Annotated in this window: 57 protein-coding genes and 2 pseudogenes (2 of these 59 running past the window's edge); 14 read left to right on the top strand and 45 right to left on the bottom strand. The window is 39.5% G+C overall.

Features of this window, described 5'->3' with window-relative positions:
• The 9 genes from rpsJ to rpsL form a co-directional block, all read right to left on the bottom strand.
• Positions 1 to 180: the 5' portion of a 30S ribosomal protein S10 gene (gene rpsJ, locus IGI87_RS00805; protein WP_002389727.1), read on the bottom strand. Its footprint begins 129 nt before the window's first position; only the first 180 of its 309 coding nucleotides appear in the window; the start codon lies at positions 178 to 180; its stop codon lies off the left edge, out of view.
• Positions 181 to 528: 348 nt separating this feature from the next.
• Positions 529 to 1695 carry an SAM-dependent methyltransferase gene (locus tag IGI87_RS00800; RefSeq protein ID WP_033596649.1) on the bottom strand — a complete coding sequence of 389 codons (1167 nt, stop codon included), beginning with the start codon at positions 1693 to 1695 and terminating at the stop codon, positions 529 to 531.
• Between the two features lie 271 nt (positions 1696 to 1966).
• Complete coding sequence (gene thiD, locus IGI87_RS00795) at positions 1967 to 2791, bottom strand: bifunctional hydroxymethylpyrimidine kinase/phosphomethylpyrimidine kinase (protein ID WP_002364530.1); 825 nt, start codon at positions 2789 to 2791, stop codon at positions 1967 to 1969.
• Between the two features lie 95 nt (positions 2792 to 2886).
• Positions 2887 to 3834 carry a trypsin-like serine peptidase gene (locus IGI87_RS00790; protein WP_104855115.1) on the bottom strand — a complete coding sequence of 316 codons (948 nt, stop codon included), beginning with the start codon at positions 3832 to 3834 and terminating at the stop codon, positions 2887 to 2889.
• Positions 3824 to 4045: a hypothetical protein gene (locus IGI87_RS00785; protein ID WP_104858663.1), complete on the bottom strand. Its 222-nt coding sequence runs from the start codon at positions 4043 to 4045 to the stop codon at positions 3824 to 3826. The genes IGI87_RS00790 and IGI87_RS00785 overlap by 11 nt, the downstream gene beginning before the upstream one ends.
• 284 nt (positions 4046 to 4329) lie before the next feature.
• Positions 4330 to 5517 (bottom strand): elongation factor Tu, encoded by a 1188-nt coding sequence (gene tuf / locus IGI87_RS00780; RefSeq protein WP_002356194.1) that lies wholly within the window; start codon positions 5515 to 5517, stop codon positions 4330 to 4332.
• A gap of 150 nt (positions 5518 to 5667) precedes the next feature.
• Entirely contained in the window at positions 5668 to 7749 is a 2082-nt protein-coding gene (gene fusA / locus IGI87_RS00775) for an elongation factor G (RefSeq protein WP_002356192.1), read from the bottom strand.
• Between the two features lie 83 nt (positions 7750 to 7832).
• A complete protein-coding gene (gene rpsG / locus IGI87_RS00770) occupies positions 7833 to 8303 on the bottom strand; it encodes a 30S ribosomal protein S7 (RefSeq protein WP_002356191.1) in 471 nt (156 codons plus the stop codon).
• A gap of 55 nt (positions 8304 to 8358) precedes the next feature.
• Positions 8359 to 8772, bottom strand: coding sequence for a 30S ribosomal protein S12 (gene rpsL, locus IGI87_RS00765; RefSeq protein ID WP_002356190.1), 414 nt, complete (start codon positions 8770 to 8772; stop codon positions 8359 to 8361).
• Between the two features lie 344 nt (positions 8773 to 9116).
• On the opposite strand from rpsL, the gene rpiA reads away from it, so the two are divergent.
• The 3 genes from rpiA (at position 9117) to gpmA (ending at position 11275) form a co-directional block, all read left to right on the top strand.
• Positions 9117 to 9797 (top strand): ribose-5-phosphate isomerase RpiA, encoded by a 681-nt coding sequence (gene rpiA / locus IGI87_RS00760; protein WP_010709139.1) that lies wholly within the window; start codon positions 9117 to 9119, stop codon positions 9795 to 9797.
• Between the two features lie 41 nt (positions 9798 to 9838).
• On the top strand, positions 9839 to 10414 hold the full coding sequence (locus tag IGI87_RS00755; protein ID WP_438736037.1) for a recombinase family protein: 576 nt from the start codon (positions 9839 to 9841) through the stop codon (positions 10412 to 10414).
• A 174-nt stretch (positions 10415 to 10588) separates the two neighbouring features.
• Positions 10589 to 11275 (top strand): 2,3-diphosphoglycerate-dependent phosphoglycerate mutase, encoded by a 687-nt coding sequence (gpmA, locus tag IGI87_RS00750; protein ID WP_002359343.1) that lies wholly within the window; start codon positions 10589 to 10591, stop codon positions 11273 to 11275.
• 56 nt (positions 11276 to 11331) lie between these two features.
• On the opposite strand, the gene IGI87_RS00745 is transcribed toward gpmA, so the two are convergent.
• From IGI87_RS00745 to IGI87_RS00730, 4 genes are all read right to left on the bottom strand, one after another.
• On the bottom strand, positions 11332 to 12519 hold the full coding sequence (locus tag IGI87_RS00745; protein WP_429975776.1) for an iron-containing alcohol dehydrogenase: 1188 nt from the start codon (positions 12517 to 12519) through the stop codon (positions 11332 to 11334).
• Positions 12520 to 12647: 128 nt separating this feature from the next.
• Complete coding sequence (locus IGI87_RS00740) at positions 12648 to 13652, bottom strand: FecCD family ABC transporter permease (protein ID WP_002363471.1); 1005 nt, start codon at positions 13650 to 13652, stop codon at positions 12648 to 12650.
• The gene (locus IGI87_RS00735; RefSeq protein ID WP_438736034.1) at positions 13649 to 14659 is read right to left on the bottom strand and encodes a FecCD family ABC transporter permease; all 1011 of its coding nucleotides are present in this window, start codon (positions 14657 to 14659) and stop codon (positions 13649 to 13651) included. The genes IGI87_RS00740 and IGI87_RS00735 overlap by 4 nt, the downstream gene beginning before the upstream one ends.
• Entirely contained in the window at positions 14656 to 15462 is an 807-nt protein-coding gene (locus IGI87_RS00730; RefSeq protein WP_002356183.1) for an ABC transporter ATP-binding protein, read from the bottom strand. Before IGI87_RS00730 ends, IGI87_RS00735 begins: the two co-directional genes overlap by 4 nt.
• Before the next feature lie 230 nt (positions 15463 to 15692).
• On the opposite strand from IGI87_RS00730, the gene IGI87_RS00725 reads away from it, so the two are divergent.
• Complete coding sequence (locus IGI87_RS00725) at positions 15693 to 16631, top strand: iron-hydroxamate ABC transporter substrate-binding protein (protein WP_104855108.1); 939 nt, start codon at positions 15693 to 15695, stop codon at positions 16629 to 16631.
• Between the two features lie 38 nt (positions 16632 to 16669).
• Here IGI87_RS00725 and deoD read toward each other — a convergent pair whose 3' ends face one another.
• The 18 genes and pseudogenes from deoD to IGI87_RS00635 form a co-directional block, all read right to left on the bottom strand.
• Positions 16670 to 17377 carry a purine-nucleoside phosphorylase gene (deoD, locus tag IGI87_RS00720; RefSeq protein WP_113795077.1) on the bottom strand — a complete coding sequence of 236 codons (708 nt, stop codon included), beginning with the start codon at positions 17375 to 17377 and terminating at the stop codon, positions 16670 to 16672.
• A gap of 17 nt (positions 17378 to 17394) precedes the next feature.
• On the bottom strand, positions 17395 to 18213 hold the full coding sequence (locus IGI87_RS00715) for a purine-nucleoside phosphorylase (protein ID WP_104854630.1): 819 nt from the start codon (positions 18211 to 18213) through the stop codon (positions 17395 to 17397).
• Between the two features lie 16 nt (positions 18214 to 18229).
• On the bottom strand, positions 18230 to 19396 hold the full coding sequence (gene deoB / locus IGI87_RS00710; RefSeq protein ID WP_002356179.1) for a phosphopentomutase: 1167 nt from the start codon (positions 19394 to 19396) through the stop codon (positions 18230 to 18232).
• A gap of 305 nt (positions 19397 to 19701) precedes the next feature.
• Positions 19702 to 19959, bottom strand: a complete 258-nt coding sequence (locus IGI87_RS00705; RefSeq protein ID WP_438737380.1) for a hypothetical protein — start codon at positions 19957 to 19959, stop codon at positions 19702 to 19704.
• Positions 19960 to 19972: 13 nt separating this feature from the next.
• Positions 19973 to 20287, bottom strand: a complete 315-nt coding sequence (locus IGI87_RS00700; RefSeq protein ID WP_280211798.1) for a hypothetical protein — start codon at positions 20285 to 20287, stop codon at positions 19973 to 19975.
• A gap of 9 nt (positions 20288 to 20296) precedes the next feature.
• Complete coding sequence (locus IGI87_RS00695) at positions 20297 to 21538, bottom strand: lipase (RefSeq protein ID WP_438736033.1); 1242 nt, start codon at positions 21536 to 21538, stop codon at positions 20297 to 20299.
• Positions 21535 to 21933 carry a hypothetical protein gene (locus IGI87_RS00690; protein WP_280211793.1) on the bottom strand — a complete coding sequence of 133 codons (399 nt, stop codon included), beginning with the start codon at positions 21931 to 21933 and terminating at the stop codon, positions 21535 to 21537. The genes IGI87_RS00695 and IGI87_RS00690 overlap by 4 nt, the downstream gene beginning before the upstream one ends.
• Before the next feature lie 73 nt (positions 21934 to 22006).
• Positions 22007 to 22192: pseudogene (locus tag IGI87_RS00685) on the bottom strand (lipase); the annotation flags it as partial.
• Complete coding sequence (locus IGI87_RS00680; RefSeq protein WP_280211791.1) at positions 22189 to 22587, bottom strand: hypothetical protein; 399 nt, start codon at positions 22585 to 22587, stop codon at positions 22189 to 22191. The pseudogene IGI87_RS00685 and the gene IGI87_RS00680, both read right to left, overlap by 4 nt.
• 205 nt (positions 22588 to 22792) lie before the next feature.
• On the bottom strand, positions 22793 to 23746 hold the full coding sequence (locus tag IGI87_RS00675) for an ABC transporter permease (RefSeq protein WP_104854631.1): 954 nt from the start codon (positions 23744 to 23746) through the stop codon (positions 22793 to 22795).
• A complete protein-coding gene (locus IGI87_RS00670) occupies positions 23746 to 24879 on the bottom strand; it encodes an ABC transporter permease (RefSeq protein WP_002356171.1) in 1134 nt (377 codons plus the stop codon). Before IGI87_RS00670 ends, IGI87_RS00675 begins: the two co-directional genes overlap by 1 nt.
• On the bottom strand, positions 24872 to 26440 hold the full coding sequence (locus IGI87_RS00665; protein WP_113795078.1) for an ABC transporter ATP-binding protein: 1569 nt from the start codon (positions 26438 to 26440) through the stop codon (positions 24872 to 24874). Before IGI87_RS00665 ends, IGI87_RS00670 begins: the two co-directional genes overlap by 8 nt.
• Before the next feature lie 205 nt (positions 26441 to 26645).
• Entirely contained in the window at positions 26646 to 27731 is a 1086-nt protein-coding gene (locus IGI87_RS00660) for a BMP family lipoprotein (protein ID WP_421503144.1), read from the bottom strand.
• A 53-nt stretch (positions 27732 to 27784) separates the two neighbouring features.
• On the bottom strand, positions 27785 to 28858 hold the full coding sequence (locus IGI87_RS00655; protein WP_010714989.1) for a BMP family lipoprotein: 1074 nt from the start codon (positions 28856 to 28858) through the stop codon (positions 27785 to 27787).
• Between the two features lie 95 nt (positions 28859 to 28953).
• Entirely contained in the window at positions 28954 to 29418 is a 465-nt protein-coding gene (locus tag IGI87_RS00650) for a cytidine deaminase (RefSeq protein WP_438736032.1), read from the bottom strand.
• Positions 29387 to 30049, bottom strand: coding sequence for a deoxyribose-phosphate aldolase (gene deoC, locus IGI87_RS00645; RefSeq protein WP_438736031.1), 663 nt, complete (start codon positions 30047 to 30049; stop codon positions 29387 to 29389). Before deoC ends, IGI87_RS00650 begins: the two co-directional genes overlap by 32 nt.
• A gap of 27 nt (positions 30050 to 30076) precedes the next feature.
• Positions 30077 to 31378 (bottom strand): pyrimidine-nucleoside phosphorylase, encoded by a 1302-nt coding sequence (locus IGI87_RS00640; protein ID WP_025193841.1) that lies wholly within the window; start codon positions 31376 to 31378, stop codon positions 30077 to 30079.
• Between the two features lie 140 nt (positions 31379 to 31518).
• Positions 31519 to 32526 (bottom strand): substrate-binding domain-containing protein, encoded by a 1008-nt coding sequence (locus IGI87_RS00635; RefSeq protein ID WP_438736030.1) that lies wholly within the window; start codon positions 32524 to 32526, stop codon positions 31519 to 31521.
• Positions 32527 to 32667: 141 nt separating this feature from the next.
• Here IGI87_RS00635 and add point away from each other — a divergent pair, with 141 nt between their 5' ends.
• Positions 32668 to 33699, top strand: a complete 1032-nt coding sequence (gene add / locus IGI87_RS00630) for an adenosine deaminase (protein WP_438736029.1) — start codon at positions 32668 to 32670, stop codon at positions 33697 to 33699.
• Between the two features lie 174 nt (positions 33700 to 33873).
• Here add and IGI87_RS00625 read toward each other — a convergent pair whose 3' ends face one another.
• Complete coding sequence (locus IGI87_RS00625) at positions 33874 to 34482, bottom strand: class I SAM-dependent methyltransferase (protein WP_438736028.1); 609 nt, start codon at positions 34480 to 34482, stop codon at positions 33874 to 33876.
• A gap of 14 nt (positions 34483 to 34496) precedes the next feature.
• Positions 34497 to 35084: an SGNH/GDSL hydrolase family protein gene (locus IGI87_RS00620; protein ID WP_002356161.1), complete on the bottom strand. Its 588-nt coding sequence runs from the start codon at positions 35082 to 35084 to the stop codon at positions 34497 to 34499.
• Between the two features lie 154 nt (positions 35085 to 35238).
• On the opposite strand from IGI87_RS00620, the gene coaA reads away from it, so the two are divergent.
• The 4 genes from coaA (at position 35239) to IGI87_RS00600 (ending at position 39223) form a co-directional block, all read left to right on the top strand.
• Positions 35239 to 36162, top strand: a complete 924-nt coding sequence (gene coaA, locus IGI87_RS00615) for a type I pantothenate kinase (protein ID WP_002356160.1) — start codon at positions 35239 to 35241, stop codon at positions 36160 to 36162.
• 311 nt (positions 36163 to 36473) lie between these two features.
• Positions 36474 to 38036 (top strand): glutamine-hydrolyzing GMP synthase, encoded by a 1563-nt coding sequence (guaA, locus tag IGI87_RS00610; protein ID WP_002356158.1) that lies wholly within the window; start codon positions 36474 to 36476, stop codon positions 38034 to 38036.
• Between the two features lie 194 nt (positions 38037 to 38230).
• Complete coding sequence (locus IGI87_RS00605) at positions 38231 to 38527, top strand: hypothetical protein (RefSeq protein ID WP_438736026.1); 297 nt, start codon at positions 38231 to 38233, stop codon at positions 38525 to 38527.
• A gap of 150 nt (positions 38528 to 38677) precedes the next feature.
• A complete protein-coding gene (locus IGI87_RS00600; protein ID WP_438736024.1) occupies positions 38678 to 39223 on the top strand; it encodes an ATP--cob(I)alamin adenosyltransferase in 546 nt (181 codons plus the stop codon).
• Positions 39224 to 39270: 47 nt separating this feature from the next.
• On the opposite strand, the gene IGI87_RS00595 is transcribed toward IGI87_RS00600, so the two are convergent.
• Both IGI87_RS00595 and IGI87_RS00590 read right to left on the bottom strand, forming a co-directional pair.
• Positions 39271 to 40059 carry a PhzF family phenazine biosynthesis protein gene (locus IGI87_RS00595; RefSeq protein WP_438736023.1) on the bottom strand — a complete coding sequence of 263 codons (789 nt, stop codon included), beginning with the start codon at positions 40057 to 40059 and terminating at the stop codon, positions 39271 to 39273.
• Position 40060: 1 nt separating this feature from the next.
• A complete protein-coding gene (locus tag IGI87_RS00590) occupies positions 40061 to 41026 on the bottom strand; it encodes an ornithine cyclodeaminase family protein (protein WP_438736022.1) in 966 nt (321 codons plus the stop codon).
• A gap of 97 nt (positions 41027 to 41123) precedes the next feature.
• On the opposite strand from IGI87_RS00590, the gene IGI87_RS00585 reads away from it, so the two are divergent.
• Positions 41124 to 42536 carry a PLP-dependent aminotransferase family protein gene (locus IGI87_RS00585; RefSeq protein ID WP_438736021.1) on the top strand — a complete coding sequence of 471 codons (1413 nt, stop codon included), beginning with the start codon at positions 41124 to 41126 and terminating at the stop codon, positions 42534 to 42536.
• Entirely contained in the window at positions 42533 to 42976 is a 444-nt protein-coding gene (locus tag IGI87_RS00580; protein WP_438736020.1) for a MepB family protein, read from the top strand. The genes IGI87_RS00585 and IGI87_RS00580 overlap by 4 nt, the downstream gene beginning before the upstream one ends.
• A gap of 242 nt (positions 42977 to 43218) precedes the next feature.
• Here the strand turns inward: IGI87_RS00580 and IGI87_RS00575 are convergent.
• From IGI87_RS00575 to IGI87_RS00565, 3 genes and pseudogenes are all read right to left on the bottom strand, one after another.
• A pseudogene (locus IGI87_RS00575) lies at positions 43219 to 44486 on the bottom strand (RidA family protein).
• Positions 44487 to 45171: 685 nt separating this feature from the next.
• On the bottom strand, positions 45172 to 47679 hold the full coding sequence (locus tag IGI87_RS00570; protein WP_438736019.1) for an EndoS/ChiA family endoglycosidase: 2508 nt from the start codon (positions 47677 to 47679) through the stop codon (positions 45172 to 45174).
• A gap of 210 nt (positions 47680 to 47889) precedes the next feature.
• Positions 47890 to 48906, bottom strand: coding sequence for an NADP-dependent oxidoreductase (locus tag IGI87_RS00565; protein ID WP_438736017.1), 1017 nt, complete (start codon positions 48904 to 48906; stop codon positions 47890 to 47892).
• A gap of 179 nt (positions 48907 to 49085) precedes the next feature.
• On the opposite strand from IGI87_RS00565, the gene IGI87_RS00560 reads away from it, so the two are divergent.
• Both IGI87_RS00560 and IGI87_RS00555 read left to right on the top strand, forming a co-directional pair.
• Positions 49086 to 49421: an ArsR/SmtB family transcription factor gene (locus tag IGI87_RS00560; protein WP_104854648.1), complete on the top strand. Its 336-nt coding sequence runs from the start codon at positions 49086 to 49088 to the stop codon at positions 49419 to 49421.
• A complete protein-coding gene (locus IGI87_RS00555) occupies positions 49418 to 50098 on the top strand; it encodes a type 1 glutamine amidotransferase domain-containing protein (protein WP_104854649.1) in 681 nt (226 codons plus the stop codon). The genes IGI87_RS00560 and IGI87_RS00555 overlap by 4 nt, the downstream gene beginning before the upstream one ends.
• 90 nt (positions 50099 to 50188) lie before the next feature.
• Here the strand turns inward: IGI87_RS00555 and IGI87_RS00550 are convergent, their stop codons facing one another.
• The 6 genes from IGI87_RS00550 to IGI87_RS00525 all read right to left on the bottom strand — a co-directional run bounded on the left by IGI87_RS00550 (position 50189) and on the right by IGI87_RS00525 (position 56527).
• Complete coding sequence (locus tag IGI87_RS00550; protein ID WP_104854650.1) at positions 50189 to 51640, bottom strand: YfcC family protein; 1452 nt, start codon at positions 51638 to 51640, stop codon at positions 50189 to 50191.
• Between the two features lie 47 nt (positions 51641 to 51687).
• Positions 51688 to 52380 (bottom strand): Crp/Fnr family transcriptional regulator, encoded by a 693-nt coding sequence (locus tag IGI87_RS00545; protein WP_104854651.1) that lies wholly within the window; start codon positions 52378 to 52380, stop codon positions 51688 to 51690.
• A gap of 24 nt (positions 52381 to 52404) precedes the next feature.
• Positions 52405 to 53337 (bottom strand): carbamate kinase, encoded by a 933-nt coding sequence (arcC, locus tag IGI87_RS00540; RefSeq protein WP_280211750.1) that lies wholly within the window; start codon positions 53335 to 53337, stop codon positions 52405 to 52407.
• 105 nt (positions 53338 to 53442) lie between these two features.
• Positions 53443 to 54465, bottom strand: a complete 1023-nt coding sequence (gene argF / locus IGI87_RS00535) for an ornithine carbamoyltransferase (protein ID WP_160747730.1) — start codon at positions 54463 to 54465, stop codon at positions 53443 to 53445.
• 26 nt (positions 54466 to 54491) lie between these two features.
• Positions 54492 to 55718, bottom strand: coding sequence for an arginine deiminase (gene arcA, locus IGI87_RS00530; protein WP_368552929.1), 1227 nt, complete (start codon positions 55716 to 55718; stop codon positions 54492 to 54494).
• A gap of 296 nt (positions 55719 to 56014) precedes the next feature.
• Positions 56015 to 56527, bottom strand: a complete 513-nt coding sequence (locus tag IGI87_RS00525) for an arginine repressor (protein WP_431449323.1) — start codon at positions 56525 to 56527, stop codon at positions 56015 to 56017.
• Between the two features lie 218 nt (positions 56528 to 56745).
• On the opposite strand from IGI87_RS00525, the gene IGI87_RS00520 reads away from it, so the two are divergent.
• Positions 56746 to 57225, top strand: coding sequence for an arginine repressor (locus IGI87_RS00520; RefSeq protein WP_002356125.1), 480 nt, complete (start codon positions 56746 to 56748; stop codon positions 57223 to 57225).
• Positions 57226 to 57379: 154 nt separating this feature from the next.
• On the opposite strand, the gene IGI87_RS00515 is transcribed toward IGI87_RS00520, so the two are convergent.
• Positions 57380 to 57671: the 3' portion of a peptidase domain-containing ABC transporter gene (locus IGI87_RS00515; protein WP_438736015.1), read on the bottom strand. 1832 nt of this gene lie beyond the right edge of the window; only the last 292 of its 2124 coding nucleotides appear in the window; its start codon lies off the right edge, out of view; the stop codon is at positions 57380 to 57382.

Genomic DNA, 57671 nt, shown 5'->3' with positions numbered 1-57671 from the left:
ATCTTTGTATTTATGAGTCGCACGAATAACTGTGTAAAGTGAGCGTTCTGTTGGTAATGGAATCGGACCTGATACGTCAGCTCCAGTTCTTTTTGCTGTTTCCACAATTTTATCCGCTGATTGATCTAAAATACGGTGTTCATACGCTTTTAAACGGATACGAATTTTTTGTTTTGCCATCTTGTTCCCTCCTTCGCCTATTTTAAAAGTAGACATAGCTCCACGAAAATTTATCCGGCATGCTCGTTCATGGCAAAGCGTCCGAGCGTGTCGCAACCTCTCGCTTCACAGCCGGCAAATCAAATCGTTGATCTACCAATGCTTTTTACACTCCTGTAAACAGCACCTTTTTGATTATACTATGAAAGGATAGTGTTAGCAAGGATTTTCTGTGTTTTTTTGAAAGAATTTTTTCTTGTTTTGAAAAGTATTTGTTTTGTTTTTCAATTCTTTTCATTCTATTTTTATAAAAAAAGAATTTGGGCTTCCTCTTTTACCAGAAGCCCAAATTCTCTCTTTTTTATTCTATTAACCAATCCGGCGCATTGGAATATCATTGTTATCTGGATGAACCAATAAATATTGAATAACATCAATATTGCTTGCTTGGAATGAGGCTGCACATGCTTGCAAATATAAGTCCCACATTCGATAGAAGCGCTCACCTTTTTCGTCAACAATTTCTGCTTCTATATTATGGAAGTTTTTTGTCCAATGTTCCAATGTCAATTGATAATCTCTGCGCAAACTTTCCAAGTCGATCACTTGTAAGTCATTTTCTGTCATATGGCCGACTAACTCAGTGACACCAGGAATATAGCCACCTGGGAAAATATAACGATTAATCCAAGCATTTTTAGCCCCACCTTGTTGGCGACTGATCCCATGAATCAACGCCGTACCTTTAGGCGCTAAATTTCGCTGAACGACATCAAAATATTCATGTAGATTTTCTGCACCGACATGTTCAAACATCCCGACACTCGTAATATGGTCAAAAGGCTCTCCTTTTAAATCACGATAATCCATCAATTTGACAGTCATTCGATCTTGTAGGCCTTCTTTTTCTATAATATGGCGAATATGATGAAATTGTTCTTCACTTAATGTAATCCCAGTTGCTTTTGCTCCGTATTCTTTCACCGCAGTTAAAATTAACGTGCCCCAGCCGCAGCCAATATCCAGTAAAGTGTCACCTTCTTTGATAAACAATTTATCTAAAATATGATGAACTTTATTTACTTGTGCTTGCTCTAAAGTATCTTCAGGCGTTTTAAAATAGGCGCACGAATACGTCATTGTTTGGTCAAGCCATTTTTTGTAAAAATCATTCCCCAGATCGTAATGGCTGTGAATATCCTCTTGCGAACGTTTTTTTGAATGACTTTCTTTAGGAAGCCATTTAATAAATTTAGCATTGTGTAAAAAGCTATCCTTTTGGTTATACACATCATAAATCAGCGCTTGGATATCGCCTTCGATTTCAATTTTGCGATCCATGTAGGCTTCCCCTAAAGTTAACGAAGCGTTATTCAGTAAATCCTTCACAGGAATTTTTTCATTGAATACAATTTTAAAAACCGGATCCCCCGACCCTTGCCCATACTCTTTGACGGTACCATCCCAGTATGTGACTTGTGTCTTTTTTGAAAAAGACCATTTAAACAGTTGACTGTACGTTTCTTTTTCTAACATTGCATTCCCTCCATTAAATACCATTTGAAGCCAAAACAAAAAGAAGTCGCTTTCCGGTAGTTCGTCAAAACAAACACCACAGTCCGTTCTAAACTGAAGCACAGAAAAGTTAACACCCCTTCTATGTTCCGCTTCTTTTTTTGCAATTACAGTTCTATTCTACTCCTCTTTTAAAAATTTGAACATTCTTTTAACGTAATACCTACTATTGTTATTCTTTATCACAAAAAAACTAGAGCCAGTCCTTGACAGACTCCTCTAGTTCTATACATTATGCTTTCTTACGCATCCGTTGTTCCGCATGGGTGTAAGCGCCATGCCACACGTGCCCCACATAAGGATTAACTTGAATACCATGTTTAATCGCCGCTGCTACAAATTTTTTCGCTAAAGTTACTGCTTCTAACACCGAATAACCTTTCGCCAAACCAGCTGTGATCGCCGCTGAAAAAGTACAACCTGCACCATGATTATAATCAGTAGGATATAGTTCATTTTCCAAAAGATGCGCGGTGTGACCATCATAAAATAAGTCCAGTGCTTTCTCTCCAGCTAAGCGATGTCCTCCTTTAACCACGACATGTTTGGCTCCCATTTGTACAATTCGTTTTGCCGCTTCTTCCATCTCCGCCACGGAAGAAATTTCGCCTAATCCAGATAAGATACCCGCTTCAATTAAATTAGGCGTGGCAACTAATGCTAATGGCAGTAAATCGTTTTTTAAGCCTTCCACACTTTTGGGTTGCAGAATTTGTGCCGTTCCCTTACAAGCAATGACTGGGTCAATCACGACTTTTTGAATTTTTTCTTGTTTAATGTATTTGCTAGCCATTTTAATATTTTGTTCATTGCCCATCATCCCTGTTTTCAAGGCCGCTACTGGACCGCCTGCAAAAACCGAAATCAATTGTTTTTCTAAGAGCGTTTCTGGCAATTCAGTCACTTCATGCGACCAGCCTGTCGTAGGATCCATCGTCACAATCGAGGTTAAACTTGAAAATCCAAAAACTCCATACTCTTCAAATGTTTTTAAATCTGCTTGAATCCCTGCCCCTCCAGTTGAATCGGAGCCTGCAATCGTCAATACTTTTTCCATTAAATCACCTAACCTTTTTCTCCAAGTATACTGAAGAAACAAGTCTGCTAAAACAGCCAATTGGCTTATTTTTTAGCCAGCCAATTTCTAAATCATTACCAACTTCTAGCTGAATTCATTATATTAAATAACGAGCGATCAATTCGCTCACCTTGATTATAAGACCCATAAGAATTTGTATGAATCGCCAAAGCACGATAGCTTCCCGAACTATATCGATAAACAGGAGCACCGCTTTGACCTCCTGTTGTATCTATAGAATAATTCGTCTTACTACTACCGCTACCTGTAATCCGACCACTAGAAGTCCACATTTGATTTTGTCGTTCTCCAGGATATCCCCTAACAGTCACTGTTGTACCTACTTGACTTCCTGTAGACCACTCCGCTCCTAAATACCCTGTTTTGTAACCTACATTACTTGAAAATCTAAGCATTCCCCAATCATAATTTGAATCTTCAGTCGCAATATATTTTGTATCGGTAAATAGACTCGTAGCATAATAAACACCTAATGGATTATAAGAATCGTTTTTCCTAGGATAAAATGCTACACTTCTAGCCCAGCCTCCATCTCTTTTAGAATACACACAATGCCCTGCTGTAATTGCTACTTTATTACCATACATCCAACCTGTCCCTACATACGTTTGTCCATTAGGAAAAGTCATAACCATTTTCCCAATAGTACTATTAGGAAAACTGACTGTGTTAGTTATTCTTGTTCTTGTATCGGCACCTATTATTTGCCTATCAGAACGTTCCTTAGAAATACCTTCAGGCACAAAACTATTTGTCTCATAATCCATTCTTGCCCTAGCAGAAATGGGCAAAGGCTGCTCAACTTCAATATTAGTTTCTAAATCATAAGAACTGATCCCAGAAGCTGATAATTCATTAGAAACATTTATATCTACAGCACTTGGCACCAACGGCTCCACTTCAGCATAACCCTGGACAGGAATAAGAAAACAAACACTAAAAACAAAACCCATACTTATAACTAATAACCTATTCATTTTCATAGAAAAATTAACTTCCATTTTTTATAATACTTTCAACTTTTTCAAATCTAGCAGGAGATGTCTCACTAACAACTCCCTCAACTTCTAAAGAAATACTATCTCCTTTTTTTAATATTTGGTTATTAAATTCAACTCTATCTTCTTTATATACAATATATAAAGAACCAAATTTATCTTCAAAAATTATAGAATCTTCAGAAACCTCAGTTACAACACCATCAATTTTCACCTGCTTATGCGCTTCTACCAAAAAAAATAAACTACTCACAAAAACACAACCAACTACTAATAAATAAACTATTTTTATAATTAAACCTCCACCTTTCCATTTCTTTCACTATACCATGCTATGAATCCGATTTCAAAAAAGTTTTTTTATTACCTAATTTTTTTTAATCATAGTTATATATTTGAAATAGCTACGTAAAAAAAAGACCAGAGAATAAATTCTCTGGTCTTACGTCCGAATACCCCAGTTTTTTACGCTGGTTAAAACTATAGTTAAAAAGTTAATTATTTAACGATTTCAGTAACAACGCCTGAACCTACAGTACGTCCGCCTTCACGAATAGAGAAACGAGTTCCGTCTTCGATAGCGATTGGGTGAATTAATTCAACGTCCATAGCAACGTTATCACCAGGCATTACCATTTCAGTACCTTCTGGCAATTCTACAACACCAGTAACGTCTGTTGTACGGAAGTAGAATTGAGGACGGTAGTTAGTGAAGAATGGAGTGTGACGTCCGCCTTCTTCTTTTGATAATACGTATACTTCAGCTTTGAATTTTGTGTGTGGAGTGATTGTAGCTGGTTTAGCTAATACTTGTCCACGTTCGATATCTTCACGTGCTACACCACGTAATAAAGCACCGATGTTGTCGCCTGCTTCAGCGTAGTCTAATAATTTACGGAACATTTCAACACCTGTAACAGTTGTTTTAGATGTTTCGTCTTTAATACCAACGATTTCAACTTCGTCACCAACGCGAACTTCACCACGTTCAACACGGCCTGTAGCAACAGTACCACGTCCAGTGATTGAGAATACGTCTTCGACTGGCATCATGAATGGTTTGTCAGTATCACGTTCTGGAGTTGGGATATATTCGTCAACTGCAGCCATTAATTCTAAGATTTTTTCTTCATAAGACTCGTCGCCTTCTAAAGCTTTCAAAGCAGAACCTGCGATAACTGGAACATCATCGCCTGGGAAATCGTATTCTGATAATAAGTCACGAACTTCCATTTCTACTAATTCTAATAATTCTTCGTCATCAACCATATCCATTTTGTTTAAGAATACAACGATGTATGGTACACCAACGTTACGTGATAATAAGATATGTTCACGTGTTTGAGGCATAGGACCATCAGCAGCAGAAACTACTAAGATAGCTCCGTCCATTTGAGCAGCACCAGTGATCATGTTTTTAACGTAGTCCGCGTGTCCTGGGCAGTCAACGTGTGCATAGTGACGAGTTTCAGTTTCATATTCGATATGAGAAGTGTTGATTGTGATTCCACGTTCTTTTTCTTCTGGAGCGTTATCGATAGAATCGTAGCTTTGTGCTTCCCCGCCACCGTGTTTTGATAATACAGTAGCAATTGCAGCTGTTAATGTAGTTTTACCATGGTCAACGTGTCCGATAGTACCAATGTTAACATGGGATTTAGAACGGTCAAATTTTTCTTTTGCCATTTTGAATGTTCCTCCTAAAAATATAAATTTTATTGTTTGTTTTATATGTGATAGACGTTACTAAAAACCGTCTGATCATCATAAGCTATTTTACACGAAATCTTGAAAAAAGGATAGTTCTAAAAACAAACCTTTTATTCTCAAGGAAAATTATGCGTTGCCGCCGTTTTTCTTGATGATTTCTTCTTGAACAGACTTAGGTACGTCTTCATAGTGGTCAAATACCATCATAAATGTACCGCGTCCTTGTGTTGCTGAACGTAATGTTGTAGCATAACCAAACATTTCAGCTAAAGGTACCATCGCATTAACGATTTGAGAGTTACCGTGTGCTTCCATACCTTCAACACGTCCACGACGACTTGTTACGTGTCCCATGATATCACCTAAGTAATCTTCAGGAACAGTAATTGTAACTTTCATCATTGGTTCTAAAATAACTGGGTTTGCATTTTTAGCCGCAGCTTTCAATGCCATAGAAGCAGCTACACGGAAGGCCGTTTCATTTGAATCGACATCGTGGTATGAACCATCGTAAAGTTTTGCTTTGATATCAACTAATGGATAACCAGCAAGAACACCGTTGTTCATAGAGTCTTCTAACCCTTTTTCAACTGCTGGGATGTACTCACGAGGAACCACACCACCGACAATTGCGTTTTCAAACTCGAAGCCTTTACCTTCTTCATTTGGTGTAAATTCAACCCATACGTGACCGTATTGTCCTTTACCACCAGACTGACGAACGAATTTACCTTCTGCTTTAGTCGCAGCACGGAATGTTTCGCGGTAAGATACTTGAGGAGCACCTACGTTAGCTTCAACTTTGAATTCACGTTTCATACGGTCTACTAAAACGTCTAAGTGCAATTCACCCATACCAGAGATAACTGTTTCACCAGTTTCAACGTTTGTTTCAACGCGGAATGATGGATCTTCTTCAGCAAGTTTTTGTAGAGCCACGCCCATTTTATCTTGGTCAGCTTTTGATTTAGGTTCAACAGCGACTTGGATAACTGGATCAGGGAATTCAATAGATTCAAGAATAACTGGTGCATCTAATGCACATAATGTATCACCAGTTGTTGTGTCTTTCAGACCAACAGCAGCAGCGATATCACCAGAGTACACTTTGTCAATTTCTTGACGAGTGTTGGCGTGCATTTGTAGGATACGACCGATACGTTCTTTTTTGCCTTTTGAAGCGTTCAATACGTATGAACCACTTTCAAGGACACCAGAATAAACACGGAAGAAAGTTAAACGACCTACGAATGGGTCAGTCATAACTTTAAATGCTAATGAAGCGAAAGGTGCTTCGTCATCAGCTGGACGAGTTGTTTCTTCGTCTGTTTTAGTATCGATCCCTTTGATAGCATCGATATCTAATGGAGATGGTAAGTAATCAAGAACAGCGTCCAACATTAATTGAACCCCTTTATTCTTGAATGCTGAACCAGCTAATACAGGGAAGAACTCAACGTTGATTGTTGCTTGACGGATACCAGCGACTAATTCTTCTTCAGTGATTTCTTCACCTTCAAGATATTTCATCATTAAGTCTTCGTCAGTTTCAGCAACAGCTTCAACTAATTTTTCGCGCCATTCTTGCGCTTTTTCTAAATAATCTTCAGGAATATCAGTTTCTTGAATATCTGTTCCCAAATCATTTGTGTAGATTTCAGCTTTCATTTTAATCAAGTCAATGATTCCAGTGAAGTCTTCTTCAGCTCCGATTGGAATTTGAATTGGATGAGCGTTTGCTTGTAAACGATCATGTAATGATTCTACTGAATAGAAGAAGTCCGCACCGATTTTATCCATTTTGTTACAGAATACAATACGAGGAACTTTATATTCAGTCGCTTGACGCCAAACTGTTTCTGTTTGAGGTTCTACACCTGATTGAGAGTCAAGAACTGTTACCGCACCATCTAATACGCGTAGAGAACGTTGTACTTCAATTGTGAAGTCCACGTGTCCTGGAGTATCGATGATATTTACACGGTAGCCTTTCCACTGTGCAGTTGTCGCAGCGGATGTAATCGTGATACCACGTTCTTGTTCTTGTTCCATCCAGTCCATTTGTGAAGCACCTTCATGGGTTTCACCGATTTTATGGATTTTACCAGTGTAGTACAAGATACGCTCAGTTGTTGTTGTTTTACCAGCATCAACGTGGGCCATGATACCAATGTTACGAGTTTTTTCAAGTGAAAATTCTCTTGCCATTTTGTATGTTTACTCCTCTCTTTATTTAAATCGATTGTAAATTGACTTTCTGCTGCCACTTTACGCGACAGACAGAGAGGATCTTACCAACGATAATGAGCAAATGCGCGGTTTGCGTCTGCCATTTTGTGTGTGTCTTCGCGTTTTTTAACAGAAGCGCCAGTGTTGTTAGCAGCATCCATGATTTCTTTCGCTAGACGTTCTTCCATTGTGTGTTCACCACGTAGACGTGCGTAGTTAACTACCCAACGTAAACCTAAAGTTGTACGACGTTCTGGACGAACTTCAACTGGTACTTGGTAGTTAGAACCCCCAACACGACGTGCTTTAACTTCAAGAACAGGCATAACGTTTTTCATTGCTTGTTCAAAAACTTCCAATGGATCGTTACCTGTAGATTCTTTGATGATATCAAATGAATTATAGATAATGTTAGCAGCAATCCCGCGTTTACCGTCAACCATTACACGGTTGATTAAGCGAGTTACTAATTTTGAGTTATAAATTGGATCTGGTAAAACATCACGTTTTGCAACAGGACCTTTACGAGGCATCCGTAACTCCTCCTTCCGAAATATGATTTTTCAAGTTGTTATTGTCTTATTATAATTAAGCTTTAGGACGTTTTGTACCGTATTTAGAGCGGCTTTGTTTACGGTCGTTAACACCGGCAGTATCAAGCGCACCACGAACGATATGGTAACGTACCCCTGGTAAGTCTTTTACACGTCCACCACGTAATAATACCACGCTGTGTTCTTGTAAGTTGTGACCGATACCTGGGATATAAGCTGTAACTTCGATTAAGTTTGACAAACGAACACGGGCATATTTACGTAAAGCTGAGTTCGGTTTTTTAGGTGTCATCGTACCCACACGTGTACAAACTCCACGTTTTTGCGGAGAGTTAACGTTTGTTTGAGTTTTCTTAAAACTGTTATATCCTTTGTTTAAGGCTGGTGAATCAGATTTTTCTACTTTAGATTTACGAGGTTTACGTACTAATTGGTTAATTGTAGGCATTCCTTGTTCTCCTCCTTCCTTACTTCGCTTCTAGTTCCACACATCCAGGTGGTTCTTTTTTCGCGATAAAAAATAATGCAATCTCTGCACTCTTTATCAAATATGCTTTGATAGACAGTCAGCACGTCCCTATAAGGAACCTGTAGATAAAGCACCTTTGTTAGGATACCACGATAAGTATCAGCTGTCAACCCTCTTCTTTCACCTTTTGTAAAAAAGCTTTTCCTTCTATTTAAACGTACTTTTCCTTTAAAAATTTTTATGACTTTTTCAAAAACTTTCTATCTTTTTTAGTTAAATAACGGTACAATATCTTTGACTATTGAAGGGGGCGGAAAACAGCGATGAATCTGAAACAAATGGTAGGAATCGAAGCTGCAAAATATGTAGAAGACGGCATGATTGTCGGTTTGGGTACTGGCTCAACAGCCAAATTTATGGTAGACGAAATTGGTCGTCGCGTAAAAGAAGAAGGATTGTCAATCGTAGGGGTTACTACTTCAAAAGAAACAGAGAAACAAGCCTTGGCCTTGGGCATTCCTTTAAAGGGTATTGATGAAGTTCCGTATGTTGATCTTACGATTGATGGCGCCGATGAAATCAGCGCTGATTTTCAAGGAATCAAAGGCGGTGGCGCTGCCTTACTTTTTGAAAAAATTGTGGCCACTTATTCAAAGAAATGTATTTGGATTGTGGATAAATCAAAAATGGTGGACGATTTAGGGGCTTTCCCACTTCCAGTTGAGGTTGTTCCTTATGGCAGCCGCCAACTAGTACATTTATTTGAAGAAAAAGGCTATCACCCTACACTTCGTCTAAACGCTGCTGGCGAAACATTAATAACAGATGGAGGCCACCATATCATCGATTTACATTTAGAAAAAATTACAGATCCAGAAGCTTTAGGTTCTTATTTAGACAACTTGGTTGGCGTCGTTGAACACGGCTTATTTTTAAATATGGTTTCTATGGTAATCGTCGGTTATGAAGATGGACCGAAAACCTTACATGTTCCCGCACGTTAAGAATGTGTGAAAAAAGATTATTTATATAGGAAGGATAATATATGAAACGAATTGGTTATGCACGCACAACTATTATTGAAGACGATTTAAAAAATCAACTAACCACTCTCCAATCGTTTGGTTGTGATGATATTTTCCAAGAGACATTTGATCCTCAAGCGGAGATCAGTGTCTTAGACGAAGTCGAAAAACTTCTTTCTGCTGGGGATACACTTATTGTTTGTAAATTGCACCATTTAGGTAAAACAACCCGCCAATTAACAGACTTTATGAAAATGTTAAAGGAAAAACAAGTTGATTTTGTCAGCATTTCTGAAGGAATTGATACCCACCTTCCAACAGGTGAAGCCTATTTCCAATTAATGGAGAGCTTATCCGCGATGGAATGTGCACTAATTAAAGAACGAACACTCGTCGGGCTCCACAAAGCTCGTGAAAACGGAAAAGTAGGTGGACGTCCAAAAATCGATGGACGCACCGTCCGCAAAATCCGTGCATTATATTACGAAAACAAAGAAACCATCCAATTTATTTCTAATAAATGCGGCGTTTCGGTGGGCACTTGTTATAAGTACATCAATTTACCTGAGACAGATGTCGAACGTCTGTATCCCTAAGAATAAAAAAGAAGTCCTTCAGATGGGGCTTCTTTTTTGATTCGATTTCACTCTAATTTTTCAGCAACTTTCACGTTTTTTTACTATTTTCCATTGGAAATCTTACGCAAAACGGTGTACAATAAACGTGGAAATCTTATTTTCAGAAAACTAAACTCAAAGGAGAGCTTATACATGCCAAAATTAGTTTTTTCTCGTCATGGACTTAGCGAATGGAATGCCTTAAACCAATTTACTGGATGGGCTGACGTAGATTTAGCACCTGAAGGTGTTGAAGAAGCAAAAGAAGGCGGCCGTAAAATTAAAGAAGCAGGCATCGAATTCGACGTTGCTTATACTTCTGTTTTAACTCGTGCCATCAAAACTTGTAACTATTTACTAGAATACTCAGATCAATTATGGGTACCTCAAATCAAATCTTGGCGCTTAAACGAACGTCATTATGGTAAATTACAAGGACTAAACAAAAAAGAAACTGCTGAAAAATACGGAGACGAACAAGTCCACATCTGGCGTCGTTCTTACGATACTCTTCCTCCATTAATGGAAGCAACAGATGAAGGTTCTGCAGCAAACGACCGTCGTTATGCAATGTTAGACCAACGCGATATTCCTGGTGGCGAAAACTTGAAAGTTACTTTGGAACGCGCATTACCATTCTGGCAAGATGAAATTGCGCCAGCTTTAAAAGACAACAAAACTGTCTTAGTAGCGGCTCATGGTAATTCATTACGTGCTTTAGCTAAACACATCGAAGGCATTTCTGATGAAGATATTATGGATCTTGAAATCCCAACAGGTAAACCATTAGTTTATGAATTAAACGATGATTTAACTGTGAAAGAAAAATACTACTTATAAGAACTTGTTTCTTATTAACAAAAGCGGTTTGCCAAGGCAAACCGCTTTTTTATGGATTAAATAAATTGACTTTCGGTTAAACAATCTTTATAAATCGCTACTATATCCGCTGCATCCAATGGTACATAAGCCTTTTCGGCAATTGCACTATGGTCCACAGCTTGTTGTGCCATTTCTTCAAATTTATCTGCTTCGATGCCAACTTCTGGTAATGTCATTGGAATGCCACAAGCCACAAAGTAATCATACAATGCTTGAATACCTTTTTTCGCTGCTACTTCCTCTTCTTGTTCGACTATTCCCCAAACATTTCGAGCAAATTGCGCAAACTTGCCTACGGTTTGTTCAGACAAAACGTAATTCATCCAACGAGGCGTTAAAATTGCTAAGCCAATCCCATGCGTAATGTCATAAAACGCACTTAATTCATGTTCCATTGGGTGACAAGACCAAACACCTTGTTTGCCGCGCCCTGTTAACCCATTTAAGGCTAAACTACTTGCCCACATTAAATTAGCACGTGCATCATAATCTTCTGGATTTTCTAAAGCAATAGGACAATTTTTGATAACCGTTCGCATTAAGCCTTCTGACACAAAATCTTGGACGTCCGTGCCTGTCGAAATACTAAAATAGTTTTCAATCAAATGACTGAAAATATCCGCTGAGCCAGCTGCTGTTTGATTTTGAGGAACCGTAAAAGTATTCGTTGGATCCAAGAACGAAACTTTTGGAATCATATTCGGACCACCAAAGCCTAACTTTTGATTGGTTTCTAAGTTAGAAATGACAGCACCTGCGTTCATTTCACTACCTGTCGCTGCTAAAGTCAAGATGGTCACGATTGGTAAAGCAGGACCAGTATACCCTTTTCTGGCTGCAATGACTGTCCAGATATCTTCTTCCGAATAAAAGCCCGCAGCTATTGCTTTGGAACAGTCAATGGTTGAACCACCGCCAACTGCTAAAATAACATCGACTTGGTTTTCTTTACACAACGCAATTCCTTTTCTAACGGTTTCAATGCGCGGGTTTGGTTCGACACCGCTCAACTCAATCAGTGTATGCCCGTTTTTTTGGGCCAAATCAGTAATTTGTTGGTACAAGCCATTACGTTTGATACTACCGCCACCATAAACAAGTAAGACATTTTTGCCAAATTGATCTAACACAGCAGGTAATTCGTCTAAACGATCTTTCCCAAAACGGATGTCTGTTGGTACATAAAAATTAAAGTTTTCCATTCTTTCATCCTCCATTCAATGCTCTTACGCATTTATCATACTATTTTTTCAAAAATCCGCCAATAAAAAAGCCGAGCAAATGACAGTTGCTTTCACAACGACCGCTTGACCCAGCTTTTGATTCTTTTTTATAACGAATCGCTTGTTTTGATTAACAAATAAAGAAAATAAGGCGCACCGATGATCGCAACAATAATCCCTGCAGGCATTTCTCCATTGCCAGGCAATAGCCGACCAATCGTATCACTAACCAATAAAAGTAAACTCCCAAACAACGCCGCCAATGGCAATACCTGTTTTTGTTGCGTAAAACCACATTTGCGAGCAATATGTGGCGCAAGTAAACCTAAAAAATTAATTCCCCCTGTAACGGAAATCGCTGATGCCGCCAACATCACCGCTAACAGCAACGAAACGATTCGTTCTTTTTTCACAGCAATACCTACAGAAATAGCTGTTTCGTCCCCCAATTGTAAAATATCCAACAGACGATGACGCTTCATCGCAAAAAAGAACCCAATGACTAGCCAAGGCAACAAAGCGCCCACAAAGAACCAATTACTGCCCCAGATACTGCCTGCTTGCCACATTGTAACAAAACGGTACTTTTCAGTGTCAATTTTTGATGTAATTAATAAGGTGAGTGCTGAAATACCCGTACTCAAAATGACACCCGCTAAGACCATTCGAACTGGCGTCAATCCTAAACGATGATGATACGCGATTACTAAAATCCCAACAGCCGCTAGCAAGCCGCCAACTAAGGCCACAAGCGGAAGTGCAAACGTCGTGATACTTGTCGTCTCAACAAAACTAATAAACAAAATCACTGCCAAACCCGCACCCGCATTAATGCCTAAAATCCCAGTATCTGCCAACGGATTCCGAGTAATCCCTTGAAGAATAGCGCCGCTTAAGCCTAAAGCTGCGCCCGCTAGGACCGCAAGCACAATCCGTGGTAACCGAAAATCCCAAACTAACAGTTGTTTGGCCTGACTTCCCTGTCCCAAAAGAAGGGCTTTTAAATCCATGACGGAAACAGATAATTCCCCTTGCGTTAAACTGATACAAGCAGTTAGGATAATCCCAACTATTAAGATAGCCACCCAACGGGACACTTTTTTCTGTGTCATCCTAGTTGCCCTCCTTTACGAAATAAATAAAGAAAGAATGGGATGCCAATTAAGGCCGTGATAATCCCAAATGGTGTTTCAAAAGGCGGATTCACCATTCGAGCGATTAAATCTGCCACCAAAACGAGGAGCGCACCGCCTAACGCCGAGAACGGAATCAAGCGACGGTAATTTTCTCCAGAAACTGTTCGCATCACATGAGGCACCATCAAGCCAACAAAACTGACCGAGCCAACCAGCGCCACAGACAATCCTGATAAAAGCAAAATCGTTATACTGGCGAACAACCGAATACGCTGCGGATTTCGCCCCAAACCAATTGTTGCATCATCGCCAAACCGTAAAATAGTCACCGACGGACTAATCAGAATTGCTAATGCAAATGCACCCAGAAAGATCGGGACGACTATTTTTAATTGTGCCCAAGAAATAACGCTGACACCGCCAAGAAACCAAAACGTTAACTCTTGACTCAAATTGAACTGAATGGCTAAGAATTGACTAAATGATAAAAAAAGGGCACTAATACCAGCTCCCACCAAGGTCAGACGCATGGGGCTTGCTCCTCGAATTGAATGATTAGAAAGATAATAAATCAGTGCTACACTCACGCCGGCACCAAGAAAAGAAACAACTAAAAGCCACCCATAACTTGCCTGAGGGAGGAAAGCAAAAACAAGCGCTAAGCCCAAGCCAGCCCCAGCATTGATACCCAGCAAACCAGAATCTGCCAATGGGTTTTGCGTAATCCCTTGCGCTAACGCCCCACTCACCGCTAAACTTGCTCCCACAAAAGCGGCCCCTAAAATCCGCGGCAACCGAACCGTTTGGATGACTTGATGCGCTTGATTGGTCGCATCGAAGTGCGTAAATGATTCAATAATCGTTTGAATCGAAACCGACGTCGCACCAAACATCAATGACAGAAGCATTGTCCCCATTAGCAAAAAAAGACAGACAAGTAACACTTGCCATTGGTGTCTATAAAATCCGCTTATGCCTTTCATCCATCCAGCTCCATTTCCATCAACTCATAAGAAAGCACTAGTGGTCGCTGTGTCTGACTATGATAACTAATTTCTGCTTGAATAGCGAAAACATCTGCTAAGCCAGTAACAGTAATCACTTCTTGCGGTGTTCCCTCATTGATAATCTTTCCCTCTTTCATCGCAATCACACGATCAGAAAAACGAGAAGCTAAATTAATATCATGAATCGTCATCACGATAGTTTTTTGATGTTCTTGATTAATTCGTTTTAACACATTTAAAATTTCTAGCTGATGCGCTGGATCCAAATAGGTGGTTGGTTCATCTAAAATTAAAATATCTGTATCCTGCACTAGCGCCATAGCAATCCAAACCCGTTGCCGTTGTCCACCTGATAAAATTGCCACAGACTCTCTAGCTAACTCAGTTAAGCCTGTTAATTCTAATGCCCATTGTATGTACTCTTGATCTTCTGTGGTGACACTTTTCCAGCCCGATTGATATGGATACCGCCCGAAAGAGACGAGGTCAAAAACAGATAAATCGATTGTATTTTCTGGCGTTTGTGATAAAATCGCTAGTTCTTGCGCCACTTCTTTTGAAGAAAAATGTTGAAGTTCTTGGTTCTTAATGAACACCTTGCCTTTCTCGGCTGGCAAAATGCGCGCAAGTGTTTTTAACAAGGTCGATTTGCCACAACCATTTGGTCCAATAATACTTGTAATAGTTCCCGCTTCAAATGAACAGTTCAGCGCTTCACTAATCACTTGACGACCATATCCTGTAGTTAAGTCCTCTGCCTCTAAATAATTCATAACCATTCCTCTTTAATTTTTCTGTCGTTATTTTACATTTATTGAGAATCGTTCTCACTCATTGTTCCTTGATTATAAAAGACCCTTCCTTAAAAAGCAATGTTTCTTCCAATCAAAAAAACGAATTATCTAAAAAATGCAACTTATTTGCTCAAAAAAGCAAGCGCTGATTGACAAACGGTCGTTTTTAACTGATAATGAGAATCGTTATCAACTAAAAATAAAGGAGTTACACAATGAAACTTTTAAAAAAGACGGTCCTAATTGGTACCACCCTTCTTCTTGGTTCATTCTTACTCGCAGCTTGTGGTAACACGAATAAAGAAGCCAACAACGCTGACAAAACACATGAAGTAACAGATACCTTAGGCAATAAAGTAACCGTCCCCGCGAAACCCAAACGGATTATTGCGAGCTATTTAGAAGATTATCTAGTTGCATTAGGAGAAAAACCAGTGGCACAATGGACAGTTGGACAAGGCAGCATTCAAGATTATTTAGCGAAAGAATTGAAAGATGTCCCCACTATTTCCTATGACTTGCCATATGAAGCGGTTCTAAAATTTGAACCTGACTTATTATTAATCAGTTCATCTGCTCTAGTTGAAGGCGGTAAATACAAAGAATACAGCAAAATTGCGCCAACTTATGTAGTCAAAAACGGCGAAAATGTCACCTGGCGTGATCAATTGGAAGATATTGCCACTGTTTTAGATAAAAAAGAACAAGCGAAAAAAGTGGTAGAAGATTATAATACCTTAACCAAAGGCGTCCAAGAAGACCTTGGAAAAAAGGATGCTGGCAAATCTGCGGCAGTCTTATGGGTAACCAACAACCAAGTCTTTATGGTTAGCAATAATCGCTCAAGCGGAACCGTGCTCTATCAGGATTTAGGTCTCCAAGTTCCAAAATTAGTGGAAGAAATTTCTAAAAATGCTACTGCGGATTGGAATCAAGTTTCTTTAGAAAAATTAGCTGAGCTTGACGCAGACCATATTTTCCTTGTAAATAGTGATGAATCAGCACCTCTTTTCCAAGAAGCAATTTGGAAGAACTTACCTGCTGTGAAAAATAACCAAGTTCATACCTATGATAAAAAAAGTAGTTGGTTATACAACGGGCCTATTGCGAATACCCAAATTGTTGAAGATGTAAAAAAAGCGCTCTTAAATTAAAAAAATGCTTGGATGATTGTTTTCATCCAAGCATTTTTTTAATTAGCAATTGCCGTTTCTAAACCAACTTCAATCATTTCATTAAACGTCGTTTGGCGTTCTTCTGCCGTTGTTTCTTCACCTGTCACCAAGCTATCACTCACCGTCATAATCGCCAATGCTTCTACATCAAATTTTGCTGCTAAATAATATAACATTGCCGCTTCCATTTCAATCGCTAATACCCCGTATCGACCTAAACGAAAGACATCATCTAAGCTATCTTTGTAAAAAACATCATCTGACAATACGTTACCAACATGGGTAGTAAAGCCTTTTGCTTTGGCAATTTCGTAAGATTTGAGTAAAAGATCAAAGCTCGCAATTTGCGGAAAATCATATTTAGGAAAATCATTGCGAATCGCGGAAGAAGGTGTCGCTGCTGCTTGTGCGATAACTAATTCACGAACGTTGACTTTTTCTGAAATAGAACCACACGTACCAACACGAATTAACTTCTTCACATCGTAAGAGTTGATTAACTCATGGGCATAAATACCTGCTGAAGGCATCCCCATCCCTGTTCCTTGAACTGAAACACGATGTCCCTTATACGTTCCTGTATAACCTAACATCCCACGAACTTGATTATAGCAGACAGGATTCTCTAAAAAAGTTTCCGCAATATATTTTGCTCGGAGGGGATCCCCTGGTAGTAAAATTTTATCGGCAATTTCACCTGGTTTTGCTTCGATATGCACACTCATTCTGGTTTACTCCTTTTTTATAAAGCTGCTAGTGTTGCTTTCACTAACTCTTTGAATTGTCCTTTAACGCGTTCAGTTGTTTCAACTACTTCTGCATGATTTAAGCTACTTTGCATACCAGCTGCTAAATTCGTAATACAAGAGATGCCTAATACTTTCATGCCACTATGCACAGCTACGATGACCTCCGAAACAGTTGACATCCCAACTGCATCTGCACCCAACGTCCGTGACATCCGAATTTCTGCAGGCGTTTCATATGTTGGACCAGAAAAGCCCATATACACGCCTTCTTTTAAATCAATATTTTGTTCCGCAGCCACTTTTTTTGCCACTTCCCGATATTCTTGCGTGTAAGCATGACTCATATCTGGAAAACGCGGCCCGATTTCTTCATCATTTTCACCAATTAACGGATTATCGCCTGTAAAATTAATGTGGTCATTGATTAACATCAAATTCCCCGGTGTATATGTTTCATTTACGCCACCAGCTGCGTTGGTTACAATCATTGAATGAATGCCTAAAGCAGCCATCACACGAACGGGATAAGTGACCGTTTGCATCGAATGTCCTTCATAATAATGAAAACGTCCTTGCATCGCCAAAACTTTTTTTCCAGAAAGCGTTCCGTAAACTAATTGTCCAGCATGTCCAACGACTGTTGAAACAGAAAAATGGGGAATTTCAGAGAAAGGAATAGCAATCGCATCGGTTATTTCATTGGCTAATTCACCTAACCCAGAACCTAAGATTAGACCGAAGTCTGCTTGTTGTACCCCTTTTTCTTTCAAAAACTCAGTTGTTTCGTTTAAATGATTCGTTAACGTTGTCATGTGTTGCCTCCTCGAATTATTGTAATTGATTTAAAAAGCTTTGCCCGTTTTCCGTTGCAGGAACTTCAAAGTTTTCAGCAATCGTTGCTGAAATATCTGAATAAAATCCTTGTGGCAGGCTGCCTTGTTTTGTCATTTTTTTACTATAAGCCAATAAAGGCACATATTCACGTGTGTGGTCTGTTCCTGGGAAAGTTGGGTCATTCCCATGATCTGCTGTAATTAAAAGTAAATCATCTTCGGCCATAGCTGCCATAATCTCTGGCAAACGACCATCAAAATCTTCGATAGCTTTTGCATAGCCCTTTACATCACGACGGTGGCCATACAGCGCATCGAAATCCACTAAGTTAGTAAAACTTAAACCTGTAAAATCTTTGTTCATGACTGTTAATAATTGATCCACCCCATCCATATTGCTCTTCGTGCGGATAGCTTCAGTAATTCCTTGTCCATTAAAGATGTCGTTAATTTTCCCAACAGCGATCACATCATTGCCGTTTTCTTTCAACGAATCTAAAACAGTATGGCCAAAAGGATCTAAAGCATAGTCATGACGGTTACTGGTTCGAGTGAAATTACCTGGTTCACCAACATACGGGCGGGCGATAATCCGACCAATCATATAAGGTTCGTCTTTCGTAATGTCACGAACATATTGACAAATTTTATACAATTCTTCTAATGGAATAATGTCTTCATGCGCCGCAATTTGTAAAACAGGGTCTGCTGAAGTATAAACGATTAGATCCCCAGTTTTCATTTGATGTTCGCCATAATCATCAATGACCGCTGTCCCGCTATATGGTTTGTTACAAACAACTTTTCGCCCAGAAAAATCTTCAATTTGTTTCAGCAATTCTTCAGGAAAGCCGTTTGGGAATACCCGAAAAGGTTTTTTGATGTTCAAGCCCATAATTTCCCAGTGACCGGTCATAGTATCTTTTCCAACAGAAATTTCTTCTAATTTGGTGGCATAGCCATCGTGGTCTGCCACTGCTTTGACACCTGTTAAAGGAGCAATAGTTCCCAATCCAAGTTTTTCTAAATGAGGAATGGTTAGTCCCGCTTCTTTGGCAATATGACCCAGTGTATCACTGCCGACATCTCCAAATTTTTCAGCATCTGGTGCTTCACCAATACCGACTGAATCTAGTACGATTAAATGAACACGTTTAAACACACTTGCTTCCTCCTCTAAGGTCGTAAATACGTCAAGAATGACAATTATTTTACGCTAGCCTTTTAAATAGTCTCGAGAATCAAACAGAATAATCTATTTATTCTCAGCTCTTCAATTATACCATGAATCCGCTATTATTGCGTGTTTAAGACTGGCTTATATTTTAGAAAAAGCAACTTTTTCTAAAATATAAAGAAATAATTACACTAAAAAAGCCCCAGGCTGTTCCCTAGAGCATTGCTGAGATTCCTTCAATTTTCTTCTTAAAAATGAACGCATAAAATCCTTTTGTCATTGTAATATTCCTACAAGAACTGCTTCAAACTAATTATTTGTCTTTGAAAGGCTTCTTTTACTTTATTACCAAACTGTCCTTTAAGAGCCGTTCCTAGTTGTTGCTGCCTTGTCCCAAAACTTGTTGCTGCTTCAACGACTAGCTTGCGATGCCTTTGATTTGCCTGATTCTTCTCCTGAGCAACCCGTTGTTGCATTGCTACTCCTACAGAACGAACATTGGCTTTATCTGCACTTCTAGCTAACTCCTTTAACAACCGTTGAATCATTTCGTCCACTAAATTACCTCTTTTCATTGCTTCGTTTTTGATACTCACTTCGATAAGTTTGTTCTAAATCTTCTATTTTATAGTTTATTTTTCGTCGTTCTAACTGGATAGTTTCTTGAAACTGTTCAACCATCATTGAATAGTCCCTTTTCGCTCGATGCAAAGGTTCTCCGTCTAGCGCCAAGCTATTTAAGGCACTTCTTAAACGTTGCTCAGCTTCCATTACCATTTGTTCTCCGTGCGACTGTGCTCGTCGTAAATCGTCACTTTGTTCTTCTAATCCTTGTCGTTCTCTGCGATAATTCGCTTGTAATTCATCCAATGTCATTTTTTGCTCCTATCTAAATTGATTAGCCAGTTCGCTATCGCGGGCAACGATTTCTGCTAATTTGGCGGTGATTTCCCGTTCTAAAGCATCAAAGGTGGCGCTTTTTTCTTTGGCTTGTTGAATACGCAGTTCATGGGTTTCTTTTGGTTGAAACACCTGACTTTGCTTGGTGACACCCACACTAGCTAAGGCTTCCATAATTTCAGCTTCAGTTAACATCTGAACAGAATTTCTAGCCGCACGAAGTCCTGCTTCCCAATTTTGCTCCAAGGTTCGAATCGCTTCTTGATGAATGCGAATCACTCGTTCCATGGCATATTTTGCATTGCGAGCTACTGTTTGAACCACAGCTCTGGCTTGAGCATCCTCCAAATAAATTTGTTGACTACTTGATAAACCTCTACCATTTTTCAGTAACTTTTTCTTCAAAATTTGTAAATTTGCCAATTCACTGGCAAAAACTGTCATGGATTTTCGCTCTTGTCCTTGAAGGCTCGCTTCTAAATTGTGTTCATTATCAGGAATCACTAAATAGCCGTCTGCATCAAAGAGCCAATTGGCTAAATCATGAGACTTCAACGGATTTTGCAAGCCCATTTGCAAAGCCACTTTGATTTCGGCGCCGGTACCATTGCCCATTAAATTACCTACAATATCCGCCTGATTGCGATAATTGGTTAACCAGCCAGGATTTTCAGCGACCCACTTTTTAGCAGCTGGTGTCAACACCTCATAGGGATCTGGCCCATTAAAACCGACATTTTTCCATTGATTTTCCGCGGCAATATACAACGCTAAATATTCCCCTAAAGAATGTCCGGTAGTAGAAAAAGTGGCCTCGCTGTATTCTTGTTTGACTGCCTCAGCAAAAGCCACTGCCGAACTCAGTTGCCCAGCCAAACGTTGTGGACTCCGTGCATCAGAAAAACCAGGAGACGCCGTTTTGTCCCAAAAACCACCAATCGTGCGCAAGTCCGTTTCCACATCTTTCCAATCACCAGGATTGGTGCCAGCATAACTAATCACAATTTGCGACAAATCAGGAACCCCTTGCTTATCTAGGGGAGCCACAGCCATCGCTTGCATCCCATCCGTTTGAGAATTCTCTTGGATTTTGAGGATTTGGAATTCAGTACCACCAAGACTATGAATAACATTCTCTTTTATTGTAGGAGAATATTTCTTATCTTTTGGATCCAGCCAATAAACAGCACCACTTATTTTATTATAACTTTTGTCTGTTATACTCAAATTGGCTCCTCCTGTCCATTAGAAAATGTCACTCTAACAACATTTTTAGTTATTCCTTTTTTCTGAACTTCTCTGTCGACGACTCCATAATCATCAATTTCATTACTATTTTTTACAAATCCATAATCAAAATAAGCAGTGCTACCAGTAGTATTTTTCAACGTCACAACAATCCTGTACGATCCCGTCATAGTATTAAATCCTGTTCGTTCAATCTCTACCTCTGCTATATCCGCAAAGGTATTTTTCAGCGCTTTAACTGATTGTTTCTCTACTGCTAGTAAATCTTGTTCTTTTTGTTCTGCCCGTTTGTCCATAAATACTTTCCCTCCAATGCCAATTAGGATGATTCCTAAAATCAATAAAATACCCATTCTAATTCCTTTTTTATTCATAGCTCCTCCTTTTATTTTATTCATAGTTAATTGCTTAACCTATGTATCTTCATCTGATATTTATGTTTGACACAACAGCCATCGCTTGCAGCCCATCCGTCTGAGAATTCTCTTGGATTTTGAGGATTTGAAATTCAGTACCACCTAACTTGCGTACAACGCCTTCTTTTAAGGTGGGATCATATTTACTTTTATCATTAGGGTCTAACCAGTAAGATCTAATACTTATTTTATTGTAATTTTTATCGGTAATAATCAAAGCTCCTCCTCCTTACCATTGGAATAGATAACTTTTATTTTAGTAGTAGTTACTCCTTCTTTTTGTACCGCTTCATCTTCTACTCCATAATCTCCCAATTCATTCCTCTCTTTCCAAAATCCATAATCAAATTTTACAGAGTCGTTATTCTTATTAAACATTGTCACATACATTCCATACGACCCTGTCATTTCGTTTTTTCCTGCTTCATGGAATTTGACTTCCTTAATATCCGCAAAGGTATTTTTCAGTACTTTCACTGATTGTTTCTCTACTGCTAGTAAATCTTGTTCTTTTTGTTCTGCCCGTTTGTCCATAAATACTTTCCCTCCAATGCCGATTAGGATAATTCCTAACACCAATAAAATACCTACTCTAATTCCTTTTTTATTCATGACTCCTCCTTTCTTTATTTAGAATCGAGACTTTGATAGCGTTTTACTTTTTAGTTTAACATAGCAAAAAGAAATGAATTTTCAATTTCTTGTACTTCACTAGAAAAAACTGAGAAAATAAGTACTAGGAAAAGCTCTCTCGCTAAAGTTGTTTGAAGAACAATCAAAAAAACTGCCCGTTATTTTACAACGGACAGTTTTAAATCTATTTCGTTTTGACGTAATTTTTCCCGTTCGCTTTTGGTCCCGATGATTTTCCGAAGAATACAACTAGGACTAAAATGGTCAATACATATGGTGCTGCTTGTAGATAAACTTTTGGAATTTCTGAAATAATTGGTAGGTTTTCCCCAGCAATACTTAAGTTTTGTGCAAAGCCAAAGAATAAGGCTGCGCCCATTGCCCCAAGTGGATTCCATTTACCAAAGATCATTGCGGCCATTGAAATAAACCCTTGTCCTGCAATTGTGGTAATCCCAAAACGACCCGCAATACTTTGAGCAAAGACAGCTCCGCCCATACCGCCTAAGAAGCCGGATAACAAGACGCCAGAATAACGCATTAAGTAGACATTAATCCCTAATGTATCTGCCGCTTGTGGATGTTCCCCCACAGAACGTAACCGTAAGCCAAAACGTGTTTTATAAATGACAAACCAAGCTAAAATCGCAATCAAAATTGCTACGAAAGCTGGCAAAGAGGTTTTCGCAAAGAATAGTTCACCAATCACTGGAATTTTTGACAATCCTGGGAAAGAAAAATAACCAAATGATTGTGTAATCATATCTGTTTGTCCTTTTTGATAAATAACTTTTACTAGGAAAACCCCTAGCGCCGGTGCCATCAAGTTAATGACAGTACCACTGATAATATGATCTGCTCGTAAGTTAATGGTTGCAACAGCATGTAAGAGAGAAAAGACAATCCCGACAAGGCCTCCTACTAAACAAGCAATCCATGGTGTGGCTGCGCCAAATGTATCAGCAAACGTCAAGTTAAAAATGACCGAACTGAAAGCGCCCATGACCATAATACCTTCTAAACCAACGTTAACCACACCACTTCGTTCTGAGAACGTTCCGCCTAATGCTGTCAAGATGAGCGGAGTTGCATACACTAATGTTTGCGTGATGATTGAGGAAATTGTTGCTAAATCCATTAGATGTCTCCCCCCTCTTGATTATTTTTGTCTGGAGCCGCTTCGATTGTTTCTACAATCGCTACTTCTTTTTTACTACCAGACGCTTTTGCTAACAAGAAACGAATTAAATAACTAATTCCCACAAAGAAAATAATCGCCGCAATAACAACATCGACTAATTCGGTTGGTACACCAGCTATCAACGGCATTCCTTGCCCGCCAAGTTTTAACATTCCAAACAGTAATGCCGAAAGTAAAATCCCGATTGAGCTACCCGCTCCTAATAGAGACACGGCCATACCATCGAATCCAATGCTCAACGATGTGTTTTGAATAAAGAAGTTTTGGAAAGTCCCCAATCCTTGGACCGCACCACCTAAACCAGCCAGCGTTCCTGAAATCATCATGGATAAAATAATCGTTCGCTTGCTGCTCATTCCAGCATATTCAGAAGCAAATGGGTTTAACCCCACCGACCGAATTTCAAAGCCAAGCGTTGTTTTTTTCATCAAGAACCACACAAGAATAAGGAAAATGAAGGCCAAGAAAATGCCAATGTTCAAACGAGAGCCATCACTGATACTTGTTAAAAACGGTGAGCGTAATGATGCATTCGCACCAATCATTTTGGTGATCCCTTTATTCGCCATAATACTTGGTTTCATGACATTATTAGCAATATGATTTCCTGTGTATAATAAAATATAATTCAACATAATCGTAACAATAACTTCACTCGTCCCAAAATAGGCACGCAAGAAACCTGGAATGGCTGCTGCTAAAGCTCCTGCAACTGCGCCAACAATAATCGCCACCGGCAACGCAATCATCCGGGGTGCATCAGGCATGGATAAAGCGACCCAAATACTAGCCACCCAACCACATAAGGCTTGTCCAGAAAGCCCGATATTAAAGAATCCAGCCGAATTTGCCACCGAGAATCCTAAAGCGGTAAAAATCAACGGTGCTGCGGTGACAAAAATCTCACCAATACTTTTCTTTCCTTGGAAAGCTGTTTCAAACATCGCTTGATACCCAGCCACTGGGTCATAGCCAAAGATAACCATAATAATTGCCCCTAAGAGGAAACCCATAATAACAGATAATACAGGGACTAAAATATTTCTTATTTTTTCAGAACGATTATTCAACAGTTTCACCTGCCTCTACTTTTGATAACTCAGCACGGGCTTCTTCCAATGAGTAGCCAGCCATTAACAAGCCCAATTCATTTTCTGTCGTTTCTTTCGGATCAACAATTCCGACAATTTCCCCCGCATGAATAACAGCGATACGATCAGAAACGTTTAAAATTTCATCTAATTCAAAACTTACTAATAAAACAGCTTTATTTTTATCTCTTTGTTCAATTAGTCGACGATGAATGTATTCAATAGCTCCGACATCTAAACCGCGTGTTGGTTGAGAAACAATCAACAAATCTGGATCGCGGTCAACTTCTCGGGCAATAATCGCTTTTTGCTGATTCCCACCTGAAAGCGCCCGAGCTGGTACTAATTCATTAGGAGTCCGTACATCGTATTCTTCAATTAATTCACGGGCGTGTTTGTTAATCATTCGATAGTTTAAAATACCTGTTGAACTGTATGGTTTTTGGTAATACGTTTGTAGGCCAATATTTTCAGCCAATGTCATCTCTAACACCAAGCCATATTTATGTCGGTCTTCAGGAACGTGGGCGACACCCATTTCCGTAATTTCCCGAGGTTTGCGATTGGTAATCTCTTTTTCATTCAAATGAATGGAGCCTTTTTCGACTTTGGTTAATCCTGCTAAGGCTTGGATTAATTCTGTTTGTCCATTGCCATCAATCCCCGCGATCCCAACAACTTCCCCTGCCCGGACATCTAAGCTAAGATTTTTCACCGCATCTAAGCCGCGGCTTTCTTTCACTACTAAATCTTTAATTGATAAAATTGTTTCTTTCGGTTGCGCTGGTTTTTTCTCTGTTTTGAAGGAAACAGAACGGCCCACCATCATATCGGCTAACTGTTGCGAAGAAACGTCTTTCACATTGACGGTGCCAATACTTTGCCCCCGGCGAATGACCGTACAACGGTCCGCCACTTTTTTAATTTCATCTAACTTATGTGTAATTAAAATGATCGATTTACCTTCATCGGTTAGTTCTTTTAAAATAAGCATTAATTCATCAATTTCTTGTGGCGTTAATACTGCGGTTGGTTCGTCAAAAATTAAAACGTTCGCACCACGATATAGGGTCTTTAAAATTTCAACCCGTTGTTGCATACCCACAGAAATATCGCGAATATAGGCATTGGGATTTACATCCAACCCGTATTGCTTAGACACTTCTTCAATCTCTTTTTTCGCTTTTTTCCGGTCTAAAATACCGCCATGGGTAGGTTCGCTACCTAAGATAATATTTTCAGTCACAGTAAAGGCTTCAACTAACATAAAATGCTGATGGACCATTCCGATTCCTAAACGATTGGCTGCAGTAGGACTTGTAATGTTGACTTTTTCGCCATTCATATAAATCTCACCTGAGGTCGGTTCCAATAGCCCTGATAAGATATTCATCAAGGTCGACTTGCCTGCACCATTTTCACCTAGCAGTGCGTGGATTTCACCAGGTTTTACTTGTAAATCAATTTGGTCGTTGGCTTTGAACGTCCCAAATTCTTTGGTGATTTTACGCATCTCAATTACGTTTTCTTCTTGAGACAAGGTCTATTCACTTCCTAACAAAATTATATTGGCAATACTTTAGAGGGTAATTTTGACCCTTAACTAAGTAGTTGAAGAACCTCAACTATTTAGTTAAAAATCCAAACATCATAAAGGGTTTCCTTGGCAGCCGTCGCTGCCAAGGACCACTTTATTTTTAGAAGGACCAATAATGCGCCCTTCTTTTTTCATTTAGGAGCTTAAATTATTCTGGTTTTTCTGGGACTTTTACGTCACCTGAGATTACTTTATCTTTTGCTGTTTTAACAGCTTCTTTTGTTTTGTCGTTTAAATAGCCGTCTGTTAAGTCAACGCCACCATCTTTTAATCCATAAACTAAATGTTCGCCACCAGGGAATTTGTCTTCTAATGCACGGTTGGCAATATCTTGAACCGCTGTGCCGACACCTTTAAGCGTTGAAGTTAACGTGAAGTTGTCTTCTTTGCCGTCTTTTGTTTTGTACTTACCATCAGCATCTTGATCGCGGTCAACACCGATTACCCAAACTTTGTCGCCAGAACCTGATTCATTCAAGTCTTTTGCTTCTTGGAAGACCCCTTGTCCAGTCGCACCAGAAGCATGGAAGATGATATCAACGCCGTTTTGGTACATTGCAGCAGCTAAAGCTTTCCCTTTGGCAGGATCAGCAAACGAAGCCGCATATTTTGTATCAACAGTAATTTCTTTACCTAATTCTTTCGCAGCATCAGCCACACCTTTTTCAAAACCAGCTTGGAAACGGTCAATTACGACCCCTTCTTCACCACCAACAAAACCGACTTTGTTCGTTTTTGTTTCGTTCGCAGCAGCAACACCGGCTAAGTAAGCTGCTTCATTATCTCTAAATGTTGCAGAAACGACATTCTTTTTGCCATCGATTTGATCATCGATTAAAACAAAGTTTGTATCAGGGTTGGCATCTGCTGCAGAAGAAATAGCATCTTTTAGCAAGTAGCCAATACCAAAGATTGTGTTGAATTTACTTGATACCGCTTGGTCAATATTGGTTGTATAGTCAGCTGCATCATTCGATTGAATATATGCATATCCTTTTGAACCTTCTGGTAAATCATGTTCTTTACCCCAAGCTTGCAATCCTTCCCAAGAAGATTGGTTAAACGACTTGTCATCCACGCCGCCTGTATCTGTAATGATTACAGCACTATGCGCTGCATCCCCTTTGCCACCGCCGCTTTCAGCGGTTTTGCCTTTGCCACCACCACATGCTGCAAGTGAAAATGATAAACCTAATGCAATCAAACTAAAACCGAATAATTTTGCTTTTTTCATTTCTGTAAAGCCTCCTAAAAATAGTTTAATGTATTTAAACAACTAAGTTGTTTCTAAGGTTGGTCTGGGACTTTTACGTCACCAGAGATGATTTGTTCTTTGGCTTCTTTAACTGCCGTTTTGGCTTGATCGCTTAGGGCTTCTGTTGTTAAATCAACACCGCCATCTTTCAATCCATAAGTTAAATGTTCGCCGCCAGGGAATTTATCTTCTAAGGCAAGATCAGAGATTTTTTTCACAGCAATATTTACACCTTTAATGGTTGAAGCTAACGTTAAGTTATCATCCTTGCCATCTTTGGTTGTATATTTACCGTCTTCGTTTTGGTCACGGTCAACACCAATCACCCAAACTTTATCTTTTGAACCTGTTTCATTTAGCGCTTTGGCTTCTTGGAAGATTCCTTGTCCTGTAGTCGCCGCTGCGTGATAAATAATGTCGGCACCTGCTTGATACATAGAAGAAGCTAAGGCCCGTCCTTTTGAAGCGTCTGCAAATGTCCCTGCATAAGTAGACGTAATTTGAATATCTTTGCCTAATTTTTTGCCAGCGTCTGCTACACCTTTTTCAAAACCAGCTTGGAAACGGCCAATAACAGGTCCTTCAACCCCACCGATAAATCCTACTTTGTTGGTTTTTGTAGTGTTGGCTGCTGCTACACCTGCTAAATACGCAGATTCATTATCTCTAAACGTTGCAGAAGCGACGTTGTTTTTCCCGTTAACTGTATCGTCGATCAGAACGAAATTCGTTTCTGGGTTGGCGTCCGCTGCATCTACTACTGCATTTTTTAGTAAATAGCCAATGCCAAAAATCGTTTTAAATTGACTTGAAATGGCTTGGTCAATGTTTGATGTATAATCAGATGCTTCATTTGATTGAATATACGCATACCCTTGAGGTCCTTCTGGAAGTTTGTGCTCTTTGCCCCACTCTTGCATTCCTTCCCACGCAGATTGGTTAAAAGATTTGTCATCAATACCGGCTGTATCTGTGACCATTACGACACTATGTTGTGGATCACCTTTTGTATTGGCGTTCTTTTTGCTATTGCCGCCACATGCAGCTAACCCAATGGTTAAGGCAACTGCCGCTAATCCTAGACCTAAAAATTTTACTTGTTTCACTTTCCGAAAAGCCCCCTACTATTTTATCTATTATTTCATTCGCATTTATGCTATTGAAATCTACTTTGAGCCCAACGAAACCTTATGTCCTTTTTTTAAAAATCTTTATCTGTAAATGAATAGGGCAATAATGCCGCAACTGTCATTGTTTTGGTCGCGCCATCTTTGCCAACTAACGTGACCGGCATTTGTGGATCAAAGAATTCAGCCATTACTTGACGACAAGCGCCACATGGAGAAATGGGTGCCTCTGTATTACCTGCTACAACTAAATGTTGAAAGCTCCGTTCATCTTCTGAAATGGCTTTAAAAATCGCCGTTCTTTCTGCACAATTTGTTAAACCAAAGGAGGCATTTTCAATGTTGACTCCTTGATACATTTTCCCGTCTGCAGTCACTAAGCAAGCGCCCACGGGAAAGTTAGAATACGGTACATAGGCGTGTGCCAATGCTTCTCCGGCACAATCAAGCCATTCTTGTTTTACTGTCATCTTTTTCGCCACACCTTCGTTTAATTTGAAATACGAATTAATACCCTTCGCCAGTTGCGCCAGAAACAATTGCTACACCCGTACTTGCACCGATACGTGTTGCTCCCGCTTCAATCATTGCTAGCGCTTCTTCTGCGTTATGCACGCCACCAGAAGCCTTAACGCCCATATCAGGACCAACTGTCTCACGCATTAAACGAATGTCTGCTACTTTAGCGCCGCCTGTTGAGAAACCAGTAGATGTTTTAACGAAATCGGCACCCGCTTCTTTGGCTAATTCACAAGCTTTAACTTTTTCTTCGTCTGTTAATAATGCTGTTTCAATAATCACTTTGACTAACGCTTTTCCTTTGGCTGCATCTACTACGCCTTGAATGTCTTGACGTACTTGATCGTATTGTTGTGATTTTAATGCACCAATATTAATCACCATATCCACTTCATTCGCACCATTTTTAATCGCATCAGCTGCTTCGTATGCTTTAACTTCTGGTGTATTTGCCCCCAAAGGAAAGCCAATAACAGTACACACAGCGACGTCGGTATCTGCTAATTGCTCGCTAGCAAAAGCGACCCAACAAGGATTGATACATACAGAGAAAAAGTTGTACTCCTTAGCTTCGTCAATAATTTTTTGGACAGCGGCTTCTGTCGCTTCTGGTTTCAAAATAGTGTGATCAATCATGCGGTTTAATTCCATGATGAGAATTCCTCTTTTCTTTTTGTTTTATTCCGTAATAATATCGTGAATCAAAATAGGCTCTTCGCCGGTTGGTCCAATTTCAATGTTTTTATAAAGCAATTGTTCGACTTCTGTCACGTCTTCACGATTGGCATAAATGGTTAATAATGATTCACCTTTTTCAACTGGGCTCCCTACTTTTTTGTGAAGTTTCAAGCCAACTGCAAAATCAATCGTATCTTCTTTCGTAGCACGACCAGCGCCCAGCAACATTGCGGCAACACCAATTTCATTGGCAACGATTTTTTGTACCACGCCTGTTTCTTTGGCAGGTAAATCAAATTGATAAGTTGCGGTTAATAATTTTTCTGGCTGGTCAACAACGGAACTGTCGCCGCCTTGATTTTCAATCATTTCTTTGAATTTTGCGAGCGCTCGACCGCTTGTTAAAGCTTCTTCTAATAAAGCCCGTGCTTCGTCTAACGTCTCGGCTTTTTTAGCTAAAACGACCATCTGACTCCCTAAGACATAGCACATTTCCACTAAATCTTCTGGCCCATTTCCTTGCAAGGTCTCGATTGCTTCAACGATTTCTAAACTATTTCCGATGGCCTCCCCTAAAGGTTGTGACATGTCTGAAATTACTGCCATCGTTTGGCGATTTGCCAGTTTCCCAATGCGAACCATTGTTTCCGCTAATCGACGAGCACTTGCTAGGTCTTTCATAAAGGCCCCTTCACCAGTAGTCACGTCTAAGACAATCGCATCTGCCCCTGCGGCAATTTTTTTACTCATAATGGAACTTGCAATTAATGGAATTGAGTCAACAGTGGCGGTCACATCACGTAACGCATAAAGTTTTTTGTCTGCTGGTGCCAGATCACCTGACTGACCAATCACTGCCACTTTTGTATCGTTCACCAATTGAATAAAACGTTCTTCTGTCAATTCAACTTTAAAGCCAGGAATCGCTTCTAATTTATCCAACGTACCACCCGTGTAGCCTAAGCCACGACCAGACATTTTTGCTACATTGACCCCGACACTAGCAACTAACGGCGCTAAAATAAGCGTCGTAGTGTCGCCTACGCCACCTGTAGAATGCTTGTCGACTTTGATTCCTTCTATAGAAGAAAGATCCACAATTTCGCCTGAATGGACCATTGCTAACGTCATTTGTGTAATTTCTTCGTCTGTCATATCTTGGTAAAAAACAGCCATTAAAAAGGCACTTACCTGATAATCTGGAATTGAACCATCTGTGTATCCGTTGATAATAAATTGAATTTCTTCGCTTGTTAGTTGATACCCGTCACGTTTCTTTTCAATAATGTCTACCATTCTCATGAATTCGTTCCCTCCGATTTCCCGATAATGTATTATACAACAAAATCGTTCAGCTTTAAACCATTTAGTAAACCAGTTTACTATTATTTTTTTCTTGTGAAAACGCAAACAACACGAACGTTCTATTTCTAAGCTGTTTTTTAAATCGGTTTTGTACTTTTTCTAGCAATAAACGTCGCATCAAATACTTTATTCGGGACTTTCCCTGTTGGATCTGCAATAGCTTCCACCAAAAATTTTGCTGCATAATAGCCAATATCAAAACTCGGCTGATAGACGGTTGTTAAACTCGGCACCAAATATTCGGAAATTTCCAAGCCATCAAAACCAACCACCGAAATATCATCAGGAATTTTCTTGCCCGCTTCTTCAATGGCTTGATAGGCCCCCATCGCCATTTCATCATTGCCACAAAAAATTGCTGTGATTTTTTCATTTTTCAAAACTTCTTTCGCCGCAGCATAGCCACCATGTAAGTTCAGCTCCCCTGCACAAACATAATGTGGACGAAAAGGTAAATTGTTGTCCTGTAACGCATGCTGATACGCCGTCACTCGTTCCGTCAAACGATAATAGCCGGCACTTTCACGCAACATGCCAATATGCTGATGCCCTTGTTGAATCAAATGATGGACCGCTTGATAAGCACCTTCGTACTCTTTAACGATTAATCGTCCACTATCTCGTGGATTAATCCCACGATCGACAAGAATGACAGGAATCGGATGTTCTCGTCGGTCTTTTAAAATATGATTTTCTGGCAAAACATTCGGCGTGGCAAAAATAATGCCATCCACCGACCGATGAATCAACTCGCTAACATATTGCATCGCTTGCTCGGAATCATGCTTTGAATTGCATAACAAAATCATGTAGCCTAACGAATTTAAATATGTTTCCACACCTTCAATTACTTTTGAGAAAAAGAAATCCGTCACATCTGGCACAATCATCCCAATGGTTTTGGAATGACGGTTGATTACATTCGAAGCAAAGTAATCTGGTTTGTAATGATTTTCAGCGACTACCGCCAACACCTTGTTGCGGGTTTTTTCACTGAAACGACTCCCTTTATTATTCAGAATTTGTGAGACGGTTGTGACAGAAACACCAGCCATATCAGCAATTTCTTTAATCGTTAGTTTCATCGCGCCCCTCCCAACGTCTCCTTTTGCATTGACAGACATTTGTCGACGTGTTACAGTCTTCAAAATACTTATCGAATCTTTTACATTTTAACAAAAAAAAGACAAAAGAAATAGACTAAAAAGATTAAAAAACAAAAGAAAATGGAGGCTATTTTTTTCATGGAAGAATCCCGTGTCCGTCAATTACCAAAAATCGAGCTGCACTGTCACTTAGATGGGTCGATTCGACCAACCACTTTACGCACCATTGCTGAAAAACAAAACATTCCATTACCCCAAGACGAACAAACCTTGAAAGAGTTAGTGGTTGCCCCTGAAAAATGCACCGATTTGAATGATTATTTAACTCGGTTCGACTTCGTGCTAACCTGTCTACAAACAGCCGAAGCTTTGCAAGCAGCGGCGTATGACGTGATTAGCCAAGCTGCCGAAGATGGCGTGGCTTACATAGAGGTGCGTTTTGCGCCTTCGCAACATACAGAAAAAGGCTTACGGTTACCGGAAATCGTGACTGCTGTTTTAACTGGCTTAAAACAAGGCGAAGAAGATTTTGGTGTAAAAAGCAATGCACTGTTATGTGGCATGCGGCATGACCAACAACAAGCCATAGAAAAAATCGTTCACTTAGCGCATGATTTCAGAGAGACAGGCGTTGTCGGCTTTGATTTAGCTGGCAATGAAGTCGATTTTCCTCCATACACATTTGAAGACGTATTAGCTTTAGCCAACCAATTGTCAATTCCATTAACACTCCACGCTGGGGAATGCGGCTGTGGCAAAAATGTCGCTGATGCTGTCACTTTAGGTGCCACTCGGATTGGTCACGGTATTGCTTTGAAAGATACACCCGAATACTTGGCGCTCTTAAAAGAAAAAAAGGTCCTTTTAGAAATGTGTCCAACTAGCAACTTCCAAACAGGCACCGTCAAAACATTGGCTGAATACCCTTTTCAACAATTTATAGAGGCTGGCTTAGCCGTCTGCATCAATACCGATAATCGCACTGTTTCAGATACTACGTTAACGAAAGAATTCATGAAATTGGCCACTTGGTATCAATTAAGTTATGACGAAATGAAGCAACTCACCAAAAATGCGCTTGCAGGTGCTTTTTTATCGCCAGACGAAAAAAAACTGTTGAACCAAAAAATTGATCAAGCGTATCTATTCTAAAAGAGGTCGGGACAGAAGTGTTTAACTCCGAGAAATAAGAAGGAATTTCCGAAAATTGTTCTTTAATTTTTGGAGAATTTCGGCTTATTTCCGAAGGGGTTGCTTCTGTTTCCGCCGTTTATCAGTTTTTGAGCGTGGAGCAAAAATCCAAAGTGATTTTTGTCCCACGCTCTTTTACTCTGCTTCTTTCACACTTCGTAAAATATAGTAGCCTTTGTCTTTTGTCACAATTTCAACATTGCCAAATACTTCAGCCATTTTCTTTTCTGCACTAGGTGCACCTTGTTTCTTTTGAATAACCACCGTTAGTGTGCCACCAACTTTCAACAACGGAAAAGCCCCTGTTAAAATGCCATGGACAACTTTTTTGCCTGCACGAATGGGCGGATTGCTAACGATTGCCGCGTAGGTCGTTTCGTTTAAGGTTTCATACACATTGGAGGAGTGGATATCCACAGTAGTAATTTGGTTGCGTTGGGCGTTCATTTGAGCTAGCCCAACCGCCCGTTGGTTGACATCTACCATTTCCACCAGTCGACCAGTCGCCGCCGCTAAGGACAACCCAATTGGTCCGTAGCCACAACCAACATCTAACAAACGGCCTACTGGTAAATTTTCCCATTCAAAGGCATCAATCAACACACGAGAACCATAATCCACTGTTCCTCTTGAGAAGACCCCGCTATCGGTCGTAAACTGAAAGGTCCGACCACGTAATGGAAAAGACCAGCTTTCTAAATCATGTGCTAATTCTGGATTTTCTGTATAATAATGATTCGCCATTTTGTTCTTCCTATCTATGCTTGTTTTGGTTTTAGTCTACCTTTTATTTCTCGAACAATCAAGGCACCTAATAATTCATAGCCCACTTGTGAAAAATGCAAACCATCTGCTTGTAAAAATTCATCCGTTCCAGGATAAACAGTCATCGCTTTATACAAATCAATAACTGGCAAGTTATGTGCCGCTCCGACTTCTTGTGCAACCTTGACCAATTCCTTGATACGCGTTTGTGGACGTTCTGGACGTCTGCCACTATCCGCATATGGTGGCGTAATTAAAATCACCTTTTCTGAACCAATTTCATGAATCATTGTTTCAAGGTTTTCTCTAAACGTGGCTACTGTTATATTTCGATCCAGTGACGCATCATTGGCGCCAAAGAAAATCACCACCTCATCAGGTTTCTCAATTAGCACTTCTTTATTTAATCGTTTTAAACCATCTTCTGTTGTATCGCCAGGCATTCCAGCATTAATGACAGCCACTTCTTCTAGACCCATCGCAGCAATATCCCGTTTCACTAAGTCAACAAGAACAGGTGAGACGGCTTCGTCTAAATAACCAGCAGTAATGCTATCACCAAATAATACAATTTTTCTCATGGCTTTTCCCCTCATTTCTAACAGTTTTCTCTTTTCATGATACCATTTTCATCATAAATTGGCGAAGAAGGGAATTCTTTTGTAAAATCCTGTGTTTCCCTTGTGAAATTATGGTAAAATGTACAAAGATTGAACAGGGTTTGGTGGAGGAACAATGGACGATAAAATGAATTACTACCCAATTTCCAGAGAAGAATGGCATGGGTTTTACCATGACGGCAAAGCACCGTTAACCGAAGCAGAATTGGATAACATTAAAAGTGTGAACGACCAAATTTCACTAAAAGATGTACAAGAAATTTATGTACCCTTAACGCATCTTATTCATTTATACATGAAAGAATTTGAATCGCTCACACTTAGCAAAGGATTATTCCTACATGAATATGTCTCTGTACCACCATTCATCATTGGAATTGCCGGCAGTGTCGCCGTTGGTAAAAGCACCACCGCTCGTCTTTTGCAAAGAATTCTGGCCCGAACGTTTAAACGAAGAAACGTTCAACTCATTACAACGGATGGATTTTTGTATCCCAATAAAGTGTTAGAAGAACAGGGAATTATGGACCGAAAAGGGTTTCCTGAAAGTTATGACATGGAGAAGCTAATTAATTTCTTAAACGAGGTCAAAAGCGGCAAAGACGAAATTAAAGCACCCGTCTATTCTCACAGTGTCTACGATGTTATCGAAGGCGAATATGAGTTGATTCAACAACCAGATATTTTGATTGTTGAAGGCATTAACACATTACAGTTGCCCGCCAATCAACAAATTTATGTGAGTGATTTTTTTGATTTTTCTATTTTTGTGGATGCCGATCCAGCCTTAATTGAAAAATGGTACCTAGAACGTTTTGGGGCCTTATTAGATACGGCTTTCTTAGATCCTAATAATTATTATTACCAATATGCAATTGGCAAACGAGAAGATGCTTTCGCCATGGCACGGAATGTTTGGAAAACCGTGAACTTGCCGAACTTGGAGGAATATATCTTGCCAACGCGCGGACGTGCGGACATTATTTTGCATAAAACGGAAAATCATTTGATTGACCAAATCTATCTACGTAAATATTAAGGGTTGACGAGCTAAGAAATATCCTGTATCTTTTGTAGAAATATCCTTGAAAATTTTCAGCAGAATGCATGACTTTCAAGGAGTAAAATGTTTTAATAAGTATAGCTAGACAAAGAAGAGTACGGAACAAAAGTGAACCACTTTTTAACCGCCTGATTTTCGGCTGTTTGAAAGTAGCCCCTGCGGAATTAAGCCCAAATTTTCTAAAAATCATAAAACAATTTTTGAAAATCCTTTCTTAATTCTTGGCGCTGACCACTTTTTAACCGCCTTTTCTTTAGATAAATTTAAATGGATAAGGGGTAATAGACGTGACTAACGTTGCCGATTTGACATCTGTCGAAAAAATTATTGTTTTAGACTTTGGTAGTCAGTTTAACCAATTGATTACTCGTCGTATTCGTGAATTTGGCGTATTCTCTGAGTTATTAAGCCACCGAACTACGGCAGAAGAAATTCGCAAAATCGCGCCTAAAGGAATCATCTTCTCAGGTGGACCAAACAGCGTGTATGACAAAGATGCTTTTAGCATTGACCCAGAAATTTATGAGTTAGGAATTCCCATTCTTGGCATCTGCTACGGTATGCAATTAATGACGCATAACTTAGGCGGAAAAGTAGAACCTGCCGCAAACCGTGAATACGGAAAAGCAGAATTAGAAATCCTTGGTGATGCGACCTTATTCCAAGGAACACCTGCGAAACAAACCGTTTGGATGAGCCACGGTGATTTAGTAACAGAAATCGCTCCTGGATTCGAAAAAGTTGGGACAAGCAACGATTGTCCAATCGCTTCTATCGAAGATGCCAACCGCAAATTCTACGGCGTACAATTTCACCCAGAAGTTCGTCATTCAGAATATGGTAACGACTTATTACGTCACTTTGCTTTTGATGTGTGTGGCTGTACCGGTGACTGGAGCATGGAAAACTTCATCGATATGGAAGTCGCTAAAATCCGTGAACAAGTAGGCGATAAAAAAGTCTTACTTGGTTTATCAGGTGGCGTTGACTCAAGCGTTGTCGGTGTGCTTTTACAAAAAGCCATTGGCGACCAATTAACTTGTATCTTCGTTGACCACGGATTACTACGTAAAGGTGAAGCGGAACAAGTAATGGAAAGTTTAGGCGGTAAATTTGGCTTAAACATTATTAAAGTAGATGCGAAAGAACGCTTCTTAAGCAAATTAGCAGGCGTTTCTGACCCTGAACAAAAACGTAAAATCATCGGTAACGAATTTGTGTATGTTTTTGATGACGAAGCAACTAAACTTGCCGGGGAAGAAGGCGTTTCATTCCTAGCACAAGGAACTCTTTACACAGACGTCATCGAATCTGGTACAGAAACTGCGCAAACAATTAAATCACATCACAACGTTGGTGGTCTTCCTGAAGACATGCAATTTGAATTAATTGAACCTTTAAATACATTATTCAAAGACGAAGTTCGTGCCTTAGGAACTGAACTTGGCATGCCTGATGCAATCGTTTGGCGCCAACCATTCCCAGGACCAGGATTAGGTATTCGTGTGCTTGGTGAAATTACAGAAGATAAATTACAAATCGTTCGTGATTCAGATGCTATCCTTCGTGAAGAAATCGCGGCAGCTGGCTTAGATCGTGACATTTGGCAGTACTTTACTGTCTTACCTGGCATCCGCTCAGTAGGCGTTATGGGTGACGGCCGTACCTACGATTACACCGTTGGTATCCGTGCTGTGACTTCTATCGACGGTATGACCGCTGACTTTGCCCGTATCCCTTGGGATGTTTTACAAAAAATCTCTGTGCGCATCGTGAACGAAGTCGCACATGTAAATCGTATTGTGTACGATATTACTTCAAAACCACCTGCAACTGTGGAGTGGGAATAACAACCAACCCTCTAGAAACGCCTATATAATAGGTTTTCTAGAGGTTTTATTTTTTATTGATCACTGCTTGGTTACACTTTCCTCCCGCCATTCTCCATTTTTCCTTTGCTCCACCGCCCTGAAAGTCCTATAATTTAATCATAAGAATAGTGGCTATTAATAAAATTCATCAATAAAAAGGAAGCGATTTCAACATGTCAAAAGAAACTTTTCTTAAGTATAGTTTTGTCGTCCTCTTCATAGGAATTTTTTTACTTCGTGCCCAAAAAGTTATTTCTGAGCCCCTTTCGTACTTTTTTTCGGGTGTTCTTTTGCTTATTGTTGCGTATTTAATACTCGTGAAAAAAATGAACTTTTTCTCAAATTTGCTCACAGTTACCGACCAGCCTTCTTCTACCCAACAACGAGTAGGTCAAATCTCTGGTCTTGTCAGTTTATTGATTGGTTTACTTCTGGTAATTCTTAGCTTCATTTTCTTTCTCCAACTTTGATTCCCCCTTGACTCTCCCTTCACTCTTGGCTATGATTACCTTAGCAAGTACAATGGTGTACTGTGAACAGTCGAGCAACGGCGCTCAAAAAGATTGGCTTTCGTGCATTCTTTTTGAGGGCTTTTTATTTTTAGAAAGTAGGGAAATTGAATGAAAAAAATGTACCGCAGTCCGTATGAAGCATACCCGTATCTATCTTCTAAACCAGAAGATTTACGATGTGATTTTGAGTTAATGACTGATGAATTGGCCTCGATGACAGGTCTTCTACGAGGATATGTGCAACAATTAGACATCCCTGAACAGCCTGCACTAACAGAAGAACTAGCCAAAATTTGCGAGTTAATCTACCATGTCAATCCAACGACCCGAACAAAATTAACAGTCACAGAGGAAGAAATAGCCTGGCTTTTGGAACGTGTCAATGCTATGAATGAACTGACATACGAAGAAAATCGTCCTTTTGTTTTACCGATGGGTACGATCTGTTCCTCTTATGCACACATTTTAAGGGCCAAAGCCAAAGATATTGTTCGTTTACTTTATCGTATGGACTATGGTGGTAAAAAAATTGATCCGCAGCTGTATGATGTAGTCAACTTACTCTCAGGTTATTTTTTCATGTTAGCTTTGTATCTAAATCAGCTCGAAAATGGTGAAGAAGTCCCCTTTGTTTCTCGCAACTATTCTATTTAAAAAGTACACCGTCCGCTAACGACGAATTGCTAGCGGACGGTGTATTTTTATACAGGCAAGTAAGCTTCCCCTTTTGCAAATAGTTTAGCAGTACCCCCAATAATCACTCGGTCTTCTTTCATTTCACAAGTTAAAAAGCCGCCTCTTGGGGACACTTGATAGGCCGAAAGGGTCGTTTGATTGAGCCGTTTTCCCCAATAAGGAATTAAATTGGCGTGCGCAGAACCACAAACTGGATCTTCATTAATTCTTAGTTTCGGGAAAAAAGTCCGTGAAACAAAATCCACCGAGTCCCCTGGTGCCGTTATAATGACTCCTACGCCTAAATCCAATGCTTTTAATGCAGAAAAATCTGGTGTGATTTTTGCCACTGTCTCTTCGTCTTTTAAGACAAAAAATAAATCGCGGCCTAAATAAGCTTCATAAACTTCCGCTCCTAAAGCGGCTTCATACTCTGGCAAAATTGGAATTCTTTCCGGCAGGATATAAGGAAAATCTAGATAATAGTATTCCTCTTTTTTAGTCACTGCGAGCGGTCCGCTTTGACTAATAAAATGAAGCGTTTCTTCCGCAACAGAATAATAATTAAATAACACAAAAGCCGTCGCTAATGTAGCATGCCCGCACAGATCGATTTCTCGTTCCGGCGTAAACCAACGCAAGGCATAACTCTGTCCCTCTTTGACCGTAAAAGCAGTCTCTGACAAATTATTTTCAATCGCAATGTTTTGCATCACCGCTTCTGGTAACCATTTTTCCAAAACATACACAGCTGCGGGATTGCCTTTAAAAACTTCCTCCGCAAAAGCATCGACAATATAATAGGGATAACTCATTTTATTTCTCTCCTTGCATTTTTTGATAAATATATTCCGCGCAACATAAATCCTCAACTGCTAAGCCAACCGCATCAAAAATCGTGAGACCTTTCTGCTCCGCCTTTAGTTTAACTTTGCCAGTCACTAATTCGCCGAGAGAACCTACAATTTTTTCAGCTGAAAAGGCACCTTCTGAAATCGGAATTAAAAGATCCCCGCTTTCTTTTAATGCAGCCGCGTACTCATCTACAAACACTTGACTGTTTTTAACAAGATCACTTGTTAATTCTCTGGAAGTCGGCGTGAATGTACCAATCGCATTGATATGTGCGTTCGGCAAAACGTCTTTTTCTTCTAAAAAGGCATCCTGACTGGAAGTTAGTGTACAGATAATTTCTGCTTCCTGGACGGCTTCTTGGACAGAAGAACAACCAATAAAGGTACATGCGGGGTAATTGTGCTGTTGCTTAGCAATTAATTCACTTGTGCGTTCTGCCGTTCGGTCATATATAAAAATCTTTTCAATCGCCCGAACGCTTTGTAGCGCTGCGAGATGAGACGAAGCTTGTTGGCCCGCACCAATCAAAGCGATACTTTTTGCCCTTGGAGCTGCTAAATAATCAGTTGCCAAAGCAGAAACAGCTGCTGTGCGAAGCCACGTAATCGCATTGGCATCCATCATCGCGAGTGGACTTCCAGTAGAACTATCAAACAATAGAATTTGACCAAGATGTGAGGCCAAATTTTTTTGCGGATTTTCTGGAAAAGCTGTAATGATTTTTGCCCCAAAAAAGCGATTTTTCCCTAAGTAAGCAGGCATTAATGCAAAAAGATTCTGATTTTCTCCATCTGGTAAAACCTCTACATGGCGCTCACTTTGCGAAATTTTACCTTTTTCCAACTCAGCAAAGCAACGTTTCATCACTTGAATTGCTTCGGAAAACGACAATTGTTGAATAACCCTCTCGTAAGAAATAATGTCCATCTGAATTCCTCCCTTTGCGCTATCATAAACCAGACAAACAATACACTCAATGCTATAATTGTATGGAATACAATTTTATAGAAAGGAAGTTCCCCTCATGCCGATTAATTCCTATGAGAACTATGCATTGTCATGGCGCCCTGTTAAAGAACGTTTAACAAGACCTTATTACCAATCATTGGTTCAACAATTAGAAGCAGATATCTTATCTGGTACGCTTCAAAAAAATGTGAAATTGCCTTCGCAAAGAGAGTTAGCTGACTACTTGGATCTGAATTTCACGACGATTGGTCAAGCCTATAAACACGCTATGGAAAAAGGCTTACTTTATACCAACATCGGCAGCGGCACCTTCGTTTCTCCCAACGCGTTTCACTCAATTACAATCTCTACCAACCAAGTAGCGGATCATCTAATTGATTTAGGGCTGGTTAGTTCCTTTGATATGTGTAATCAGCGGATTTTGCCTTTTATTGAATCCGTTAGTAAAAATGCGGCCCTTAACAGTTTGCTAAATTATCGCGATCCTTTAGGTACGTACTTTCAACGAGCAACCGCTGCCGAATGGCTTCAGACACAAGGCGTTCGAACCAATGCTGAAGAGATTGCCATTGTATCTGGTGTCCAGAATGGACTAGCCGTGACGTTAGCCGCTGCTTTTTCTCCAGGTCAGCGGATTGCCGTAGATCGATACACATATTCAAATTTTATTGAACTCGCCCAGCTTTATCACCTAGAAATCGTCCCGATTGGCTATGATTCCGAGGGGATGGACCCAGAGCATTTACTGCAAGAATGCAAAAAGAAAAAAATACACGGCATTTTCTTAATGCCCGCATGTAATAATCCGATTGGTTTCCAAATGTCTAGCGCCCGCCGAATGACGTTAGCTGAAATCATTCAGCAAGAACACTTATGGGTAATTGAAGATGACATTCATTCTTTTTTAACAACTTATGCGCAGCAAGCAGTTTTACCAACGTTTCAAGAACTCTTACCTCAACAAACGATTTACTTAGCGGGGATGACAAAATTTGTCTGTACAGGCTTACGCATTGCATACCTTGTTTTCCCCCCACTTCTTCGTCAAGAAATCGAGCGTGCGATTTTTAACATTAATGTTAAAACTTCTGGCTTTGATGCTGAAATTGTCACCCAAGTCTTACGCTCACCAGTTGCAGAAGAATTGGCGATAGAAAAATTGGCTTTAACAAAACAAGCTAATGACTTATTTGATACCATTTTTGGTTTAGCTAGACCTAGCAATCCTTTGCCGTACTACCGAATTATTCCCCTTTCTACCGAAAAAACGGCGCCGCAAATTGAACAAGTATTTCTTCAAAATGGAGTGCGTCTTTTTCACTCGAGCCGCTTTACTGTGCAAAATCAGCCAGATGCTTTTTTACGAATTTCCTTGGCCTCCAATCAGCTTGAGGTATTGGCGAAAGGATTAACCATTATTCAAGAACTCTTACCAACGTTAAACGAAAAGAAAGGACACTCACTATGAATTCATTGCCAATACTAGAAAAAGCCGTGGGCGCAATCACGCTGCTTTCCGAAGAACAACAAAATGCCGAATATGAAAGCTTTTTATGTCAAGTTAATGAATCGCAACAACTTATCCGCAGTCGCTTAGCCAAAAAAACGCCGAAAAAAGAAGGCTATTTTGCAGCCTTCTGGGAAAAAAATCAACAAAATCAGAACGAAGCCTTTGATGCTACGGAAGCCCCTGAAATGTTAGCAATTGTCATTGCTGATCAAGAAAAGCAAGGTCTCTTTCTTCTGCCAAAAGAATGTTTAATCCAACAAAAAATTCTCAAAACGCATCAACAAAAAGGCAAAATGGCGTCCCGTTTTTATCCTTCTTGGTGCCAAAACCTTAATCAAACCGCGAAAAAAACACAAAAATGGCAACTAACTTACTTTACTGATTTATCTAAATACTAAGAGCGTGGGACAAAAATCACTTTGGATTTTTGCTCCACGCTCAAAAACTTATAAACGGCGGGAACAGAAGCAACACTACGCGTTGCTTCGATCTCAACAACTTCTAAGAGCTAAAGCTTTAAGAGTTGAAGGTCCTTCGGAAATAAGCCGAAATTCTCCAAAAATTACAGAACAATTTTCGAAAATTCCTTCTTATTTCTCGGAGTTAAACGCTTCTGTCCCGACCTCGTTTATTTTACTGTTTAGCCAATTGGTGGCGTACCTTCTGCGTTCCCAGCAATCGCTTCGATTTGAATCTGGGCACCTTTTGGTAAATCCGTCACGCCAATCACTCTTCTGGCAGGCGTGCCTTCAGGGAAGTATGTTTGGTAGACGTCATCCACTATAGCCAGCTCTTCAATCTCTTTCACAAAAATGTTCACTTTCACCAAATCAGCTAGGCTGTGACCCACACTTTCGATAATCGCTTTGATGTTTTCTAAACATTGCGTCGTTTGTTCCTTGATTCCGCCAACGACTAACGCATTTGTTTTAGGATTCAATGGTAGCTGAGCTGATAGATGGTTATAATGAGAAAAAGCAACGGTTTGTGTCGCAAACGGGCACTTCGGTGCGTGATCTGTATTATTTGCTTCAATAATCAACCCATGTCGATCTTCAATCGCTTGTGGTGGCGTACCATCACCATGAGAAACCACCGCTTCTACTTGAACCGCCGCGCCCATTGGTAAATCAGCAACAGCAATCACTGTTCGTGCTGGCATGTAATTGACCGTACGCGCAATTCCTGAATCAGGGAAAAAAGCGGCATAAACTTGATTGACAGCTTCCAGCTTAGATAAATCTTTTAAGTAAATGTTGACCTTCACGATATCATCAAAAGGCACATCAATACTGGTTAAAATGGCTTTTATGTTTTTCAAACATTGTTTGGTTTGCGTTTTAACACAGCCAGCCACAACTCTACCCGTTTGAGGATCTATAGGCAATTGTGCAGACAGATTGTTATAGTGAGAAAACGCGACCGTTTGACTGGCTAGAGCATCAATTGGTGCCTGAACAGTCTGATTTGTTAATTTAATTAAATCCCCAGCTTGAGGTGCATTAGGGATAGTTCCTTCCCCATTTAAACAAGTGCCTCCATTTGAACGGAAGCGCCTAACGGCAAATCTGCGACGGCGACCACTGTTTTAGCTGGATAATAATGGGTAAAAAAGGCCACATAGACCTCCTCAACTACGGCCACATCCCGCATATCTTTGACAAAAATGGTCATTCTGACAATGTCACTCATCACATGGTTGATACTTTCAACAACCGCTTGGATATTTTTCAAACATTGTGTCGCTTGGGCTCGAATGCCACCTTCTACCAATTGTCCAGAGGTTGGCTCAATAGGTAACTGTGCCGACAAATGATTATAGTGGGAAAATGCGACTGTTTGGGCTGCGAGAGGATGCTTTGGTGCACGCTCTGTATTTCTTGCTAAGACGATATTTTCATTACTCATAACTCTACTCCTTTTTTAGCATTCCAACAAAAATGATTCCGCTTACATTTTCAAACATTAAACTTCCAACAAGCTCCTTTTTATTTTCCTGCTTTTCTATTAGTGGTGATAGCTTTCCACCACCACTTCTTTCAGTCTACAATAAGAACAGGAACATTTCAATAAGGCATTCCTAAATTGATTGTTGGCACTCAAACAAATCTTCTTCAGTTAAAGAAGGCTGAGGTCGGGAAAGAACCGTTTAGCTCCGAGAAATAAGAAGAAATTTCCGAAAATTGTCATAAAACACAACGAGGTACGAGTTGATGTTGCATGATACCTACCCGGTGTTCTTTAATTTTTGGAGACCAAGTAGGTATTGTTCATCATCGAATCACTACGTTCTTCGTGATTCTCAACAATTTCGGCTTATTTCCGAAGGACCTTCACCAAGTAGGTACGATGATTTCATCTGTTCATGCTTCACAGTGAAACATCGCAACTCTTAGAGCTGTAGCTCTTTTGAAGGCTGGACTGTGACGAGACGCAAGTCGAGAAAACACCTTAGAAGTTGTTGAGATCGGAGCAACGCGTAGTGTTGGTTCTGTTCCCGCCGTTTATCAGGTTTTGATCCTGGGACAAAAATCCAAAGTGATTTTTGTCCCAGGATCAGTCTTTATAGATAACTCGTTGGCTTTAACTAGTTTTATTTAACAACCATATACTCACGATAATTTTCCGAGAACGTATCCATTAGCGTATAAATTCGTTCAAAATCATAGTCACGACGAGGGTCATCATACCAAACACATTGAATACTTCCAATAATTGGAAGATTCGGGCTACCTGCTGGCACATCTGTAAATGCTTTTTTCGACATATTTGCTAAAGCATCATCATATTGATAAATGCCAGAATCAACATTGCCAGCTACCCAATACCACGCATCATTGGTATTAAAAATTTTGTGTCCTTTTTGAACAAAGTACTCAGGTTTGGCTACGTCATACCCACTCCAACCGGCTGTCCAATAAGAAATAATAATCTCTGGGTCAAATGTACCGAAAGAATCGTCGCTGTTGTAATAAATGCCATCATTAAAGCTCATTGGCTGCATGCCCGCATCTTTAATTATTTTAGCTAAATCATTCGCATAAGCGACAAAATCTTTGTAGCGCCCAGAAGATTGCAGTTTTGCCCAGCCGCCTGTGTCGACATCATTTGCATACTCATCGCCACCAAAATTGAAAATTTCACTATGCGCGGAAAAATAAGCCACGTACTTACTGATAATCGCCTTTGTGAAATTCACTGCCTTTTGGTTCCCTAAGTCTACTGTTCGTTTTGAGCCATCAAAAGCGGGATTTTTAATCGCTAGTTTTTCCATAGCCACTAACAACGCATCCATATGTCCTGGACTGTTAATCACGGGAATGATGTTGATGTTGCGCGCTTTCGCAAAAGCCAACAACCGATCCATTTCTTTTTGTGTTAACGCGTTGCCATTAGGATCATTGTAATACGCGTTGTTGCCTCGTTGGATTGCTTTTGAAACCCGGTTGTGGTTGTATTTTTTACCATTCACATTGACCGACATATCATCCAAGATAAACCGTAAGCCATCATTACCTAAAATTAATTGGACATCTGTGTACCCATTTTGACTGGCTTTGGCCACTAATTCTTCCAGTTGTTCCACGGAAAAATATTTTCTTCCCGCATCAATGGAAAAGACACTTTTTAAAGGTTGTGTTTGTTTCTCTTTTAAATTATCCAAAGCTGTTTGGACCTCCGTTTGCCAAGTAGTCACTTGCGCGGCTGTATACATTTTTCCTGCAAGTTCTTTTGCGACTGTCTCTTTTGTTGTTTGTAGTGCTTGAATCGTTTCCGGTGTATAGTTTTCTGCCTTTTCAATTGCTGTAACTGCTTGATCCAACGCATGATATAAAGTGGTTAGGTCAATGGCTAATAAGCCGTTTTCTAATTCAGCATCATAGGTATTTGAAATCCCTTGGCCATAATCGCCACCTAAAATGGCTTTATTCACATCATAAAGCGTTGTTGCTTGTGTCACTGCTTCTGCGGCTTTATTTTGTGCTTCAAGGTCTGTGTTGGCGTAGCTAATTCGTTTTAAATAGTGTTGCGCAGCCGCTTTCATCTCTGCAAGAGAAACGCCTTTACTCTCTGCAATGGCCGTTTTTGTCCAAAGTAAATTGGAAGGTTTTATCTGATTTAAATCGTCTTCATTATAGGTGCGACCATCGCGATCTAAGGCATAGAGGAACATGCCCCCTAAATTATTTTCATAAGAATAACGAGCTACTTTATACATGTTACTTTCCATATACGGCTCTTTTGTGTCATACCAGCGGTTGCGATCTTGCTCTTCTGGGAAAGTTAATCCTGGAACAAATCGTTCCCCATTGAGAACCGGACTTAAATTATTTAATGCTCGTTGCGTGCGTTGGTCATCGCTACCATACTGTTGATACGCGAGAAAATCGAAACAGTCACTGACATCTTGTAAAGGTGGTAAATATTCTGCATTGGTATCATACAAAAATGGACGATCCGTTCCCGACTTCGGTCCAATGTATTTTGATAATGCACGAATGACACCATTAGATAGAACAATATCTTTTTCACTTGGACGAGTTTCCATGTCAATATCTAACCCATCAATTCCTAAATCATCGACAAATTTGGTTAACAACTCTTTCGCATAAGCATCAAATTCTGCTTCTGTAGGCGTTGTTCCTGCATAAGGAACTTTTAATAGTTCGCTGTAATCAATCCCACGAACTAAACGAACACCTCGTGCATGCAGTGCTGGCGCATACTCATTTTTTAACGTATCATAAAATGGCTGTGCAAGTGCTTCTTGTCCTTTTGGCACATAACTAAAGACATTCACAATGTCAATACCATAAGGAATATCGTGCATCGTTAGCCAATTTTCATCTGGCAATATTGTATTAACCCCTTGCATCGTTTTGTCACGCCAGGCCCGATAATAAACCATAAAATGTTTCTCTTGGGTCGGCTCATTTGCTTGGCTGACCATTGGTTGATGAAACAGACTAAATAAAATAAATGCCAAACCAACCAATAACGAAAGACCCAGCCAACTGACTACTGTTTCTCTGTTTTCTCCTCTTCTTGTCGATAAATCGTTCCCCACTTTGAACACCATTCCTTTCTGCACTCCGTTCATTTTTGTGTATCCGCCAAAAAAGAAAGCGCATACACAACCATCAATAGAATAACAAAAAATAACGAATTTGCAAAATAGAAACTGGAAAAATGAGGATTTTCTATAAAAATCTTTCCCCGTCTAAAATCACTTTGGTTAGGCGGCGTTTAAATGGTAAACTTTGAGCCTTGCAAGGAAAACAGGACTATTTTTCTTTCAAGGCTCCTTTACTTAGTCGTGATCAACATCGGCGATTCTCACAACAATTTTCCCTTGCGCTCGTCCTGTCAGTGAATAATCCACCGCTTCTTGAATTTGGCTAAAAGGAACGACTCGGTCAATAATCGGCTGCAATTTTCCCTGTTCAATGAACTCAGTGAGTAAAGCTAATTGTTCGCCATCTGGACGCATAAACAAAAAATGATAACTAACATCTGTGGCTTGCTCCAAGCGATGAATCTTGCGAGTGGCTATTTTAAAGGCCCATTGTTTCCAAAGAGGCAAGCCATACTCTTTAGCAAAACGTTCGTTGGGAATGCCTGACAATGTAACGACTTTTCCCTGAGGTTTAACCACTGAGAAAGCTTTTTCTAAGATTGTGCCGCCCATTGTATCAAACACATAATCGTAGTCGGATAAAACTTCTTCAAAATTTTGCGTCCGATAGTCAATCACTTCATCTGCTCCCAACGCTTGAACCCATTCTTTATTTTTACTACTCGTTGTGGTAGCAACGTAAGCGCCTGCTAGTTTTGCTAATTGAATTGCAATGGTTCCAATCCCTCCTGAACCTGCTTGAATCAGGACTTTCTCGTCTGGCTGCACATGCATAATATCATGTAGCGCTTGATAACTTGTCAAACCGACTAATGGAATGGCCGCAGCTTCTTCAAACGTCAAATTTTTCGGCTTCATAGCTACAGCCGCTTGATCCACTGCAATATATTCAGCAAAAGTTCCCACGCGATTTTTGGGTACTCGTCCGTAAACTGCATCGCCCAGCCTAAAATTTTGAACATTTTTTCCAACAGAGACAACAATCCCAGCAAAATCACTGCCTAAAATCAGTGGCATTTGATAATTTAAAAGCATCTTTACTTTGCCATCTTTTGTTTTTAAATCAATCGGGTTAATACTGGCAGCGATAATTTTGACCAAAACATCATTGTCATGAATGGTGGGTAAGGGCACCTCCTCGATTGCTAATTCTTTTTGCCCGTATTTATGAATTAAAGCGGCTTTCATCATTGAATCTTTCCTCTCTTTCTATCACTTTTATTGGTTTAAAAGTTTAAACCTTTAATCAATTAGTATCTTAACGAAGAATGGAATCCACGTCAAGTTTCAGCCCTCAGCGTATTTCATTGACAAAAAACACGAAAAATGGTTTAATCGTTTAAAAATACGAACCAAAGAGGCGGGAAAATATGAAAGAGTTAGAAGAAATTCAAACAGAATTTACTGCGCTTAGTGATTTTTTAATCGCGTTGGGTGATGAAAAACGTCAAGCAATTATTATTGCACTGCTAGAAGACCAAGCCTGTGTTGGCCGTCGTGTCACTGAGTTAACAGAGGCGACACAGCTCTCACGGCCCGCGGTTTCTCACCACTTAAAAATTTTGAAACAAGCCAAATTAATTGATTGTCGCAGTGAAGGAACTAAAAATTATTACTCACTTTCTCACGATATCACCAAAATTAAGCAACTCCAACAACTATTGACCCACATTACGTCGATTATGCCAGGGAGGAAGCAAGCATGAAAAAAATTCTCATAGTCCTTACAAACGTTTCTCGTTATCACGGCACCGAAGAACCGACTGGCCTCTGGCTTGGTGAAGCCACGGAGTTCGTGGAAGAAGTAACCAAAGCAGGATTTTCAGTTGACTATGTTAGTCCCCAAGGAGGCTATGTCCCCTTGGACCCCCGGAGTATGAAATATGTAGATTCATCCATTATGGCGGTTTACGAAAGTGCTGATTTTCAAGAACGAGCGCTAGCGCATTCCCTCTCTCTTGAAGAAATTGAGCCAGATGAATACGCAGCAATTTACTTTACAGGAGGCCATGGCGTTATGTGGGACTTTCCTGATAATCCTCAGTTGCAAGCAATCACTCGCAGCCTTTACGAACAGGGCAAATACCTAACTTCTGTTTGTCACGGAATTGCTGGTCTTTTAAATGTCAAAGATGCATCAGGAAATTATTTGATTGCAGATAAAACCATTACTGGCTTCACTACGGCAGAAGAAATTTTAGCCATGAAAAAAGCAGTTGTTCCTTTCTTAAACGAAACAATTGCCAAAGAACATGGTGCTACTTTTGCGAAGAAACGCCCCTATAAAGAATTTGCGTATCAAGATGGCCGTATAATCACTGGGCAAAATCCTTTTTCTGTCCGCGCTGTTGCAAGATTGTTAATTCAACAATTATCAACATGAAACAACAGCGACTACTTTTAGGTAGTCGCTGTTGTTTCATTGCTTCTTCTTTTTTCCGAAAGCCGAAGCCCTAACATAAAAAATTTTTGATTAGCTAAAGAGTAACATCGCGCCAATTAAGATAATTAGGTTAATTAAGCCTAAGACAATCATTGGTTTGGCCATGAATTTGGTCCAAGTGGCATATTGAACTTTGGAAATTTCCAAACCACCCATTACGACACCAGATGTTGGCGTGATCAAATTAATCAAGCCACAACCTGAAGCAAAAATCATAACCATCACTTCTGGACTTAAACCAATGTTTTTAGCTAACGCACCCATTACAGGAATGGAAACGTACGCTAAGCCAGAAGTTGAAGGAATTAGGAAAGATAAACCTAAGTATAAAACAAAGGCACCGATGACAAATAAGACTGGGGAAAGCCCTTGTAATAAGCCTGCCGCTTTATCAAGGATAAATGAATCTAAATACGTTTTAGACATCAAAACAGATGCCCCACGAGCAACTACAATGATTAAAACAACGGATAACATATCTTTGGCACCATCGATAAATGCTTCAATGGTTTCTTTTTCAGTAAAGCGACCAATCAAGGCAGCAATGATCCCTAAAAGGAAGAACCACATCGCTAAGTCGCCAAAGTACCAGTCACCGAAACTGTTGCCTGTTAAAACAGACGTCCATCCTTTGAAAATCGTCACTCCAAAGTCGTTCCATGGAATTAAGGAAACAATCATAATGACAAAACAGAAAGCGAATACCATTAAGATTTTTTTATGACGATTCGTAAAGGGCATTTCTTTCGACGCTGCTTGTCCATACGTTTTTTCCATATCCTCTTGTTCTTGTAAAGATAAAATTGTTGAACCTTTGTCAGCCTTCACTTTTTTCGCATAACGCATCACAATGAAAATAGAATAGCTGATAGAGGCCACCCACAAAATGGCACCGACAATTAAAATAATTCCTGTATTCGGTTGAATGCCAATACCTCGTAACGCGTCCATCGCTACCCCTGTTGAGAAGGGGTTAACCGTTGAACCGATAACACCTGATCCTGCACCCAATAGCACAGTACCCACTGCGACAAACGTATCAAAACCAGCGGCGACCATGGTGGCACTTAATAAACCATAAAAAGGAATTGTTTCTTCTGCCATTCCATAAGTCGAACCACCAATAGAAAATAAAATCATTAAAATCGGAATGATTTTCAATTCGTTCCCTTTTAACTTTTTAACGACTGATTGAATGCCTGCTTCAAGAGCCCCAGTTTGTGTCACAATATTTAAAAAGCCACCGAGTACTAAAATAAAAATATTAATTTCAATGGCATCTTTAAACCCATTGAATGGAGCCATGATAATATCCGATAATTTTGCTCCTACCACGTGGTCAACCATTTTGCCGTCAATTTCTCTTGGGGTAAATGGCTGGCCATTTAGCAAGACCGTTACGATACCTAAAACAATTAAAATAATAAATAAAATACTAAAAGACGAAAGCTGTTTTTTGTTTTTCTTCTTTTTTTCTGCCATATCCTTTCATACAGGAACCTACTTTCCTGTATCTCCCTTCTCTATGATTAATTACTCAATCGATCAATAAAGAATGGCGTATCTAGAAAAGTTAAGAATTTATGACTGTAGCTAATACGGTTCATTTGGACTAATTTTTTCATAACACTGCTTGCTGTTTCCCGCGTGGTTCCACTCATCCGTGCAATGTCATTAATGGTAATTGGACAAGCAATTGCAACGCGTTCTCTGTTGTCAATTCGTTCTCCTAAATCATTTAATAACATCGCCAGTGATGTCACAATCCGTTCACATGCATCATTGGTTGTTCCTTTTTGGATTTTTATCATGCTTTCTTTTAAAAGGATCGATTGTTCTTGAATCCAATGAATCAATTGCTGGGGATTATTTTGGAGAAAACGCTCAAATAGTTTAACTGGCACAAACACAACCTCAATATCCGTATAGGCAATCGCAGAGTCGTAATGAACCTCATCTTGAAACAGTCCGATTCTCGGAAAAAGCGCCTGCTTTTTCATAAAATGCAGATAGGAAAAATTACCACTGCGATCATTTTTTTCAATTTTAATGACACCTGAAACCAATAAAATCAAATGATTTCTCGGGTCACCTGGATAAAAAAGAACTTGGCCTTTTTTATAGGAGCGAACGAAACTCTCGTTGCGCAATTCTGTTAGTTCTGATTCAGAAAAGTATTGAAAATCTTGATTATTTTTAGTGATTATTTTCTCTATCATCATCTTAATTCTCCTAAATACTATACTTTATTTTGTCACAACCGTTCCTACGATTTCATCGCCGCTCATACTTCCTAAGTTTTCCAAAGAAGTAATAATTGCTTGTTTATTAGGTTGGCTTTCTACAAACTGAATGGCGGCTTCAATTTTCGGTAACATACTACCTGGTGCAAAATGGCCCGCTTGTTTGTATTCTTCCAACTCTGCTACAGTGACATTGGTTAATTGTTTTTCATCTGGTTTGCCATAATTAATGCACACATAATCCACGCCAGTTAAAATAACTAGTGCATCCGCATCCACTAATTCTGCTAGTTTTTCAGAAGCAAAATCTTTATCGATTACTGCTTCGACGCCTGTTAATGCTTGTCCTACGACAGGGATGCCGCCACCCCCACATGAAATAGTAATTATATCATTTTTTATTAAGGTATTAATAGTCTCAGCCTCGTGGATGTCAATTGGCTTAGGACTGGGAACGACTTTGCGCCAGCCACGTCCTGCATCTTCTTTAAAAATAGCACCTGCTTGCATTGCTTCTTTGGCTTCAGCTTCTGTTAAAAATGGACCGATCGGTTTTGTTGGATTTTTGAATGCCTCATCTGCTGGATCCACCACCACCTGTGTTAAAACAGTAGCCACTTGTTTCTTGATGCCTGCTTTGTTTAATTCTTGATTAAGTGCATTGGACAACCAGTAGCCGATACTGCCTTGTGTCATAGCAACACATGTATCTAACGGCATCGCTGGATTTTTTTCAGAATCAGCTGCTTGTTGTTGCAATAATAGATTACCGACTTGTGGACCATTGCCATGTGAAACAATCAACCGATGCCCTTGTTTAATTAAATGAACTAAATAGGCAGATGTTTGAACTAATGCTTGCTGTTGTGCATGTGCGCTAGCATCATTTGAAAGGATGGCATTTCCGCCTAGTGCAACGACCATTTTTTTCCCCATTACAAATCCTTCTTTCCTATCATAATAAAGAATAGGCCGCCCTTCAAAAGAATCTCTTAAAGGGCGAAACAATTATTCTTTTTTCAATGTTTTTGCAGTTAATTCCTACACACGAGGAATGAATAAGTTGCCTAAAGTAGCTGCCATGATTGCTTTAATGGAATGCATTCTGTTTTCTGCTTCTTCAAATTGACGACCATATTTACTGCGGAAGACTTCATCCGTAATTTCCATTTCAGTAATGCCAAATTTTTCAGCAACCATTTCTCCGTATTGTGTTTTCGTATCGTGAAAGGCTGGTAAACAGTGTAATACGATTAAATCGCCATCCATGTTTTCTGTTTTTTCTAACATAGCCATATTAATTTGATAAGGTTTCAACAGATTGACACGTTCTTCAAATTTATCTTCTTCACCCATAGACACCCAAACGTCTGTATATAATACGTTGGCTCCTTTAACCCCTTTAGCAACGTCGTCTGTGATCATTAATTCTGCACCAGATTCTTTCGCAAACTCTTTTGCATAATTAACAACTTCATCAGAAGGGAACAATTCTTTTGGTGCACAAATGCGAACATTTACGCCTAAAATAGCACCTGTCACTAACAAGCTGTTTGCCATGTTGTTACGGCCATCGCCGACATATACTAAAGTGATTCCTTCTAAACGACCAAAGTTTTCTTTCACTGTCATAAAGTCCGCAATCATTTGTGTTGGATGCCATTGATCCGTTAAACCATTCCAAACAGGAACGCCAGAATATTTCGCTAAATCTTCCACTACTTCTTGACTGAACCCACGGAATTCAATCCCGTCAAACATACTACCTAAAACAATCGCTGTATCTTCAACAGATTCTTTTTTACCTAATTGAATATCGTTGGCGCCTAAATACTCAGGATGGGCCCCTAAATCAATCGCTGCTGTAGTAAATGCAGAGCGTGTCCGTGTCGAAGTTTTTTCAAATAAAAGAGCGATATTTTTTCCTTCTAAATAGTGATGTGGAATCCCTTTTTTCTTCAATTCTTTTAAGTGAATACTGAAGTCGACCAAATACTCTAATTCTGCTCTTGTAAAATCTTTTTCTGCTAATAAACTACGTCCTTGAAATACTGAATTCATGATGATTCCTCCTATTTTTGGGTGTTTTTTTAAAGATCTTCACGATAAAGTGGCATGCTCATACAACGAGGGCCACCTCGGCCACGTACTAGTTCACTTCCTGGAATGTAATTCAATTTCACGCCTGCTTCTTCTAGCGCTTTATTCGTAATCGTATTCCGATCGTAAACAACAACTTCTCCAGGGGCAATTGCTAATGTATTTGAGCCGTCGTTCCATTGTTCACGGGCTGCTGCTGTTAAATTTCCAGCGCCGCAACGGATTAATTGGACATTGTCTAAATGCAAGTATTTGCATAAAATGTTATCTAATGTATCTTTTTCTTTTGTAATTTGGATGTCTCCATCTGCTTTTTCAGTGATCGAGTAAACAACCAAACCACCTTCGATTTCTGGATGAATCGTAAATTTATCATAGTCAATCATGGTAAAAACAGTATCTAAATGCATGAATTTACGATGTTCACCGATATCAAAAGCCAAGATATTTTTGAACCCTAATTTTTGCTCAAAAATATTTCTCGCAATTTTTTCAATTGACGCGGCATCCGTTCTTTGAGAAATCCCAATGGCCACCACTTCTTTTGAAAGAATTAATTCATCGCCACCTTCAATTCTGGTTGATTCTGAACGATCATAGACTCTAGGAACCTCTTTTCCAGCAAAACGAGGATGATAATCAAAAATGTATTGCCCAAAAATAGTTTCCCGTTGTCGAGTCACTGAATACATATGATTTAAAGAAATCCCGTGGCCCATTGTCGCAAAGTTATCCCGTGTGAAGTATAAGTTAGGCATTGGATCAATAATGAATGGATAATCCGCTTCAACCATATCTGTTAAAAATTCTTGCTCATATTTAGGTAATTCTTGTTTTTGAATGCCTGCAATCGCTTTTTGAATAAGTTCTTCGTTGTCGTCAATTTCTAACATTAACTCTCTAACTTTTTCTTTTGCTGATTCGCTGCGAATATTGGCTTCTTCTAAGAATTGGTCAATAAATTGTCGGCGGACCTCTTCATTAATCAACGCTTCAGCAGCTAAGTCCTCTAAATAGACTACTTCGATATCTTTTGATCGTAACAAATCTGCAAATGCATCATGTTCTGCTTGTGCTTTTTCTAAAAACGGAATATCATCAAACAACAATCTTTCCAGATAATCTGGCATTAAATTTTCTAATTCCTTACCTGGACGATGTAACATCACTGTTTTCAATTTCCCGATTTCAGAAAATACATTAATTGGATGACTCATGTGAAATAACCTCCTCAACTTAATTACAAACACAGAATAACAGACCTGAATAACCTAGGACGTGAGCCATTAGCCAAACAAAATACCAAATATACAACGGTATTCTTTCTTATGCATATTTCCAGCCTAAAAGAATGCGCTTTCATAGATATTCTAAAAAAATAATGCATAATTAAATAAAAAAAAATGCATTTATTCAAAAAAAATTATTTCTCCACACACTTCATAAAGTTATAATCTTATAGAGGTAAAAGGAAGTGAGCCAGAAGTCAAAACGACTTCTGGCTCACTTCCTTTTATGCGTTACTTTTTGACAAAGGTGTTGGCTGAATAAATTGTTGAAAATACTGCTCTAGTTCTTGTGCTTTTTCTTCGGATGATGAAACAATAATAACAGTGTCGAAGCCAGCGACAGAACATTTCTTTTCACACAAAGACACTTCATCAAGTACAGCTGAAAACAATGTTGCGTTGTCTGGTAATGTATGAACCACTAGTAAAAAGGCGACACGTTCAACTTTGGTCACTACCTCACGAATTGCTTGTATCAACTGTTCTTTTTTTCGTTCTTCTAAAGAAGTGAATTGTTCAAAAATCCTTAACCGCATCTCGCCAGACTCATCTAATGCTTTGACGACTTTTAATTCCCATAAATCCCGTGAAATCGTTGCTTGTGCGACATTTATCTCGCGCTTTTTTAATTCTCTTAACAACTCATTTTGACTATGAATTACAGTTGTTTGAATGATTTCTTTAATCAAACTTTGGCGTGTTTGCTTATTCACAAATAACACCCTTCCTCCAGACATTTACAAAGCAATACTAGCAGAATCTCTCTAATTAGAATAGAAAAAGGGTCGTTTAGCTAAAAGGTTCTCATTGATTTTGCCGGATATTTCTCATTTAAAAAAGTGAGACTTGCACAATTTAGTAAAACGTTGTACAGTGATTTTAGGGAATTACTGGCACCGTTTTAAATAACAGCAATGATGTTTTTTTGCATGATTAACTGAACTGGAGGAAAGTAATGAACCGATTAAAACGCCAAACGATGATTAAGCGATTGGTCACAGAAAATGAAATCCATACACAAAGTGAATTACTAGCATTATTGGAGAAAGAAAATATTCACACCACACAAGCAACTATTTCTCGTGACATTCGTGAGCTGAATTTAAACAAAGTAGACAATGGTCAAGGAGAAGCCTATTACCGTATCTTGAATAATTCTGCCCTTCGTCCAAAATATAAAACAGATGAAGAACGTCTTGTTGACATTATTATTGAAACTGGTGTTTCTTTAACACAAATAGAGTTCACAAATCTTTTAACCGTCTTACCTGGCAACGGGCAAGCCATTGGGGTTTTAATTGATCGCATACGTATCCACAACCCTCATATCTTGGGCTGCATCGCTGGGGATGATACCATCTTAATTCTTTCAAAAAATAAAGAAGATGCCCTTGAAGTTAACAACTATTTCCAGCAGTATTTGTACCACCCATAATTCGTCACTTAGTGAAATCGACTATTTTTTGACATCATTGCTATTTTTATTAAAGATAAAAATCTCCAGAGGATACTTTCCTCTGGAGATACAATTATTCATTGAATCTCTTACTACTAATTATCAGATAACTATTTACATAAAATTAAACAGTTCAATTCAATATAATTTTCTCATCCACAAAATCTAAAGATTTTTCGTCATGAGCTATATATATCCTTAAACTCTTTGGTAATGTATCTCTGATATATTCTAATATTTTCCTTTTACTGCTCTGATCCAAATTACTCATGGCCTCATCTAAAATAAGTATTTTTGGCTTCCTTAACAATGCTCTAGCCAAATTTATTTTTTGTTTTTGTCCACTTGATAAATTAATTCCACCCTCTGCTATTACTGTATCTAATCCTAAAGGAAAGGAATTTATTACTTCTTCCAATCCTATA

Origin of the sequence: Enterococcus sp. DIV1444a (assembly GCF_051712125.1) — a bacterium.
Classification (GTDB): Bacteria; Bacillota; Bacilli; order Lactobacillales; family Enterococcaceae; genus Enterococcus; species Enterococcus faecalis.
The sequence above is the reverse complement of the archived record's forward strand: the minus strand, read 5'-3'. Positions and strand labels throughout refer to the sequence as shown.

Bases quoted from the DNA above. Each gene is read 5' to 3' on its own strand.
- IGI87_RS00800 (WP_033596649.1), bottom strand. From the start codon at position 1,695: ATGTTAGAAAAAGAAACGTACAGTCAACTGTTTAAATGGTCTTTTTCA.
- thiD (WP_002364530.1), bottom strand. From the start codon at position 2,791: ATGGAAAAAGTATTGACGATTGCAGGCTCCGATTCAACTGGAGGGGCA.
- IGI87_RS00790 (WP_104855115.1), bottom strand. From the start codon at position 3,834: ATGGAAGTTAATTTTTCTATGAAAATGAATAGGTTATTAGTTATAAGT.
- tuf (WP_002356194.1), bottom strand. From the start codon at position 5,517: ATGGCAAAAGAAAAATTTGACCGTTCTAAATCCCATGTTAACATTGGT.
- fusA (WP_002356192.1), bottom strand. From the start codon at position 7,749: ATGGCAAGAGAATTTTCACTTGAAAAAACTCGTAACATTGGTATCATG.
- rpsG (WP_002356191.1), bottom strand. From the start codon at position 8,303: ATGCCTCGTAAAGGTCCTGTTGCAAAACGTGATGTTTTACCAGATCCA.
- rpsL (WP_002356190.1), bottom strand. From the start codon at position 8,772: ATGCCTACAATTAACCAATTAGTACGTAAACCTCGTAAATCTAAAGTA.
- rpiA (WP_010709139.1), top strand. From the start codon at position 9,117: ATGAATCTGAAACAAATGGTAGGAATCGAAGCTGCAAAATATGTAGAA.
- IGI87_RS00755 (WP_438736037.1), top strand. From the start codon at position 9,839: ATGAAACGAATTGGTTATGCACGCACAACTATTATTGAAGACGATTTA.
- gpmA (WP_002359343.1), top strand. From the start codon at position 10,589: ATGCCAAAATTAGTTTTTTCTCGTCATGGACTTAGCGAATGGAATGCC.
- IGI87_RS00745 (WP_429975776.1), bottom strand. From the start codon at position 12,519: ATGGAAAACTTTAATTTTTATGTACCAACAGACATCCGTTTTGGGAAA.
- IGI87_RS00740 (WP_002363471.1), bottom strand. From the start codon at position 13,652: ATGACACAGAAAAAAGTGTCCCGTTGGGTGGCTATCTTAATAGTTGGG.
- IGI87_RS00735 (WP_438736034.1), bottom strand. From the start codon at position 14,659: ATGAAAGGCATAAGCGGATTTTATAGACACCAATGGCAAGTGTTACTT.
- IGI87_RS00730 (WP_002356183.1), bottom strand. From the start codon at position 15,462: ATGGTTATGAATTATTTAGAGGCAGAGGACTTAACTACAGGATATGGT.
- IGI87_RS00725 (WP_104855108.1), top strand. From the start codon at position 15,693: ATGAAACTTTTAAAAAAGACGGTCCTAATTGGTACCACCCTTCTTCTT.
- deoD (WP_113795077.1), bottom strand. From the start codon at position 17,377: ATGAGTGTGCATATCGAAGCAAAACCAGGTGAAATTGCCGATAAAATT.
- IGI87_RS00715 (WP_104854630.1), bottom strand. From the start codon at position 18,213: ATGACAACGTTAACGAATCATTTAAACGAAACAACTGAGTTTTTGAAA.
- IGI87_RS00705 (WP_438737380.1), bottom strand. From the start codon at position 19,959: ATGATTCAACGGTTGTTAAAGGAGTTAGCTAGAAGTGCAGATAAAGCC.
- IGI87_RS00700 (WP_280211798.1), bottom strand. From the start codon at position 20,287: ATGACATTGGATGAATTACAAGCGAATTATCGCAGAGAACGACAAGGA.
- IGI87_RS00690 (WP_280211793.1), bottom strand. From the start codon at position 21,933: ATGAATAAAAAAGGAATTAGAATGGGTATTTTATTGATTTTAGGAATC.
- IGI87_RS00680 (WP_280211791.1), bottom strand. From the start codon at position 22,587: ATGAATAAAAAAGGAATTAGAGTAGGTATTTTATTGGTGTTAGGAATT.
- IGI87_RS00675 (WP_104854631.1), bottom strand. From the start codon at position 23,746: ATGGATTTAGCAACAATTTCCTCAATCATCACGCAAACATTAGTGTAT.
- IGI87_RS00660 (WP_421503144.1), bottom strand. From the start codon at position 27,731: ATGAAAAAAGCAAAATTATTCGGTTTTAGTTTGATTGCATTAGGTTTA.
- deoC (WP_438736031.1), bottom strand. From the start codon at position 30,049: ATGGAATTAAACCGCATGATTGATCACACTATTTTGAAACCAGAAGCG.
- IGI87_RS00640 (WP_025193841.1), bottom strand. From the start codon at position 31,378: ATGAGAATGGTAGACATTATTGAAAAGAAACGTGACGGGTATCAACTA.
- IGI87_RS00635 (WP_438736030.1), bottom strand. From the start codon at position 32,526: ATGAAACTAACGATTAAAGAAATTGCTGATATGGCTGGTGTTTCTGTC.
- add (WP_438736029.1), top strand. From the start codon at position 32,668: ATGGAGGCTATTTTTTTCATGGAAGAATCCCGTGTCCGTCAATTACCA.
- IGI87_RS00625 (WP_438736028.1), bottom strand. From the start codon at position 34,482: ATGGCGAATCATTATTATACAGAAAATCCAGAATTAGCACATGATTTA.
- IGI87_RS00620 (WP_002356161.1), bottom strand. From the start codon at position 35,084: ATGAGAAAAATTGTATTATTTGGTGATAGCATTACTGCTGGTTATTTA.
- coaA (WP_002356160.1), top strand. From the start codon at position 35,239: ATGGACGATAAAATGAATTACTACCCAATTTCCAGAGAAGAATGGCAT.
- IGI87_RS00605 (WP_438736026.1), top strand. From the start codon at position 38,231: ATGTCAAAAGAAACTTTTCTTAAGTATAGTTTTGTCGTCCTCTTCATA.
- IGI87_RS00600 (WP_438736024.1), top strand. From the start codon at position 38,678: ATGAAAAAAATGTACCGCAGTCCGTATGAAGCATACCCGTATCTATCT.
- IGI87_RS00595 (WP_438736023.1), bottom strand. From the start codon at position 40,059: ATGAGTTATCCCTATTATATTGTCGATGCTTTTGCGGAGGAAGTTTTT.
- IGI87_RS00590 (WP_438736022.1), bottom strand. From the start codon at position 41,026: ATGGACATTATTTCTTACGAGAGGGTTATTCAACAATTGTCGTTTTCC.
- IGI87_RS00585 (WP_438736021.1), top strand. From the start codon at position 41,124: ATGCCGATTAATTCCTATGAGAACTATGCATTGTCATGGCGCCCTGTT.
- IGI87_RS00580 (WP_438736020.1), top strand. From the start codon at position 42,533: ATGAATTCATTGCCAATACTAGAAAAAGCCGTGGGCGCAATCACGCTG.
- IGI87_RS00570 (WP_438736019.1), bottom strand. From the start codon at position 47,679: ATGAACGGAGTGCAGAAAGGAATGGTGTTCAAAGTGGGGAACGATTTA.
- IGI87_RS00565 (WP_438736017.1), bottom strand. From the start codon at position 48,906: ATGATGAAAGCCGCTTTAATTCATAAATACGGGCAAAAAGAATTAGCA.
- IGI87_RS00560 (WP_104854648.1), top strand. From the start codon at position 49,086: ATGAAAGAGTTAGAAGAAATTCAAACAGAATTTACTGCGCTTAGTGAT.
- IGI87_RS00555 (WP_104854649.1), top strand. From the start codon at position 49,418: ATGAAAAAAATTCTCATAGTCCTTACAAACGTTTCTCGTTATCACGGC.
- IGI87_RS00550 (WP_104854650.1), bottom strand. From the start codon at position 51,640: ATGGCAGAAAAAAAGAAGAAAAACAAAAAACAGCTTTCGTCTTTTAGT.
- IGI87_RS00545 (WP_104854651.1), bottom strand. From the start codon at position 52,380: ATGATGATAGAGAAAATAATCACTAAAAATAATCAAGATTTTCAATAC.
- arcC (WP_280211750.1), bottom strand. From the start codon at position 53,337: ATGGGGAAAAAAATGGTCGTTGCACTAGGCGGAAATGCCATCCTTTCA.
- arcA (WP_368552929.1), bottom strand. From the start codon at position 55,718: ATGAGTCATCCAATTAATGTATTTTCTGAAATCGGGAAATTGAAAACA.
- IGI87_RS00525 (WP_431449323.1), bottom strand. From the start codon at position 56,527: ATGTCTGGAGGAAGGGTGTTATTTGTGAATAAGCAAACACGCCAAAGT.
- IGI87_RS00520 (WP_002356125.1), top strand. From the start codon at position 56,746: ATGAACCGATTAAAACGCCAAACGATGATTAAGCGATTGGTCACAGAA.